The organism is Pseudomonas sp. PvP027 (genome assembly GCF_017833005.1).
Lineage (GTDB): Bacteria > Pseudomonadota > Gammaproteobacteria > Pseudomonadales > Pseudomonadaceae > Aquipseudomonas > Aquipseudomonas congelans.
Map to the genome: position 1 here is coordinate 3930001 of NZ_JAFIBK010000001.1, position 54669 is coordinate 3984669.

Annotated in this window: 59 protein-coding genes, 4 tRNA genes and 2 rRNA genes (2 of these 65 cut by a window edge); 56 read left to right on the top strand and 9 right to left on the bottom strand. The window is 55.9% G+C overall.

From position 1 onward, the window contains the following. The 51 genes from JOE33_RS16810 to bfr all read left to right on the top strand — a co-directional run. A 23S ribosomal RNA gene (locus JOE33_RS16810) occupies positions 1-725 on the top strand (it extends 2169 nt beyond the left edge of the window). Between the two features lie 154 nt (positions 726-879). Then, positions 880-995: ribosomal RNA gene (rrf, locus tag JOE33_RS16815) — 5S ribosomal RNA — on the top strand. A gap of 147 nt (positions 996-1142) precedes the next feature. Beyond that, entirely contained in the window at positions 1143-2102 is a 960-nt protein-coding gene (gene birA, locus JOE33_RS16820; RefSeq protein WP_163023387.1) for a bifunctional biotin--[acetyl-CoA-carboxylase] ligase/biotin operon repressor BirA, read from the top strand. Further along, entirely contained in the window at positions 2092-2841 is a 750-nt protein-coding gene (locus tag JOE33_RS16825) for a pantothenate kinase (RefSeq protein WP_122530022.1), read from the top strand. The genes birA and JOE33_RS16825 overlap by 11 nt, the downstream gene beginning before the upstream one ends. Before the next feature lie 7 nt (positions 2842-2848). After that, positions 2849-3277, top strand: coding sequence for a hypothetical protein (locus JOE33_RS16830; protein ID WP_187624877.1), 429 nt, complete (start codon positions 2849-2851; stop codon positions 3275-3277). A gap of 142 nt (positions 3278-3419) precedes the next feature. Then, positions 3420-3504, top strand: a tRNA-Tyr gene (locus JOE33_RS16835). Positions 3505-3528: 24 nt separating this feature from the next. Beyond that, positions 3529-3602 (top strand) — tRNA-Gly (locus JOE33_RS16840). Between the two features lie 26 nt (positions 3603-3628). Continuing rightward, positions 3629-3704: transfer RNA gene (locus JOE33_RS16845), tRNA-Thr, on the top strand. Positions 3705-3869: 165 nt separating this feature from the next. Further along, positions 3870-3945: transfer RNA gene (locus JOE33_RS16850), tRNA-Trp, on the top strand. Between the two features lie 46 nt (positions 3946-3991). Further along, complete coding sequence (gene secE, locus JOE33_RS16855) at positions 3992-4360, top strand: preprotein translocase subunit SecE (RefSeq protein WP_002555502.1); 369 nt, start codon at positions 3992-3994, stop codon at positions 4358-4360. A 9-nt stretch (positions 4361-4369) separates the two neighbouring features. Then, positions 4370-4903 carry a transcription termination/antitermination protein NusG gene (gene nusG / locus JOE33_RS16860; RefSeq protein ID WP_003317113.1) on the top strand — a complete coding sequence of 178 codons (534 nt, stop codon included), beginning with the start codon at positions 4370-4372 and terminating at the stop codon, positions 4901-4903. A gap of 118 nt (positions 4904-5021) precedes the next feature. Then, positions 5022-5453, top strand: coding sequence for a 50S ribosomal protein L11 (gene rplK / locus JOE33_RS16865; RefSeq protein ID WP_002555500.1), 432 nt, complete (start codon positions 5022-5024; stop codon positions 5451-5453). Further along, positions 5453-6148, top strand: a complete 696-nt coding sequence (gene rplA / locus JOE33_RS16870; RefSeq protein ID WP_010438184.1) for a 50S ribosomal protein L1 — start codon at positions 5453-5455, stop codon at positions 6146-6148. The genes rplK and rplA overlap by 1 nt, the downstream gene beginning before the upstream one ends. Positions 6149-6350: 202 nt before the next feature. Further along, positions 6351-6851: a 50S ribosomal protein L10 gene (gene rplJ / locus JOE33_RS16875; RefSeq protein WP_002555498.1), complete on the top strand. Its 501-nt coding sequence runs from the start codon at positions 6351-6353 to the stop codon at positions 6849-6851. 79 nt (positions 6852-6930) lie between these two features. Beyond that, positions 6931-7296 (top strand): 50S ribosomal protein L7/L12, encoded by a 366-nt coding sequence (gene rplL, locus JOE33_RS16880; protein ID WP_002555497.1) that lies wholly within the window; start codon positions 6931-6933, stop codon positions 7294-7296. Positions 7297-7517: 221 nt separating this feature from the next. Further along, positions 7518-11591: a DNA-directed RNA polymerase subunit beta gene (gene rpoB, locus JOE33_RS16885; RefSeq protein ID WP_003317110.1), complete on the top strand. Its 4074-nt coding sequence runs from the start codon at positions 7518-7520 to the stop codon at positions 11589-11591. Between the two features lie 64 nt (positions 11592-11655). Beyond that, a complete protein-coding gene (rpoC, locus tag JOE33_RS16890) occupies positions 11656-15855 on the top strand; it encodes a DNA-directed RNA polymerase subunit beta' (RefSeq protein ID WP_003431814.1) in 4200 nt (1399 codons plus the stop codon). 199 nt (positions 15856-16054) lie between these two features. After that, a complete protein-coding gene (rpsL, locus tag JOE33_RS16895) occupies positions 16055-16426 on the top strand; it encodes a 30S ribosomal protein S12 (RefSeq protein ID WP_002555494.1) in 372 nt (123 codons plus the stop codon). Positions 16427-16548: 122 nt separating this feature from the next. Further along, positions 16549-17019 (top strand): 30S ribosomal protein S7, encoded by a 471-nt coding sequence (rpsG, locus tag JOE33_RS16900; RefSeq protein WP_002555493.1) that lies wholly within the window; start codon positions 16549-16551, stop codon positions 17017-17019. A gap of 30 nt (positions 17020-17049) precedes the next feature. After that, positions 17050-19155, top strand: a complete 2106-nt coding sequence (gene fusA / locus JOE33_RS16905) for an elongation factor G (RefSeq protein ID WP_003317109.1) — start codon at positions 17050-17052, stop codon at positions 19153-19155. Between the two features lie 31 nt (positions 19156-19186). Then, a complete protein-coding gene (tuf, locus tag JOE33_RS16910) occupies positions 19187-20380 on the top strand; it encodes an elongation factor Tu (RefSeq protein ID WP_010438189.1) in 1194 nt (397 codons plus the stop codon). A gap of 141 nt (positions 20381-20521) precedes the next feature. After that, on the top strand, positions 20522-20833 hold the full coding sequence (gene rpsJ, locus JOE33_RS16915; RefSeq protein ID WP_002555491.1) for a 30S ribosomal protein S10: 312 nt from the start codon (positions 20522-20524) through the stop codon (positions 20831-20833). Positions 20834-20914: 81 nt separating this feature from the next. After that, positions 20915-21550, top strand: coding sequence for a 50S ribosomal protein L3 (rplC, locus tag JOE33_RS16920; RefSeq protein WP_005887084.1), 636 nt, complete (start codon positions 20915-20917; stop codon positions 21548-21550). Between the two features lie 12 nt (positions 21551-21562). After that, positions 21563-22165 carry a 50S ribosomal protein L4 gene (gene rplD / locus JOE33_RS16925; RefSeq protein ID WP_002555489.1) on the top strand — a complete coding sequence of 201 codons (603 nt, stop codon included), beginning with the start codon at positions 21563-21565 and terminating at the stop codon, positions 22163-22165. Further along, positions 22162-22461, top strand: a complete 300-nt coding sequence (gene rplW, locus JOE33_RS16930) for a 50S ribosomal protein L23 (protein ID WP_002555488.1) — start codon at positions 22162-22164, stop codon at positions 22459-22461. The genes rplD and rplW overlap by 4 nt, the downstream gene beginning before the upstream one ends. A gap of 14 nt (positions 22462-22475) precedes the next feature. Continuing rightward, a complete protein-coding gene (rplB, locus tag JOE33_RS16935; protein WP_003317104.1) occupies positions 22476-23300 on the top strand; it encodes a 50S ribosomal protein L2 in 825 nt (274 codons plus the stop codon). Between the two features lie 16 nt (positions 23301-23316). After that, on the top strand, positions 23317-23592 hold the full coding sequence (rpsS, locus tag JOE33_RS16940; protein WP_002555486.1) for a 30S ribosomal protein S19: 276 nt from the start codon (positions 23317-23319) through the stop codon (positions 23590-23592). A 13-nt stretch (positions 23593-23605) separates the two neighbouring features. After that, positions 23606-23938, top strand: a complete 333-nt coding sequence (gene rplV, locus JOE33_RS16945; protein WP_002555485.1) for a 50S ribosomal protein L22 — start codon at positions 23606-23608, stop codon at positions 23936-23938. Between the two features lie 13 nt (positions 23939-23951). Then, positions 23952-24638: a 30S ribosomal protein S3 gene (rpsC, locus tag JOE33_RS16950; protein WP_003176422.1), complete on the top strand. Its 687-nt coding sequence runs from the start codon at positions 23952-23954 to the stop codon at positions 24636-24638. Positions 24639-24650: 12 nt separating this feature from the next. Beyond that, positions 24651-25064, top strand: a complete 414-nt coding sequence (gene rplP / locus JOE33_RS16955) for a 50S ribosomal protein L16 (protein ID WP_002555482.1) — start codon at positions 24651-24653, stop codon at positions 25062-25064. Then, positions 25064-25255: a 50S ribosomal protein L29 gene (gene rpmC / locus JOE33_RS16960; RefSeq protein ID WP_002555481.1), complete on the top strand. Its 192-nt coding sequence runs from the start codon at positions 25064-25066 to the stop codon at positions 25253-25255. The genes rplP and rpmC overlap by 1 nt, the downstream gene beginning before the upstream one ends. Before the next feature lie 2 nt (positions 25256-25257). Continuing rightward, positions 25258-25524 (top strand): 30S ribosomal protein S17, encoded by a 267-nt coding sequence (gene rpsQ, locus JOE33_RS16965; RefSeq protein WP_002555480.1) that lies wholly within the window; start codon positions 25258-25260, stop codon positions 25522-25524. A 23-nt stretch (positions 25525-25547) separates the two neighbouring features. Next, positions 25548-25916 carry a 50S ribosomal protein L14 gene (rplN, locus tag JOE33_RS16970; RefSeq protein WP_002555479.1) on the top strand — a complete coding sequence of 123 codons (369 nt, stop codon included), beginning with the start codon at positions 25548-25550 and terminating at the stop codon, positions 25914-25916. A gap of 11 nt (positions 25917-25927) precedes the next feature. Continuing rightward, entirely contained in the window at positions 25928-26242 is a 315-nt protein-coding gene (rplX, locus tag JOE33_RS16975; RefSeq protein ID WP_003317102.1) for a 50S ribosomal protein L24, read from the top strand. A 20-nt stretch (positions 26243-26262) separates the two neighbouring features. Continuing rightward, positions 26263-26802 carry a 50S ribosomal protein L5 gene (gene rplE / locus JOE33_RS16980; protein WP_002555477.1) on the top strand — a complete coding sequence of 180 codons (540 nt, stop codon included), beginning with the start codon at positions 26263-26265 and terminating at the stop codon, positions 26800-26802. 13 nt (positions 26803-26815) lie between these two features. Continuing rightward, the gene (rpsN, locus tag JOE33_RS16985; RefSeq protein WP_002555476.1) at positions 26816-27121 is read left to right on the top strand and encodes a 30S ribosomal protein S14; all 306 of its coding nucleotides are present in this window, start codon (positions 26816-26818) and stop codon (positions 27119-27121) included. A gap of 212 nt (positions 27122-27333) precedes the next feature. Continuing rightward, positions 27334-27726, top strand: coding sequence for a 30S ribosomal protein S8 (gene rpsH / locus JOE33_RS16990; protein ID WP_002555475.1), 393 nt, complete (start codon positions 27334-27336; stop codon positions 27724-27726). Between the two features lie 12 nt (positions 27727-27738). Beyond that, positions 27739-28272, top strand: a complete 534-nt coding sequence (rplF, locus tag JOE33_RS16995; RefSeq protein ID WP_003369019.1) for a 50S ribosomal protein L6 — start codon at positions 27739-27741, stop codon at positions 28270-28272. Between the two features lie 10 nt (positions 28273-28282). After that, positions 28283-28633 (top strand): 50S ribosomal protein L18, encoded by a 351-nt coding sequence (gene rplR / locus JOE33_RS17000; RefSeq protein WP_002555473.1) that lies wholly within the window; start codon positions 28283-28285, stop codon positions 28631-28633. A gap of 3 nt (positions 28634-28636) precedes the next feature. Continuing rightward, a complete protein-coding gene (rpsE, locus tag JOE33_RS17005; protein WP_003317099.1) occupies positions 28637-29137 on the top strand; it encodes a 30S ribosomal protein S5 in 501 nt (166 codons plus the stop codon). Positions 29138-29139: 2 nt separating this feature from the next. Next, positions 29140-29316, top strand: coding sequence for a 50S ribosomal protein L30 (rpmD, locus tag JOE33_RS17010; protein ID WP_010438202.1), 177 nt, complete (start codon positions 29140-29142; stop codon positions 29314-29316). A 3-nt stretch (positions 29317-29319) separates the two neighbouring features. Then, positions 29320-29754, top strand: coding sequence for a 50S ribosomal protein L15 (gene rplO / locus JOE33_RS17015; RefSeq protein ID WP_002555470.1), 435 nt, complete (start codon positions 29320-29322; stop codon positions 29752-29754). Further along, positions 29755-31089, top strand: coding sequence for a preprotein translocase subunit SecY (gene secY / locus JOE33_RS17020; protein ID WP_187624878.1), 1335 nt, complete (start codon positions 29755-29757; stop codon positions 31087-31089). It abuts the gene before it with no gap. 28 nt (positions 31090-31117) lie between these two features. Next, positions 31118-31234: a 50S ribosomal protein L36 gene (gene rpmJ, locus JOE33_RS17025; protein WP_002555468.1), complete on the top strand. Its 117-nt coding sequence runs from the start codon at positions 31118-31120 to the stop codon at positions 31232-31234. Positions 31235-31364: 130 nt separating this feature from the next. Beyond that, positions 31365-31721: a 30S ribosomal protein S13 gene (gene rpsM / locus JOE33_RS17030; RefSeq protein WP_002555467.1), complete on the top strand. Its 357-nt coding sequence runs from the start codon at positions 31365-31367 to the stop codon at positions 31719-31721. 30 nt (positions 31722-31751) lie between these two features. After that, complete coding sequence (gene rpsK / locus JOE33_RS17035; protein WP_002555466.1) at positions 31752-32141, top strand: 30S ribosomal protein S11; 390 nt, start codon at positions 31752-31754, stop codon at positions 32139-32141. Positions 32142-32159: 18 nt separating this feature from the next. Continuing rightward, a complete protein-coding gene (gene rpsD / locus JOE33_RS17040) occupies positions 32160-32780 on the top strand; it encodes a 30S ribosomal protein S4 (protein ID WP_002555465.1) in 621 nt (206 codons plus the stop codon). 22 nt (positions 32781-32802) lie between these two features. Further along, positions 32803-33804 carry a DNA-directed RNA polymerase subunit alpha gene (gene rpoA / locus JOE33_RS17045; protein WP_002555464.1) on the top strand — a complete coding sequence of 334 codons (1002 nt, stop codon included), beginning with the start codon at positions 32803-32805 and terminating at the stop codon, positions 33802-33804. 41 nt (positions 33805-33845) lie between these two features. Continuing rightward, positions 33846-34232 (top strand): 50S ribosomal protein L17, encoded by a 387-nt coding sequence (gene rplQ, locus JOE33_RS17050; RefSeq protein ID WP_002555463.1) that lies wholly within the window; start codon positions 33846-33848, stop codon positions 34230-34232. 167 nt (positions 34233-34399) lie between these two features. After that, on the top strand, positions 34400-35845 hold the full coding sequence (locus JOE33_RS17055) for a catalase (protein WP_074594962.1): 1446 nt from the start codon (positions 34400-34402) through the stop codon (positions 35843-35845). A gap of 154 nt (positions 35846-35999) precedes the next feature. After that, on the top strand, positions 36000-36464 hold the full coding sequence (gene bfr, locus JOE33_RS17060; RefSeq protein WP_003317095.1) for a bacterioferritin: 465 nt from the start codon (positions 36000-36002) through the stop codon (positions 36462-36464). Positions 36465-36558: 94 nt separating this feature from the next. Here bfr and uvrA read toward each other — a convergent pair whose 3' ends face one another. Beyond that, positions 36559-39393, bottom strand: coding sequence for an excinuclease ABC subunit UvrA (gene uvrA, locus JOE33_RS17065; protein WP_010438214.1), 2835 nt, complete (start codon positions 39391-39393; stop codon positions 36559-36561). A gap of 129 nt (positions 39394-39522) precedes the next feature. Between uvrA and JOE33_RS17070 the strand changes: the two genes are divergently transcribed. Continuing rightward, entirely contained in the window at positions 39523-40917 is a 1395-nt protein-coding gene (locus JOE33_RS17070; protein WP_003426593.1) for an MFS transporter, read from the top strand. A gap of 9 nt (positions 40918-40926) precedes the next feature. Next, positions 40927-41496 carry a single-stranded DNA-binding protein gene (locus JOE33_RS17075; protein ID WP_003426596.1) on the top strand — a complete coding sequence of 190 codons (570 nt, stop codon included), beginning with the start codon at positions 40927-40929 and terminating at the stop codon, positions 41494-41496. A gap of 132 nt (positions 41497-41628) precedes the next feature. Here JOE33_RS17075 and JOE33_RS17080 read toward each other — a convergent pair whose 3' ends face one another. The 7 genes from JOE33_RS17080 to JOE33_RS17110 are packed head-to-tail and all read right to left on the bottom strand — an operon-like array spanning position 41629 to position 48445. Next, on the bottom strand, positions 41629-42741 hold the full coding sequence (locus JOE33_RS17080) for an endo-1,4-beta-xylanase (protein ID WP_187624879.1): 1113 nt from the start codon (positions 42739-42741) through the stop codon (positions 41629-41631). Continuing rightward, complete coding sequence (locus tag JOE33_RS17085) at positions 42741-43484, bottom strand: inositol monophosphatase family protein (RefSeq protein WP_003317091.1); 744 nt, start codon at positions 43482-43484, stop codon at positions 42741-42743. Before JOE33_RS17085 ends, JOE33_RS17080 begins: the two co-directional genes overlap by 1 nt. Then, positions 43481-44242, bottom strand: coding sequence for a glycerophosphoryl diester phosphodiesterase (locus tag JOE33_RS17090; RefSeq protein ID WP_010438227.1), 762 nt, complete (start codon positions 44240-44242; stop codon positions 43481-43483). The genes JOE33_RS17085 and JOE33_RS17090 overlap by 4 nt, the downstream gene beginning before the upstream one ends. Before the next feature lie 6 nt (positions 44243-44248). Beyond that, positions 44249-45352 carry a sn-glycerol-3-phosphate ABC transporter ATP-binding protein UgpC gene (gene ugpC / locus JOE33_RS17095; RefSeq protein ID WP_074594964.1) on the bottom strand — a complete coding sequence of 368 codons (1104 nt, stop codon included), beginning with the start codon at positions 45350-45352 and terminating at the stop codon, positions 44249-44251. Continuing rightward, entirely contained in the window at positions 45349-46242 is an 894-nt protein-coding gene (locus JOE33_RS17100) for an ABC transporter permease subunit (RefSeq protein WP_032615693.1), read from the bottom strand. Before JOE33_RS17100 ends, ugpC begins: the two co-directional genes overlap by 4 nt. Continuing rightward, positions 46239-47132 carry a sugar ABC transporter permease gene (locus JOE33_RS17105; RefSeq protein ID WP_187624880.1) on the bottom strand — a complete coding sequence of 298 codons (894 nt, stop codon included), beginning with the start codon at positions 47130-47132 and terminating at the stop codon, positions 46239-46241. The genes JOE33_RS17100 and JOE33_RS17105 overlap by 4 nt, the downstream gene beginning before the upstream one ends. Next, on the bottom strand, positions 47129-48445 hold the full coding sequence (locus JOE33_RS17110; RefSeq protein WP_032615689.1) for an extracellular solute-binding protein: 1317 nt from the start codon (positions 48443-48445) through the stop codon (positions 47129-47131). The genes JOE33_RS17105 and JOE33_RS17110 overlap by 4 nt, the downstream gene beginning before the upstream one ends. A gap of 165 nt (positions 48446-48610) precedes the next feature. Between JOE33_RS17110 and JOE33_RS17115 the strand changes: the two genes are divergently transcribed. Beyond that, positions 48611-49741 carry an ROK family transcriptional regulator gene (locus JOE33_RS17115; RefSeq protein ID WP_010438243.1) on the top strand — a complete coding sequence of 377 codons (1131 nt, stop codon included), beginning with the start codon at positions 48611-48613 and terminating at the stop codon, positions 49739-49741. 73 nt (positions 49742-49814) lie between these two features. On the opposite strand, the gene JOE33_RS17120 is transcribed toward JOE33_RS17115, so the two are convergent. Further along, entirely contained in the window at positions 49815-50702 is an 888-nt protein-coding gene (locus JOE33_RS17120) for a serine hydrolase domain-containing protein (RefSeq protein ID WP_096139365.1), read from the bottom strand. A 317-nt stretch (positions 50703-51019) separates the two neighbouring features. On the opposite strand from JOE33_RS17120, the gene JOE33_RS17125 reads away from it, so the two are divergent. Both JOE33_RS17125 and JOE33_RS17130 read left to right on the top strand, forming a co-directional pair. Continuing rightward, a complete protein-coding gene (locus JOE33_RS17125; protein ID WP_209924150.1) occupies positions 51020-51841 on the top strand; it encodes a phosphate/phosphite/phosphonate ABC transporter substrate-binding protein in 822 nt (273 codons plus the stop codon). A gap of 31 nt (positions 51842-51872) precedes the next feature. Further along, positions 51873-54669, top strand: partial view of an EAL domain-containing protein gene (locus JOE33_RS17130; RefSeq protein WP_122694730.1) — the 5' portion only. 122 nt of this gene lie beyond the right edge of the window; 2797 of the gene's 2919 nt are visible here — the first part of the coding sequence; its start codon is at positions 51873-51875; its stop codon lies beyond the right edge, outside the window.

A 54669-nucleotide genomic window follows, 5' to 3' on the forward strand; every position in this document is an offset into this window, starting at 1 on the left:
TGGCAACTTTGAGGTTCTAACTCAGGTCCGTTATCCGGATCGAGGACAGTGTATGGTGGGTAGTTTGACTGGGGCGGTCTCCTCCTAAAGAGTAACGGAGGAGTACGAAGGTGCGCTCAGACCGGTCGGAAATCGGTCGTAGAGTATAAAGGCAAAAGCGCGCTTGACTGCGAGACAGACACGTCGAGCAGGTACGAAAGTAGGTCTTAGTGATCCGGTGGTTCTGTATGGAAGGGCCATCGCTCAACGGATAAAAGGTACTCCGGGGATAACAGGCTGATACCGCCCAAGAGTTCATATCGACGGCGGTGTTTGGCACCTCGATGTCGGCTCATCACATCCTGGGGCTGAAGCCGGTCCCAAGGGTATGGCTGTTCGCCATTTAAAGTGGTACGCGAGCTGGGTTTAGAACGTCGTGAGACAGTTCGGTCCCTATCTGCCGTGGACGTTTGAGATTTGAGAGGGGCTGCTCCTAGTACGAGAGGACCGGAGTGGACGAACCTCTGGTGTTCCGGTTGTCACGCCAGTGGCATTGCCGGGTAGCTATGTTCGGAAAAGATAACCGCTGAAAGCATCTAAGCGGGAAACTTGCCTCAAGATGAGATCTCACTGGAACCTTGAGTTCCCTAAAGGGCCGTCGAAGACTACGACGTTGATAGGTTGGGTGTGTAAGCGCTGTGAGGCGTTGAGCTAACCAATACTAATTGCCCGTGAGGCTTGACCATATAACACCCAAGCAATTTGCGTCGAATGACCAGATTGCGGTGACTGTGGAGATGACACGAACCGAAAGTTTGCGTCACGAACAACACCTGAACCGACTATCACATACCCGATTTGCTGAAGCGCGCCGCACGGCACGATTCGGTACCCGAATTTCTTGACGACCATAGAGCATTGGAACCACCTGATCCCATCCCGAACTCAGCAGTGAAACGATGTATCGCCGATGGTAGTGTGGGGTTTCCCCATGTGAGAGTAGGTCATCGTCAAGATTGAATTCCAGAAACCCTCTTCGCTTACGCGTCGAGGGTTTTTGTTTGTCTGGTGCCTGCAAAAACCAGCGTGAAAACACGTTTTCGTTTCTATGCATCATGCTTCTGCGTGGCTATGATGCGTGCCTTATTGCCAGGCGATTCCAAATGCTGACCTTGTTAAAGCTTCTTGCCGATGGTGCGTTTCATTCTGGCCAGGTATTGGGTGACGCCCTCGGCATAAGTCGCAGTGCTGTCTGGAAGCAGCTTCAGCAGCTTGAGGCGGACCTGGGCATAGATGTCCACAAGGTGCGTGGTCGTGGCTATAGACTCGCAACGCCCATTTCTCTTCTAAGTCCTGCCGGTATCGAGCAGTCAGGCTTTCCTGCCGACTGGTCTGTACGCACTTACGATTCCATAGACTCGACCAACGCTGAGGCCGCACGTTTGATCACTCAAGGCGTTCCCATGCCTGTGCTGGTAGTGGCTGAGCAGCAGACCTCCGGAAGAGGGCGGCGTGGTCGAAAGTGGGTAAGTCCATTTGCTGAAAACCTGTATTACAGCCTGGTCCTGCGTATTGATGGCGGGATGCGTCAGTTGGAGGGCCTCAGCTTGTTGGTAGGGCTCGCGGTGATGAATGTCCTGCGTGATATGGGCGTCCAAGGCGCAGGCCTTAAATGGCCGAATGATGTGCTCGTTGGGAGGCAGAAGATTGCCGGAATTTTGCTCGAGCTGATTGGCGATCCGGCAGACGTGTGCCATGTGATCATCGGAATAGGAGTGAACGCAAACATGCGCTCCTCCAGTGAGGTAGATCAGCTATGGACGTCGGTGAGGCTTGAAACGGGTGGCCTTGTCGACCGCAATCAGATCGCTGCTCGTATAAGCACACAGCTTGAGGCTCTCATGGCGGTTCATCGCAAGGAAGGTTTTGCAGCATTTCAGAAGGAATGGGAGCGCGGGCATTTGTGGCAGGGCGCTGCAGTCAAGTTGCTCTCTGGGGTAGAGGTCGTGGAGGGAGTAGTGTTAGGTGTCGACTCGCTTGGAGCGCTGCGGTTGGAAGTTAATGGTGCGGAAAAAAGCTTCAGTGGTGGTGAGCTGAGCCTGAGGTTGCGAGATGATTCTTGAGCTCGATTGTGGCAACAGCTTCATCAAGTGGCGTATTACCGCTAAAAGCGATGCAGCAGTGGTCAGCGTTGGTGTAGTTGATTCTGACGCAGCCTTGTTGGAGCACCTGCGTAATCTCCCGGACGCAACGTTCAGCGACTGTCGTCTGGTAAGTGTCCGCAGCGCCGAAGAAACGGCGCGTCTGGTTTCCGTGCTGGCTGACGCGTTTTCCGTTGCTCCCGTCTGCGCAGTGCCAGCCCGCGAGCTTGGAGGGGTGGTCAACGGTTACGACGATTTCGAGCGCCTGGGCCTGGATCGCTGGCTGGCTTTTGTCGGTGCGTACCACCTTGTCAAAGGCGCATGCCTGGTAATTGATCTAGGCACTGCAGTGACATCTGATTTCGTCGATGCCTGCGGCGAGCATCTCGGTGGTTTCATCTGTCCAGGGATGCCCTTGATGCGCAATCAACTGCGTACCCATACCCGTCGCATCAGATATGACGACACAGAGGCGGAAAGGGCTTTGGTTCGTCTCGTTCCTGGGCGTGCAACCTCAGAGGCAGTAGAGCGCGGCTGCTCGCTGATGCTTCGGGGGTTCGCAGTGACTCAGGTCGAGATAGCTCGTGGGTATTGGGGTGACGACTTTGCTATTTTTGTAACTGGCGGGGATGCTGCTCTGGTTGCAGATGTGCTGCCAGGGGCCCGTATCGTTCCTGATCTGGTCTTTGTGGGGCTGGCTCTCGCCTGCCCCTTGCGTTGAGGTCTCTATGCGTTGGTTATTTCTTCTGCTGTTGATGCTCAATGCCTTTTATTACATCTGGCATCAGCAGGAGGCTCCGCTCAGGGCCAAAGAGGTCATGCCCTTGTCGCTTCATCGTGCTTCTCAGCAGGATATTCGTCTGCTCAGCGAATCGGATGCCGGCCGGGTGTCCCACGATGCTGACACCAAGTGCCTGTATGTCGGTGGCTTTGCCAGGCAAGAGGATGCGCGCCTGGTCGAGCAGCGGTTGAACAGCTTGGATATCCAGTCTCAATATCAAACCGTGCAAACGGGTGGGGCGGCTGCCTACTGGCTGAAAATTGCCCCGGAAAGTAGACGCCTTGTCGAAGCTGGCCTGATCACTCAGCTGAGTCAGGATTTCCCGCAGTTAAAAAATCAAATAATGTCGTGCGAAGGCATTGCAACTCCCGATTAGTTTACATAGAATGGCGCCCGCTTCGCAGTGAGGTGAAAGTCTCACGAACGAAGTGGTAGTAGTCAACGCATGTAACCTCAGGTTTTTACTGAGAAAAAGGTTGACAGAAGGGTAGCATGAGTTGAGAATGCTGCCTCGCTTAGGAGGGGTTCCCGAGCGGCCAAAGGGATCAGACTGTAAATCTGACGTCTACGACTTCGAAGGTTCGAATCCTTCCCCCTCCACCAGATTTAGCGCGAGCTGCAAGTTGTGCGGGTATAGTTTAGTGGTAGAACCTCAGCCTTCCAAGCTGATGATGCGGGTTCGATTCCCGCTACCCGCTCCAGGCTTGTGGTTCATGCATTGTGTTTTGCTCTTGTAGCTCAGTTGGTAGAGCACACCCTTGGTAAGGGTGAGGTCAGCGGTTCAAATCCGCTCAAGAGCTCCATTGATAAAGGCAGATATGAAAATATCTGCCTTTGTTTTAGGCGGTTCTGCGCTGTGTGCGCCGTCTAAATCTTGTTCGAGGTATGTGGCCTGTTGGGTGCTCTTCGAATAAGGTGTTGAAAAACTCTCGTCGGGTCCGCATAATGGTCGGCCTGATTTTGCTTTTAGGTCAGTAGCTCAATTGGCAGAGCGACGGTCTCCAAAACCGTAGGTTGGGGGTTCGATTCCCTCCTGACCTGCCAGATTCCCTAGATGTAATCTGGCTTTCTTTTCACAGGATCTCCGTAGATGAATCCCAAGGCTGAAGCATCAGACTCTCGCTTTGATATGCTGAAGTGGCTCCTGGTAGTCGTTTTGGTTGTCGTGGGTGTTGTCGGCAATCAGTATTATTCTGCTGAGCCGATCCTGTATCGCGTTCTCGCTCTCCTTGTGATTGCCGCAGCTGCTGCGTTTGTAGCGCTGCAGACAGGCAAAGGCAAGGCCTTCTTCGTTTTGGCGAAAGAAGCCCGTGCCGAGATCCGTAAAGTCGTATGGCCTACTCGCCAAGAAACCACTCAAACCACGTTGATCGTTGTGGCTGTTGTGCTGGTTATGGCGTTGCTGTTGTGGGGGCTTGATTCCCTGCTCGGCTGGCTTGTTTCCTTGATAGTTGGCTAAGGGTGTCCCGTGGCTAAGCGTTGGTACGTAGTGCATGCTTACTCGGGTTACGAGAAGCATGTCATGCGCTCGTTGGTCGAGCGCGTGAAGCTGGCAGGCATGGAAGATGGCTTCGGCGAAATTCTGGTTCCCACTGAAGAAGTGGTTGAAATGCGTAATGGCCAGAAGCGCAAAAGCGAACGCAAGTTCTTTCCAGGTTATGTGCTTGTTCAGATGGACATGAATGAGGGTACTTGGCACTTGGTCAAGGATACCCCGCGTGTCATGGGCTTTATCGGCGGTACCGCTGATAAGCCTGCTCCCATCACTGATAAAGAGGCAGAAGCGATTCTGCGTCGCGTCGCTGACGGTAGCGACAAGCCGAAGCCGAAAACGCTGTTCGAGCCAGGTGAAGTTGTTCGCGTCACTGACGGCCCGTTCGCCGATTTCAACGGCACGGTCGAAGAAGTTAACTACGAAAAGAGCCGGATTCAAGTGGCGGTGCTCATTTTCGGACGCTCTACTCCGGTAGAGCTGGAGTTCAGTCAGGTCGAAAAGGCATAACTGAGCTGGAATCCCATACCCCGCAGCCCAAGGCTGTGGGGTTTTTTCGTCACTGGGATATACGCGTAAGTAACCGGGGAGCCTTTATTGGCGCTTGAACCCGTAATTGGAGTGCCTCATGGCCAAGAAGATAACCGCATACATCAAGCTGCAAGTGAAAGCTGCTCAGGCTAACCCAAGCCCGCCAGTTGGTCCTGCTCTGGGTCAGCACGGTGTGAACATCATGGAATTCTGCAAAGCGTTCAACGCCCGTACTCAGGGTATTGAGCCAGGCTTGCCGACTCCAGTGATCATCACTGTATACAGCGACCGTAGCTTCACTTTCGAAACAAAAAGTACCCCTGCATCGGTTCTGCTGAAGAAAGCTGCAGGCTTGACCAGCGGCTCGGCTCGCCCGAACACCGTTAAAGTTGGCACCGTGACTCGTGCTCAGCTGGAAGATATCGCTAAAGCAAAAAATGCGGATCTGACTGCAGCTGACATGGAAGCGGCCGTGCGTACCATCGCCGGTTCCGCTCGTAGCATGGGCCTTAACGTGGAGGGTGTGTAATGGCTAAGCTGACCAAGCGTCAAAAGGCAATCGCCAGCAAGATCGAAGCTGGTAAATCCTACAACTTCGTAGACGCTGCAGCCCTGCTGACCGAGCTGTCGACCGTCAAGTTCAGCGAGTCTGTAGACGTTGCTGTAAACCTGGGTGTTGATCCTCGTAAATCCGACCAGGTTGTACGTAGCGCTACTGTACTGCCGCACGGTACCGGTAAGACTGTACGTGTTGCAGTGTTCACCCAGGGTCCTGCTGCTGAAGCTGCTCTGGCTGCCGGCGCTGATCGCGTTGGTATGGATGATCTGGCCGCTGAAATGAAAGCTGGCGATCTGAACTATGACGTCGTTATCGCTTCCCCTGACGCAATGCGCGTTGTGGGTCAGTTGGGTCAGGTTCTCGGTCCTCGCGGTCTGATGCCTAACCCGAAAGTCGGCACCGTTACTCCTGACGTCGCTACCGCCGTCAAGAACGCCAAGGCTGGTCAGGTTCGTTATCGCACCGACAAAAACGGCATCATCCACACTTCTGTTGGCAAGGTCGGTTTCGACGCTGTCAAGCTGAAGGAAAACGTTGAAGCCCTGATCGCTGATCTGAAGCGTATCAAGCCTGCTTCTTCGAAAGGTATTTACGTCAAGCGCATCACCCTGAGCACCACTATGGGCCCAGGCCTGGTCATCGACCAGGGTTCGTTGGAAGCGTAAGACAAAATGGTACGGTGATCGATTGCCGTACCGTTTGAAAGATTGGGGTCCCTGCCTGGCGGGGGCTATCCAAGACCGTAGGCGGCGCAAGTCTTAAACCACAAGCCTACGCAGATGGTGCTCCCGGTTCCTTACCGAATCAGACACCAAAACGACATCTGGCTCCGGTCGGATGAAACGGTAACAAGCAGGAGTTAAACCCGTGGCAATTAAACTCGAAGACAAGAAGGCCATCGTCGCTGAAGTCAACGAGGCTGCCAAAGCTGGTCTGTCCGCTGTCGTGGCTGATGCCCGTGGTGTGACGGTTGGCGCTATGACCGGACTCCGTAAAGAGGCTCGTGAAGCTGGCGTTTACGTACGTGTTGTACGTAACACCCTGCTCAAGCGCGCTGTTGCTGACACTGAATTCAGTGTCCTCAACGACGTGTTCACTGGCCCGACCTTGATCGCGTTCTCCAACGAACATCCTGGCGCTGCTGCCCGTCTGTTCAAGGAATTCGCTAAAGGTCAGGACAAGTTCGAGATCAAGGCAGCTGCGTTCGAGGGCAAGTTCCTCGCAGCTAATCAGATCGATGTACTGGCAAGCCTGCCGACCCGTAACGAAGCAATTTCTCAGCTGATGAGCGTGATTCAAGGCGCTACCAGCAAGTTGGCTCGTACTCTGGCGGCTGTTCGCGACCAAAAAGAAGCAGCTGCAGCCTAAGGCTGAGTCAGATCTTTTCGCGTATTTTTGTTTATTTTGATGGTCGCGTAGGCCGTCCCCCAATTCAGGAAATTGAGTCATGTCCATCTCTCAAGACGATATCCTTAACGCCGTAGCTGAAATGTCCGTTCTGCAGGTTGTAGAGCTGATCAAGGCGTTCGAAGAGAAGTTTGGCGTTACCGCTGCTGCCGGCTCTGCTGGTCCAGCTGTTGCTGCTGCTGTTGTTGAAGAACAAACTGAATTCAACGTCATGCTGCTGGAAGCTGGCGAGAAGAAAGTTAACGTGATCAAGGCAGTACGTGAACTGACCGGTCTGGGCCTGAAAGAAGCCAAGGCAGTCGTTGACGGCGCCCCAGCAATGGTTCTGGAAGCTGTTGCTAAAGACGCAGCTGACAAAGCCAAAGCTACTCTGGAAGAAGCAGGCGCTAAAGTCGAGCTGAAATAAGCATCGATTTTGAGTGTCCAGCCCACGCGTTTAGCGAAAGGCTGATGGCTGGTGGCTTTTGCCACCGGCCTTTTTCCGTTATAGACGATTGGCGCTGTCAACGTCTGTAATGTGTGGTATCCACCGATGGCGGTGGCGCAAACCAAGGGGTTTGCAAGATTTTCTGGCTGCTTCCGTCGGGAGGGAGCCAAACAAGCAGGTGACCAAGCTGGGGAACGCTGATGGCTTACTCATATACTGAGAAAAAACGTATCCGCAAGGACTTTAGCAAGTTGCCGGACGTAATGGATGTGCCGTATCTCTTGGCCATCCAGCTGGATTCGTATCGCGAATTCCTGCAGGCGGGAGCGACCAAAGATCAGTTCCGCGACGTCGGTCTGCATGCAGCCTTCAAATCCGTTTTCCCGATCATCAGCTACTCCGGCAATGCTGCGCTGGAGTATGTAGGTTATCGCTTGGGCGAACCGGCATTTGATGTCAAGGAATGCGTGCTGCGCGGTGTGACTTACGCAGTACCTCTGCGAGTCAAGGTCCGTCTGATCATTTTCGACAAAGAATCGTCGAACAAAGCGATCAAGGACATCAAAGAGCAAGAAGTCTACATGGGTGAAATCCCCCTGATGACTGAGAACGGTACCTTTGTAATCAATGGCACCGAGCGCGTTATCGTGTCTCAGCTTCACCGTTCGCCTGGCGTATTCTTCGACCACGACCGTGGCAAGACGCACAGCTCCGGCAAGCTGCTGTACTCCGCTCGTATCATTCCTTACCGCGGTTCGTGGCTGGACTTCGAGTTCGATCCGAAAGACTGCGTATTCGTCCGTATCGACCGTCGTCGCAAGCTGCCTGCGTCCGTACTTCTGCGCGCTCTGGGTTACACCACCGAGCAAGTGCTTGATGCTTTCTACACCACCAACGTATTCCATGTGCGCGGTGAAAACCTGAGCCTGGAGCTGGTGCCTCAGCGCCTGCGTGGTGAAATTGCCGTTCTGGATATCCTGGACGACAAGGGCAAGGTCATTGTCGAGCAGGGTCGTCGCATCACTGCCCGTCACATCAACCAGCTGGAAAAGGCCGGGATCAAAGAGCTGGAAGTGCCTCTGGACTACGTCCTGGGTCGCACGACAGCCAAGGTCATCGTGCATCCGGCAACCGGTGAGATCATTGCCGAGTGCAACACCGAGCTGAACACTGAAATCCTGGCCAAGATCGCCAAAGCTCAGGTTGTTCGCATCGAAACGTTGTACACCAACGACATCGATTGCGGTCCGTTCGTCTCCGACACACTGAAGATCGACTCCACCAGCAACCAACTGGAAGCGCTGGTCGAGATCTATCGCATGATGCGTCCTGGCGAGCCGCCAACCAAGGATGCCGCTGAAACGCTGTTCAACAACCTGTTCTTCAGCCCTGAGCGTTACGACCTGTCTGCTGTAGGCCGGATGAAGTTCAACCGTCGTATCGGTCGTACCGAAATCGAAGGCTCGGGCGTGCTGTGCAAGGAAGACATCGTAGCGGTCCTCAAGACCCTCGTTGATATCCGTAACGGCAAAGGCATTGTCGATGACATCGACCACCTCGGTAACCGTCGTGTTCGTTGCGTTGGCGAGATGGCCGAGAACCAGTTCCGTGTAGGTCTGGTCCGTGTCGAGCGCGCTGTCAAAGAACGTCTGTCCATGGCAGAAAGCGAAGGCCTGATGCCTCAGGACCTGATCAACGCCAAACCTGTTGCGGCGGCGGTCAAGGAGTTCTTCGGTTCCAGCCAGCTTTCCCAGTTCATGGACCAGAACAACCCGCTGTCCGAGATCACTCACAAGCGTCGTGTTTCCGCACTCGGCCCTGGCGGTCTGACGCGTGAGCGCGCCGGCTTTGAAGTTCGAGACGTTCACCCGACTCACTACGGCCGAGTGTGCCCGATCGAGACGCCTGAAGGTCCGAACATCGGTCTGATCAACTCCCTGGCGGCCTATGCCCGCACCAACCAGTACGGCTTCCTCGAAAGCCCGTACCGTGTGGTCAAGGAAGGTCTGGTCACCGAAGAAATCGTTTTTCTTTCGGCGATCGAAGAAGCGGACCACGTCATTGCCCAGGCTTCGGCCGCAATGAACGACAAGCAAGAGCTGATCGACGAGCTGGTTGCTGTGCGTCACTTGAACGAATTCACCGTCAAGGCGCCAGCCGATGTCACCCTGATGGACGTTTCGCCCAAGCAGGTTGTCTCGGTAGCCGCATCGCTGATTCCGTTCCTCGAGCACGATGACGCCAACCGTGCGTTGATGGGTTCGAACATGCAGCGTCAGGCTGTTCCTACTCTGCGTGCCGACAAGCCGCTGGTAGGTACTGGCATGGAGCGCAACGTTGCTCGCGACTCCGGCGTTTGCGTCGTGGCTCGTCGTGGTGGTGTGATCGACTCGGTTGACGCCAGCCGTATCGTTGTTCGCGTTGCCGATGATGAAGTTGAAACAGGTGAGGCGGGTGTAGATATCTACAACCTGACCAAATACACCCGTTCGAACCAGAACACCTGCATCAACCAGCGTCCGCTGGTCAGCAAGGGTGACCGTGTTCAGCGCAGCGACATCATGGCTGACGGCCCGTCCACCGATATGGGTGAACTGGCGCTCGGTCAGAACATGCGCATCGCGTTCATGGCCTGGAACGGTTTCAACTTCGAAGACTCCATCTGTCTTTCTGAGCGTGTCGTTCAGGAAGACCGCTTCACCACGATCCACATTCAGGAACTGACCTGTGTGGCGCGTGACACCAAGCTTGGGCCTGAGGAAATCACAGCTGACATCCCTAACGTGGGTGAGGCTGCTCTGAACAAGCTGGACGAAGCGGGTATCGTTTATGTAGGTGCCGAAGTCGGCGCTGGCGACATTCTGGTCGGTAAGGTCACTCCGAAAGGCGAGACCCAGCTGACTCCGGAAGAAAAACTGTTGCGTGCGATCTTCGGTGAGAAGGCCAGCGACGTTAAAGACACTTCCCTGCGCGTACCAACCGGTACCAAAGGTACTGTCATTGACGTTCAGGTCTTCACCCGTGATGGCGTCGAGCGTGATGCGCGTGCCCTGTCCATCGAGAAGTCGCAACTCGACGAGATCCGCAAGGATCTGAACGAAGAGTTCCGTATTGTCGAAGGCGCTACTTTCGAACGTCTGCGCTCTGCGCTGGTCGGTCGTGTAGCCGAAGGCGGCGCTGGCCTCAAGAAGGGCCAGGAAATCACCAACGAAGTGCTCGATGGTCTTGAGCATGGTCAGTGGTTCAAGCTGCGCATGGCTGAAGACGCTCTCAACGAGCAGCTCGAAAAGGCTCAGGCTTACATCGTTGATCGTCGCCGTCTTCTGGATGACAAGTTCGAAGACAAGAAACGCAAACTGCAGCAGGGCGATGACCTGGCTCCAGGCGTTCTGAAAATCGTCAAGGTCTACCTGGCAATCCGTCGCCGCATCCAGCCGGGCGACAAGATGGCCGGTCGTCACGGTAACAAGGGTGTGGTCTCTGTGATCATGCCGGTTGAAGACATGCCGCACGATGCCAATGGCACGCCGGTCGATATCGTCCTCAACCCGCTGGGCGTACCTTCGCGTATGAACGTTGGTCAGATTCTCGAAACCCACTTGGGCCTCGCGGCCAAAGGTCTGGGCGAGAAGATCAACCGCATGCTCGAAGAGCAGCGTAAAGTTGCCGAGCTGCGCAAGTTCCTCAACGAGATCTATAACGAAATCGGCGGTCGTCAGGAGTCTCTGGAAGACCTCACCGACAACGAAATTCTGGACCTCGCGAAGAACCTGCGTAACGGCGTACCGATGGCTACCCCGGTTTTCGACGGTGCCAAGGAAAGCGAAATCAAGGCAATGCTCAAGCTGGCAGATATGCCGGAAAGCGGCCAGATGCAGCTGTTCGACGGTCGTACCGGCAACAAGTTTGAACGTGCTGTAACTGTTGGCTACATGTACATGCTGAAGCTGAACCACTTGGTGGACGACAAGATGCACGCGCGTTCCACTGGTTCGTACAGCCTGGTTACCCAGCAGCCGCTGGGTGGTAAGGCACAGTTCGGTGGTCAGCGTTTCGGGGAGATGGAAGTGTGGGCGCTGGAAGCATACGGCGCGGCGTACACTCTGCAGGAAATGCTCACAGTGAAGTCGGACGATGTGAACGGTCGTACCAAGATGTACAAAAACATCGTGGACGGCGATCACCGTATGGAGCCGGGCATGCCCGAGTCTTTCAACGTGTTGATCAAAGAAATCCGTTCGCTCGGTATCGATATCGATCTGGAAACCGAATAACACGTGACGCGAATCGGGGGCAGGGCGGTATTGCCTGCTCCCTGCTCCGCCAGGAGGAAAAGCCTTGAAAGACCTACTGAATTTGCTGAAAAACCAGGGTCAAGTCGAAGAGTTCGACGCAATCCGTATCGGACTTGCATCGCCTGAGATGATCCGCTCTTGGTCGTTCGGTGAAGTTAAAAAGCCGGAAACCATCAACTACCGTACGTTCAAGCCTGAGCGTGACGGTCTGTTCTGCGCCAAGATCTTTGGCCCGGTAAAAGATTACGAGTGCCTGTGCGGTAAGTACAAGCGCCTGAAGCACCGTGGTGTCATCTGCGAAAAGTGCGGTGTTGAAGTAGCACTGGCCAAGGTTCGTCGCGAGCGTATGGCTCACATCGAGCTGGCCTCGCCGGTTGCCCACATCTGGTTCCTGAAATCGCTGCCGTCCCGTATCGGTTTGCTGATGGACATGACCCTGCGTGATATCGAGCGTGTTCTCTACTTCGAGAGCTATGTCGTTATCGATCCAGGCATGACCACCCTTGAAAAAGGTCAGCTGCTGAACGACGAGCAGTACTTCGAAGCCCTCGAAGAGTTCGGTGACGACTTCGATGCCCGCATGGGTGCCGAGGCTGTACGCGAGCTGCTGCACGCTATTGATCTGGAGCACGAAATTGGCCGTCTGCGCGAAGAAATTCCGCAAACCAATTCCGAGACCAAAATCAAGAAGCTGTCCAAGCGTCTGAAATTGATGGAAGCCTTCCAGGGTTCCGGCAACCTTCCTGAGTGGATGGTGCTGACCGTTCTGCCGGTTCTGCCGCCAGATCTGCGTCCCCTGGTTCCGCTTGACGGTGGCCGTTTCGCGACGTCCGACCTCAACGATCTGTATCGTCGAGTGATCAACCGTAACAACCGTCTGAAGCGCCTGCTGGATCTGTCTGCTCCCGACATCATCGTGCGCAACGAAAAGCGCATGCTGCAGGAAGCGGTCGATGCACTGCTCGACAACGGCCGTCGTGGTCGTGCGATCACAGGTTCGAACAAGCGTCCTCTGAAATCCCTGGCTGACATGATCAAGGGTAAGCAGGGTCGTTTCCGTCAGAACTTGCTCGGTAAGCGTGTTGACTACTCGGGTCGTTCGGTAATTACCGTAGGTCCGACCCTGCGTCTGCACCAGTGCGGTCTGCCGAAGAAGATGGCTCTCGAACTGTTCAAGCCGTTCATTTTCGGCAAACTGGAAATGCGTGGCCTGGCTACGACCATCAAAGCTGCCAAGAAGATGGTCGAGCGCGAGCTGCCAGAGGTCTGGGACGTTCTCGCTGAAGTGATTCGCGAACACCCGGTGCTTCTGAACCGTGCGCCGACGCTTCACCGTCTGGGCATCCAGGCGTTTGAACCGGTACTGATCGAAGGTAAGGCTATTCAGCTGCACCCGCTGGTCTGTGCTGCTTACAACGCCGACTTCGACGGTGACCAGATGGCCGTTCACGTGCCTCTGACGCTGGAAGCTCAGCTCGAAGCGCGCGCGCTGATGATGTCGACCAACAACATTCTGTCGCCAGCCAACGGTGAGCCAATCATCGTTCCTTCGCAGGACGTTGTACTGGGTCTGTACTACATGACTCGCGAAGCGATCAACGCCAAGGGCGAAGGTCGTGTATTTGCGGATCTGCAGGAAGTCGACCGCGTATTCCGCGCCGGCGAAGCGGCTCTGCACGCCAAGGTCAAGGTTCGTATCCACGAAACGGTCAACGATCGTGATGGTGGCAGCGTCAAGAACACCCGTATCGTCGACACCACTGTCGGCCGTGCGCTGCTGTTCCAGGTGGTTCCGGCCGGCCTGTCATACGACGTCGTCAACCAGCCGATGAAGAAGAAGGCGATCTCCAAGCTGATCAACCAGTGCTATCGCGTGGTTGGCCTGAAAGAGACCGTTATCTTCGCTGACCAGTTGATGTACACCGGTTTTGCCTACTCGACCATTTCGGGTGTTTCCATCGGCGTTAACGACTTCGTTATCCCAGATGAAAAAGCTCGCATCATCGACGCGGCCACCGAAGAAGTTAAAGAGATCGAAAGTCAGTACGCTTCCGGCCTGGTAACCCAGGGCGAGAAGTACAACAAGGTAATCGACCTTTGGTCCAAGGCGAACGACGAAGTCTCGAAAGCGATGATGTCGAACCTGTCCAAAGAACGCGTTATCGACCGTCACGGCGTCGAAGTTGATCAGGAATCCTTCAACTCGATGTACATGATGGCTGACTCCGGGGCGCGTGGTTCTGCTGCCCAGATTCGTCAGCTGGCCGGTATGCGTGGTCTGATGGCCAAGCCTGACGGCTCCATCATTGAAACGCCGATCACTGCGAACTTCCGTGAAGGTTTGAGCGTACTTCAGTACTTCATCTCTACTCACGGTGCTCGTAAGGGTCTTGCGGATACCGCGTTGAAAACCGCTAACTCCGGTTATCTGACACGCCGTCTGGTAGACGTCGCTCAGGATCTGGTGGTTACCGAGGTTGATTGCGGTACCGAGCATGGTCTGCTGATGACTCCGCACATTGAAGGCGGTGACGTTGTAGAGCCGCTGGGTGAGCGCGTACTGGGTCGAGTCATTGCCCGCGACGTGTTCAAGCCGGGCACAGAAGATGTCATCGTGCCTGCTGGCACGCTGGTAGACGAGAAGTGGGTCGAGTTCATCGAGCTGAACAGCATCGATGAAGTAATCGTTCGTTCGCCAATCAGCTGCGAAACCCGCTACGGCATCTGCGCCAAGTGCTACGGTCGTGACCTGGCACGCGGTCACCAGGTCAACATCGGTGAAGCTGTCGGCGTAATCGCTGCACAGTCGATCGGTGAGCCGGGTACCCAGCTGACAATGCGTACGTTCCACATCGGTGGTGCGGCAAGCCGGACCTCGGCAGCCGACAGCGTTCAGGTGAAGAATGGCGGTACCGTCCGTCTGCACAACCTGAAGCACGTCGAGCGTGTCGACGGTCACCTGGTTGCGGTATCCCGCTCCGGTGAGCTGGCAATCGCAGATGACTTCGGTCGCGAGCGTGAGCGTTACAAGCTGCCATACGGTGCAGTGATTTCGGTGAAGGAAGGCGACAAGGTCGACGCTGGCTCTATCGTGGCCAAGTGGGATCCGCACACTCACCCTATCGTCACCGAGATGAAAGGTACTGTTACCTACGTAGGCATGGAAGAAGGCATCACGATCAAGCGTCAGACAGACGAATTGACCGGTATGACCAACATTGAAGTGCTCGACGCCAAAGACCGCCCGGCTGCCGGCAAGGACATCCGTCCTGCTGTGAAGATGGTCGGTCTGGATGGCAAGGATCTGCTGCTGCCAGGTACTGACGTACCGGCCCAGTACTTCCTGCCGGCCAACGCCCTTGTTGGTGTTGCTGACGGTGCGCAGATCGCGATCGGTGATGTTATCGCTCGTATTCCGCAGGAAACTTCGAAGACGCGTGACATCACCGGTGGTCTGCCGCGTGTTGCCGACCTGTTCGAAGCGCGTCGTCCGAAAGAGGCGTCGATCCTTGCAGAAGTCAGCGGTACCATCGCATTCGGTAAAGAGACCAAGGGCAAGCGCCGTCTGGTCATCACCCCGAACGACGGTAGCGATCCGTACGAGGAGCTGATTCCGAAGTGGCGTCACCTGAACGTCTTCGAAGGCGAGCAAGTGAACCGCGGCGAAGTTATCTCCGACGGCCCGAGCGATCCACACGACATCCTGCGTCTGCTGGGTGTGAGTGCGCTGGCCAAGTACATCGTCAACGAGATTCAGGATGTATACCGTCTGCAAGGCGTGAAGATCAACGACAAACACATCGAGACGATTCTGCGTCAGATGCTGCGTAAGGTTGAGATTGCCGAGTCTGGCGATTCCAGTTTCATCAAGGGTGACCAGATGGAATTGACTCACGTACTGGTAGAAAACGAGCGTTTGAGCACGGAAGACAAGTTTGTTTCCAAGTTCACTCGCGTGTTGCTGGGTATCACCAAGGCATCGCTGTCCACCGAGTCGTTCATCTCCGCGGCCTCCTTCCAGGAGACAACCCGCGTACTGACCGAAGCGGCTGTGACCGGCAAGCGCGATTACCTGCGCGGCCTGAAGGAAAACGTAGTCGTGGGTCGTCTGATCCCGGCCGGTACCGGTCTGGCTTATCACAGCGAGCGCAAGCGTCGTCGTGAAATGGACAAACCGACCCGTGTCAGCGCGAGCGAAGTAGAAGCAGCTCTGACGGAAGCGTTGAACTCCAGCGGTAATTGAGACCAGAGCCTCGGCATTTTTCACCTGGCAGACAGCACGTCTTCGTGTTGTTTGCCCGGTGAGGACGTCGGGGCTTTGTCTTGACTGGGGGCGGGATCCTCTTTAGACTCTTGTACCCCTAAATTTGGCGGGGCCTGTGCCCTGTCATTTGCTTTTCTTGTAAGACAATAGCGTCGCAAGACAACAGTGGAGCTAGTAGATGGCAACTATCAACCAGCTGGTACGTCAGCCGCGTAAGCGTATCGTCGAGAAATCCGACGTGCCTGCGCTGCAGAACTGCCCGCAACGTCGCGGTGTGTGCACTCGTGTGTACACCACCACGCCGAAAAAACCTAACTCGGCATTGCGTAAAGTCTGCCGTGTGCGCCTGACCAACGGTTTCGAGGTTTCCTCGTACATCGGTGGTGAAGGTCACAACCTGCAAGAGCACAGCGTGGTACTGATTCGTGGCGGTCGTGTAAAAGACTTGCCAGGTGTTCGTTATCACACCGTTCGTGGTTCTTTGGATACTTCCGGCGTTAAAGGTCGTAACCAGGGTCGCTCGAAATACGGTACCAAGAAGCCTAAGTAGTTTTCGGCTTCTGTTTGAAATTGCAGATTTCTATTTTTCTGAGTCGATAAGAGTAAGGTCGGGCGCATCCCTTGCTGGATGGTGGTCCCGAGCTAACCTGAAGACCGTTTGAGGGCTTATCCATGCCAAGAAGACGCGTAGCAGCCAAGCGCGAAGTGCTTGACGATCCAAAATACGGCAGCCAGATTCTGGCCAAGTTCATGAACCACGTAATGGAAAGCGGCAAGAAAGCCGTTGCCGAGCGTATCGTTTATGGCGCGCTGGAAAAGGTTAAAGAACGTAAGAACAGCGACCCCCTGGAAATCTTCGAGAAAGCTCTCGACGCCATCGCTCCGCTGGTCGAAGTAAAGTCGCGCCGTGTAGGCGGTGCTACTTACCAGGTTCCTGTCGAAGTTCGTCCGTCCCGTCGTAATGCTCTGGCAATGCGTTGGCTGGTAGACTTCGCGCGCAAGCGCGGTGAGAAGTCAATGGCGCTGCGTTTGGCTGGCGAACTGCTGGACGCCGCCGAAGGTAAAGGTGCTGCGGTCAAGAAGCGTGAAGACGTGCACCGTATGGCTGAGGCCAACAAGGCTTTCTCGCACTACCGCTTCTAATTTCAGCGTCACTAATTTTGCGAGGGCTTTATGGCTCGTACTACTCCGATTGGCCGCTACCGTAACATTGGTATCGTCGCTCACGTGGATGCTGGTAAAACCACCACCACCGAGCGCGTCCTTTTTTACACCGGCAAAAGCCACAAAATGGGCGAGGTGCATGACGGCGCCGCGACCACGGACTGGATGGTTCAGGAGCAGGAGCGTGGTATTACCATTACTTCTGCTGCTATTACTGCCTTCTGGCAGGGTTCCGAGAAGCAACACAAAGACCAATACCGTTTCAACGTTATTGACACCCCGGGCCACGTTGACTTCACCATTGAAGTTGAGCGTTCCCTGCGTGTTCTCGACGGCGCGGTCGTTGTGTTCTGTGGTACTTCCGGCGTAGAGCCGCAGTCCGAAACCGTATGGCGTCAAGCCAACAAGTACGGTGTTCCACGTATCGTTTACGTGAACAAGATGGACCGTGCTGGTGCGAACTTTCTGCGCGTAATCGCTCAGATCAAGCAGCGTCTGGGTCACACCCCGGTGCCTATCCAGTTGGCCATTGGTGCCGAAGACAACTTCCAGGGTCAGATCGATCTGATGTCCATGGAAGCTGTTTATTGGAACGATGCCGACAAGGGTATGGTTCCACGTCGTGAGCCTATCCCTGCTGAACTGCAGGAACTGGCTGACGAGTGGCGCAGCAACATGGTCGAGGCTGCGGCCGAAGCCAGCGAAGAGCTGATGAACAAGTACCTTGAGGGTGAAGAACTCACCAACGAGGAAATCAAGGCCGCTCTGCGTCAGCGTACTATCGCTGGTGAGATCGTTCTTGCTGTTTGCGGTTCTTCCTTCAAGAACAAGGGCGTTCCCCTGGTTCTCGACGCCGTGATCGACTACCTGCCGGCTCCAATCGATATTCCAGCTATCAAGGGTTCCGATCCTGATAACGAAGAAATCCTGATGGAGCGTCATGCAGACGACAACGAGCCGTTCTCGGCTCTGGCGTTCAAGATCGCTACCGACCCATTCGTGGGTACCTTGACTTTCGTCCGTGTTTACTCGGGCGTCTTGGCATCCGGTGACGGCGTGATCAACTCGGTCAAGGGCAAGAAAGAGCGTGTGGGTCGTATGGTGCAGATGCACGCAAACGCCCGCGAAGAGATCAAGGAAGTGCGCGCTGGTGACATCGCGGCCTTGATCGGCATGAAGGACGTCACCACTGGTGAGACCTTGTGCAACGCTGACAAGCCAATCATCCTGGTTCGTATGGACTTCCCGGAGCCGGTTATCTCGGTTGCCGTTGAGCCTAAAACCAAGGATGACCAGGAAAAAATGGGTATCGCACTGGGCAAACTTGCTCAGGAAGACCCTTCTTTCCGCGTCAAGACTGATGAAGAGACTGGTCAAACGATCATCTCTGGCATGGGCGAGCTGCACCTGGACATCCTGGTTGACCGGATGCGCCGTGAGTTCAACGTCGAAGCCAACATCGGCAAGCCTCAGGTTTCCTATCGTGAGCGCATCACGAAGAACTGTGAAATCGAAGGCAAGTTCGTTCGTCAATCCGGCGGTCGTGGCCAGTTCGGTCATTGCTGGATCCGTTTTGCGCCTGCTGACGAAGGTCAGGAAGGTCTGCAATTCGTAAACGAAGTGGTAGGTGGTGTTGTTCCCAAGGAATACATCCCGGCTATCCAGAAGGGCATCGAAGAGCAGATGAAGAACGGCGTTGTTGCCGGTTATCCGCTGATCGGCCTGAAGGCTACCGTGTTTGATGGTTCCTACCATGACGTCGACTCGAACGAGATGGCGTTTAAGGTGGCTGCTTCCATGGCGACCAAGCAACTGGCCCAGAAGGGCGGTGGTGAGCTGCTTGAGCCGATCATGGCGGTAGAGGTTGTTACGCCTGAAGACTATATGGGTGACGTGATGGGCGACCTTAACCGTCGTCGCGGCATGATCCTGGGTATGGAAGACACGGTGTCCGGCAAAGTAATTCGTGCCGAGGTTCCGTTGGGTGAGATGTTCGGTTATGCGACCGACGTTCGCTCCATGTCCCAAGGTCGCGCAAGCTACTCTATGGAATTCAAAAAATACAATACAGCTCCGTCGCACATCGTCGAAACTGTAACCAAAAAACAAGGCTGATTCAGCGCCTTTAGGCTAGGAGTTATTTGTCGTGGCTAAAGAAAAATTTGATCGTTCCCTTCCGCACGTCAACGTTGGCACCATTGGTCACGTTGACCACGGTAAAACCACACTGACCGCTGCTCTGACTCGCGTCTGCTCCGAAGTTTTCGGTTCGGCTCGTGTCGAATTCGACAAGATCGATAGCGCTCCGGAAGAGAAAGCTCGCGGTATCACCATTAACACTGCTCACGTCGAGTACAACTCGCTGATCCGTCACTACGCTCACGTTGACTGCCCAGGTCACGCTGACTACGTGAAGAACATGATCACCGGTGCTGCGCAGATGGACGGCGCTATCCTGGTTTGTTCGGCCGCTGATGGTCCGATGCCACAAACCCGTGAGCACATCCTGCTGTCCCGTCAGGTTGGCGTTCCGTACATCGTGGTCTTCCTGAACAAGGCTGACCTGGTAGACGACGCTGAGCTGCTGGAACTGGTTGAGATGGAAGTGCGCGATCTGCTGAGCACTTACGACTTCCCGGGCGACGACACTCCAATCATCATCGGCTCTGCCCGTATGGCGTTGGAAGGCAAAGACGACAACGAGATGGGCACCACTGCCGTCAAGAAGTTGGTCGAGACTCTGGACAGCTACATCCCTCAGCCAGAGCGTGCTGTTGACAAGCCGTTCCTGATGCCAATCGAAGACGTATTCTCGATCTCCGGTCGCGGTACTGTTGTGACTGGTCGTGTTGAGCGCGGTATCGTCAAAGTCCAGGATCCACTGGAAATCGTTGGTCTGCGTGACACTACCGTCACTACCTGCACCGGCGTTGAAATGTTCCGCAAGCTGCTCGACGAAGGTCGTGCTGGCGAGAACTGCGGCGTTCTGCTGCGCGGCACCAAGCGTGACGACGTTGAGCGTGGCCAGGTTCTGGTCAAGCCAGGCACCGTCAAGCCGCACACTCAGTTCGAAGCAGAAATCTACGTTCTGAGCAAGGAAGAAGGCGGTCGTCACACTCCGTTCTTCAAAGGCTACCGTCCACAGTTCTACTTCCGTACTACCGACGTAACTGGTAGCTGCGAACTGCCGGAAGGCGTAGAAATGGTTATGCCAGGTGATAACGTCAAAGTTTCCGTTACCCTGATCAAGCCAATCGCAATGGAAGATGGTCTGCGTTTCGCAATCCGTGAAGGCGGTCGTACCGTCGGCGCTGGCGTCGTAGCCAAAATCATCGCTTAAGCGTTGATTCCCAAAAAGAGCCCCCGCACTGCGGGGGCTTTTTTATTGGGTTGACACCTTGTTAGGTCGTCTATAGAATTGCGCCTCCTTTTAACGGGCGTATTGCGCTCGGTGGGAACAGCAATCTGGAGTCTGAATCCAATGCAAAACCAGCAAATCCGTATCAGGTTGAAGGCTTTTGACCATCGCCTGATCGACCAATCAACCCAGGAAATCGTGGAAACCGCGAAACGTACTGGTGCACAGGTGCGTGGTCCGATTCCACTGCCGACTCGTAAAGAGCGGTTCACCGTTCTGGTTTCTCCGCACGTCAACAAAGACGCGCGCGACCAGTATGAGATCCGTACTCACAAGCGTGTTCTGGACATTGTCCAGCCAACGGAAAAAACCGTTGATGCGCTTATGAAGCTCGATCTTGCGGCCGGTGTGGAAGTTCAGATCAGCCTCGGCTAAGACTTGGGTCTTAGTCGTGTAACGCTCTGAAATGGGCGGCCATAGCGGGTGAAAGCCCCGTACACTCATGAGGTTTACAACATGACTATTGGTGTAGTCGGTCGTAAATGCGGTATGACCCGTATTTTCACCGAAGAAGGTGTCTCCATTCCGGTCACGGTCATTGAGATCGAGCCGAATCGCGTCACTCAGTTCAAAACCGAAGAAACCGATGGCTATCGTGCAGTGCAAGTCACTGTCGGCGAGCGTCGCGCTTCGCGTGTTACAGCCGCTCAGGCTGGCCACTTCGCTAAAGCGAATGTTGCCGCCGGTCGTACCGTCATGGAATTCCGTCTTGAAGAAGGCGATTACCAGACTGGCGATCAGATCAACGCTGAAATCTTCGCCGCTGGTCAACTGGTTGATGTAACCGGTCAGTCCAAGGGTAAAGGCTTCCAGGGTACGATCAAGCGTTGGAATTTCCGTGGTCAAGACAATACCCACGGTAACTCCGTCTCCCACCGCGTCCCAGGCTCTATCGGCCAGTGCCAGACTCCTGGTCGTGTATTCAAGGGCAAAAAAATGTCCGGTCATATGGGCGCTGAGCGCGTGACCGTGCAGTCCCTGGAAGTAGTGCGCGTGGACGCTGAACGCAATCTGTTGTTGGTCAAGGGTGCTGTTCCTGGCGCTACTGGCGGCAACCTGGTTGTACGTCCGGCAGCCAAGGCTCGCGGTTAAGGGGAAGCTGACATGCAATTAAATGTAAATGACGCTCAGGCAATCGAAGTTTCCGAACTGACATTTGGCGGCGAATTCAACGAGACGCTGGTTCACCAGGCAGTCGTGGCCTACATGGCTGGCGGTCGTCAGGGTAGCAAGCAGCAAAAGACCCGTTCCGACGTTCGTGGTGGCGGTAAGCGCCCTTGGCGTCAGAAAGGTACTGGCCGTGCTCGTGCCGGTACTATCCGTAGCCCAATCTGGCGTGGCGGCGGTACCACTTTCGCAGCTCGTCCTCAGGATCACACTCAGAAGCTCAACAAGAAGATGTATCGCGCTGCTCTGCGCTCCATCCTTGCTGAACTGGTTCGTACTGATCGTCTGGTCGTGGTTCAGGACTTCGCTGTTGAAGCACCGAAAACCAAAGATTTGCTGAACAAGCTGACTGGCATGGGTCTGACTGACGTCTTGATCGTGTCTGACGCTGTTGACCAGAATCTGTACCTGGCTGCTCGTAACCTGCCGCACGTTGATGTACGTGACGTACAAGGTTCCGATCCAGTTAGTCTGATCGCATACGACAAAGTGTTGATCACTGTGTCGGCCGTGAAGAAATTCGAGGAGCTGCTGGGATGAACCAGGAACGCGTATTTAAAGTTCTGCTTGGCCCGCACGTTTCCGAGAAGGCTACGGTTCTTGCAGACAAAAAAGGTCAGTTCGTTTTCAAGGTTGCTACTGACGCAACCAAGCTGGAAATCAAGAAGGCCGTCGAAAGCCTGTTCAGCGTGAAAGTAGAGCGTGTTACTACCCTGAATGTTCTGGGTAAGAGCAAGCGCACTGCTCGCGGTCTGGGCAAGCGTAATGACTGGAAGAAGGCAGTTATCTCCCTTCAGCCAGGCCAAGATCTCGATTTCAGCAGCAGTGCTGAGTAAGGAAGGGGTGCATCATGGCAATCGTTAAATGCAAACCGACTTCCCCTGGCCGCCGTTTTGTGGTCAAGGTGGTCAACCAGGAGCTGCATAAAGGCGCTCCTCACGCACCGCTGCTCGAGAAAAAATCGAAGTCTGGTGGTCGTAACAACAATGGTCGTATTACTACCCGTCATATCGGTGGTGGCCATAAACAGCATTATCGTCTGGTCGACTTCCGTCGCAACGACAAGGATGGCATCGCTGCCACCGTCGAGCGTATCGAATACGATCCAAACCGTACTGCTCACATTGCTCTGCTGCTTTACGCAGACGGCGAGCGCCGCTACATCATCGCCCCTAAAGGCGTGAGTGCTGGCGACCAGCTGATTGCAGGTGCTCTGGCACCAATCAAGCCGGGCAACGCTCTTCAACTGCGCAACATTCCAGTTGGTAGCACCGTACACGGCATCGAACTGAAGCCAGGTAAAGGCGCACAGATCGCTCGTTCCGCTGGTGCCTCGGCACAGCTGATCGCTCGTGAAGGTGTGTACGTTACCCTGCGTCTTCGCTCCGGTGAAATGCGTAAAGTACTGTCTGAGTGCCGTGCAACGCTGGGCGAAGTCTCGAACTCCGAGCATAGCCTTCGTTCACTGGGTAAAGCTGGTGCCAAACGCTGGCGTGGCGTTCGCCCAACCGTTCGTGGTGTTGCCATGAACCCGGTTGACCACCCACATGGTGGTGGTGAAGGTCGTACCTCTGGTGGTCGTCATCCGGTATCGCCGTGGGGCTTCCCGACTAAGGGCGCGAAGACTCGTGGTAATAAGCGTACCGACAAAATGATCGTCCGTCGTCGCAAGTAAATAGAGGGATACGACAGTGCCACGTTCTCTGAAAAAAGGTCCTTTTATTGATCTTCACCTACTGAAGAAGATCGAAGTGGCGGCGGAAAAGAACGATCGCAAACCAGTTAAAACCTGGTCGCGTCGTTCGATGATCCTGCCACAAATGGTCGGTTTGACCATTGCAGTGCATAACGGTCGCCAGCATGTTCCAGTTCTCGTGAACGAAGACATGGTCGGCCATAAACTAGGCGAGTTTGCCGGTACCCGCACATATCGTGGGCACGTGGCAGACAAGAAAGCCAAGCGTTAAGGGGTAAGGAACGATGGAAGTAGCCGCTAAGTTGTCGGGCGCTCGAATCTCCGCCCAGAAAGCCCGCTTGGTCGCCGACCAGATCCGCGGGAAGAAGGTGGGCGAAGCGCTCAACCTGTTGGCTTTCAGCAGTAAGAAAGCCGCCGAGATCCTGAAGAAAGTGCTGGAGTCGGCTGTAGCCAACGCCGAGCATAACGAAGGCGCAGACGTTGATGACCTCAAGGTCTCCACCGTTTTCGTCAACGAAGGGCGTTCGCTGAAGCGCATCATGCCACGTGCTAAAGGCCGTGCTGATCGCATCGTCAAGCGGTCTTGCCATATCACTGTCAAGGTTGCTGACAAGTAACGGAGTCGAAGAGATGGGTCAGAAAGTACATCCCATTGGCATTCGCCTGGGAATCGTCAAGGAGCACACCTCCGTCTGGTACGCAGACGGTCGGACTTATGCGGACTATTTGTTCGCTGATCTGAAAGTGCGTGAGTACCTCCAAGACAAATTAAAAAGCGCGTCCGTCAGCCGTATCGATATCCATCGTCCGGCTCAGACAGCACGTATCACCATCCACACCGCTCGTCCAGGTATCGTTATCGGGAAGAAGGGTGAAGATGTTGAGAAACTGCGTCAGGACCTGACCAAGCAAATGGGTGTGCCTGTGCACATCAATATCGAAGAGATCCGTAAGCCGGAGCTCGACGGTATGCTGGTTGCGCAGAGCGTAGCTCAGCAGCTGGAGCGTCGCGTAATGTTCCGTCGCGCTATGAAGCGCGCTGTTCAGAATGCCATGCGCATTGGTGCCAAAGGCATCAAAATCCAAGTGAGCGGTCGTCTCGGCGGTGCTGAAATCGCACGTACTGAATGGTATCGCGAAGGTCGTGTGCCACTGCACACCCTGCGTGCCGACATCGACTATGCCAACTACGAAGCTCACACCACTTACGGTGTGATCGGTGTAAAGGTTTGGATCTTCAAAGGCGAAGTAATTGGTGGTCGCCAAGAAGAACTGAAACCACAAGCACCAGCGCCTCGTAAAAAAGCTGCTAAGTAAGGGGTACGCCAAATGTTGCAACCAAAGCGTACGAAGTTCCGCAAGCAGATGACCGGCCACAACCGTGGTCTGGCACTGCGCGGTAGCAAAGTCAGCTTCGGCGAGTTCGCGCTGAAGTCTGTTGCTCGTGGTCGTCTCACCGCTCGTCAGATCGAGTCAGCGCGTCGTGCTCTGACCCGTCACGTAAAACGTGGCGGCAAGATCTGGATCCGTGTGTTCCCGGACAAGCCTGTAACCAAAAAGCCACTCGAAGTTCGGATGGGTAAAGGTAAGGGTAACGTGGAGTACTGGGTTGCCCAGATTCAGCCAGGCAAAGTCCTGTATGAAATCGAGGGTGTTACTGAAGAGCTGGCGCGTGAGGCTTTCGCCCTGGCTGCTGCAAAGCTGCCGCTCGCCACCTCCTTTGTTAAGCGGACGGTGATGTGATGAAAGCGAATGAACTTCGTGAAAAATCAGCACAGCAGCTGAACGAGCAACTGCTCGGCCTGCTGCGCGACCAGTTCAATCTGCGTATGCAGAAAGCAACTGGCCAGTTGGGGCAGTCTCATCTGCTCTCGCAAGTTAAGCGTGACATCGCTCGCGTGAAAACTGTGCTCAACCAGCAGGCAGGTAAGTAATCATGGCTGAAGCCGAAAAAACTGTCCGTACGCTGACTGGCCGTGTTGTCAGCGACAAGATGGACAAGACCATCACCGTTCTGATCGAGCGTCGCGTAAAGCACCCGATCTACGGTAAATACGTTAAGCGTTCGACTAAGCTGCACGCGCACGACGAAACCAATCAATGCCATATCGGCGACAAGGTCACTATTCGTGAAACTCGTCCGGTAGCCAAGACCAAGTCTTGGGCGTTGGTTGATATCCTCGAACGCGCTGTGGAAGTCTAAGGGCTAGGGGTCGGAGAAATTATATGATTCAGACTCAATCCATGCTCGATGTGGCCGATAACAGCGGCGCACGCCGCGTTATGTGCATCAAGGTGCTGGGTGGCTCCCATCGTCGTTACGCTGGTATCGGTGACATCATCAAAGTAACCGTCAAGGAAGCAATTCCTCGCGGCAAGGTGAAGAAAGGCCAAGTGATGACTGCTGTTGTAGTCCGCACTCGCCATGGTGTTCGTCGTGCAGACGGCTCCATCATCCGCTTCGATGGCAACGCTGCTGTTCTTTTGAACAACAAGCAAGAGCCGATCGGTACCCGTATCTTTGGGCCAGTGACCCGTGAACTTCGTACTGAGAAGTTCATGAAGATCGTCTCGCTCGCCCCAGAAGTGCTCTAAGGAGATCCGACATGCAAAAGATTCGTCGTGACGACGAGATCATCGTGATCGCCGGCAAAGACAAAGGTAAGCGCGGTAAGGTGCTCAAGGTTCTCGCTGACGACCGTTTGGTCGTTGGTGGGATCAACCTGGTGAAGCGTCATACCAAGCCAAACCCGATGTCGGGCGTACAGGGCGGTATCGTCGAGAAAGAAGCGCCAATGCACGCTTCTAACGTCGCCATTTTCAACGGCGCAACCAACAAGGCTGACCGCGTTGGTTTCAAAGTTGAAGACGGCAAGAAAATTCGTGTCTTCAAGTCGACCCAAAAAGCGGTTGATGCTTGAACACTGCTAGGTAGAAGACCATGGCACGACTAAAAGAGATTTACCGGAAGGAAATCGCTCCGAAACTTAAGGAAGAACTTAAGCTTTCGAACGTGATGGAAGTTCCGCGCGTTACCAAAATCACCCTGAACATGGGTCTGGGCGAAGCGATCGGCGACAAAAAAGTCATCGAGCACGCTGTTGCTGACCTGGAAAAGATCACCGGTCAAAAAGTCGTTGTGACTTACGCTCGGAAATCCATCGCTGGCTTTAAAGTCCGCGAAGGTTGGCCGATCGGTGTCAAAGTGACTCTGCGCCGCGATCGTATGTACGAATTCCTGGATCGTCTGCTGTCGATCTCCCTGCCTCGGGTTCGCGACTTCCGCGGCCTGAATGCCAAGTCCTTCGATGGTCGTGGTAACTACAGCATGGGCGTAAAAGAGCAGATCATTTTCCCGGAAATCGACTACGACAAGATCGATGCTCTCCGCGGTCTGGACATTACCCTGACCACCACTGCCAAGAACGATGATGAAGGTCGCGCACTGCTGCGTGCTTTCAAATTCCCGTTCCGCAACTGATTGGAGTAGGAAAATGGCCAAGAAGAGCATGAAAAACCGTGAGCTGAAGCGTCAGCTCACCGTTGCCAAGTACGCCAAGAAGCGTGCAGAGCTGAAAGCAATCATCGTTGATCTGAACGCAAGTCCAGAAGCGCGTTGGGAGGCTACCGTAGCCCTGCAGAAGCAACCACGTGACGCAAGCGCTGCGCGCATGCGTAACCGTTGCCGCATCACTGGTCGTCCACACGGCGTTTACCGCAAGTTCGGCCTCGGCCGTAACAAACTGCGTGAAGCGGCCATGCGTGGCGACGTACCAGGTCTGGTCAAAGCCAGCTGGTAACGCACCTCTCGTTTCGTACCGGCCGGTTGCGCAAGTCACTGGTCGGTATGAAGCCTGAATTTGAATCAAGCCCCTTTTGGGGCTTGATTCATTTCTGGGGTAGGACTAGAATTGCCGGCTCGCCTGAGCCCGTGTTTTTACTTGCCCGGAAGTTCTCGGCGATCAAGCTGTAGCCGCAAGGCTAATTATTTTGTTTTAGGAGCGTCTAGCCCATGAGTATGCAGGACCCGTTAGCGGACATGCTAACTCGTATCCGTAATGCCCAGATGGCTGAAAAGCCCGTCGTAAGCATGCCATCTTCCACGTTGAAGGTTGCTGTAGCAAAAGTCCTGAAGGACGAAGGCTACATTGCGGGTTATCAGATCAGCAGCGAAGTTAAATCCTCGCTGTCCATCGAGCTTAAGTACTTCGAAGGCCGTCCGGTCATTGAAGAGGTTAAGCGCGTCAGCCGCCCAGGCTTGCGTCAGTACAAGTCCTCCGATGATCTGCCGAAAGTTCGTGGCGGTCTTGGTGTGTCTATCGTCTCCACCAGTAAAGGTGTGATGACGGATCGTGCTGCGCGCGCTGCCGGTGTCGGTGGCGAAGTGCTTTGCACTGTGTTCTAAGGGGGGATAAGCATGTCACGCGTAGCTAAGAACCCCGTTAAGTTGCCATCCGGCGTCGAAGTCAAACTCGTCGGCCAGCAGCTTTCGGTGAAGGGTGCCAAGGGCACTCTAGAACTGAACATCCATTCGTCCGTTGAGATTGTTGAAGAAGCTGGTGAGCTGCGTTTCGCTGCTCGCAATGGCGATCAACAAACCCGCGCAATGGCAGGCACCACTCGTGCACTGGTTAACAACATGGTCCAGGGCGTAAGCCAAGGCTTTGAGCGTAAGCTCCAGCTGGTCGGTGTTGGTTACAAGGCGCAAGCAAAAGGCACGGTCCTGAACCTTGCACTTGGCTTCTCGCACCCGGTGGACTATGAATTGCCGAATGGCATCACCGCTGAGACCCCCAGCCAGACCGATATCCTGATTCGCGGTATCGATAAGCAGTTGGTTGGTCAAGTGGCCGCTGAGATCCGCGACTTCCGCCGTCCTGAGCCTTACAAAGGCAAAGGTGTGCGTTACGCGGACGAAGTCGTCCGCCGTAAAGAAGCCAAGAAGAAGTAGGGCATAGCAAATGACCGTCAAAAAAGTTACCCGACTGCGTCGCGCTCGCAAAGCACGCCTGAAAATGCACGAGCTAGAAGTCGTGCGTCTCTGCGTGCACCGCTCTTCGCAGCACATTTATGCCCAGGTCATCTCGGCCGACGGCAGCAAAGTCCTGGCAAGCGCCTCGACTTTGGACAAAGAACTGCGTGATGGCGCCACTGGCAACATCGACGCGGCCACTAAGGTTGGCAAGCTGGTCGCCGAGCGCGCGAAAGCCGCGGGTGTATCGCAAGTCGCTTTCGACCGTTCTGGCTTCAAGTACCACGGCCGTGTCAAAGCGCTGGCTGATGCTGCTCGTGAAGGCGGGCTGGAGTTCTAAGTTATGTCAAATCACGACCAAAAACGCGACGAAGGCTACATCGAGAAGCTGGTTCAAGTTAACCGCGTGGCCAAAACCGTAAAAGGCGGCCGTATCTTCACTTTCACTGCGTTGACCGTAGTGGGTGATGGTAAAGGGCGCGTTGGCTTCGGCCGTGGCAAGTCACGTGAAGTGCCTGCTGCAATCCAGAAAGCGATGGAAGCTGCTCGTCGCAACATGATTCAGGTTGATCTGAACGGCACTACCCTGCAGTACGCGATGAAGTCTGCTCATGGCGCCTCCAAGGTGTACATGCAGCCTGCTTCCGAAGGTACCGGTATCATCGCTGGCGGCGCAATGCGCGCAGTGTTGGAAGTTGCTGGTGTACAGAACGTATTGGCCAAGTGCTACGGTTCGACTAACCCAGTAAACGTGGTTCACGCTACGTTCAAGGGTTTGAAGGGCATGCAGTCTCCTGAGTCGATCGCTGCCAAGCGTGGCAAGCGTGTTGAGGAGATCATCTGATCATGGCTACCGTTAAAGTAACGTTGATCAAAAGCATGACCGGCCGCATCCCTAACCACAGACTGTGTGTTAAGGGTTTGGGTCTGCGTCGCATCGGTCACACTGTAGAAGTCCTGGATACTCCCGAAAATCGCGGGATGATCAACAAGGCTTACTACATGCTGCGAGTCGAGGGTTAATCGATGAAACTCAATGATCTGAGTCCAGCGCCGGGTTCCCGTCGCGAAAAGCATCGTCCGGGCCGTGGTATCGGTAGTGGTTTGGGCAAGACCGGTGGCCGTGGCCACAAAGGTCAAAGCTCCCGCTCCGGTGGCACTATTGCTCCGGGCTTTGAGGGCGGCCAACAGCCGCTGCATCGTCGCCTGCCGAAATTCGGTTTCGTTTCCCTGAAGGCCATGGACCGCGCAGAAGTGCGTCTGTCCGAGCTGGCTAAAGTGGAAGGCGACATCGTAACTGTGCAGTCCCTGAAAGATGCCAACGTGATTAACCAGAACGTTCAGCGTGTGAAAATCATGCTGTCGGGCGAAGTTACTCGCGCTGTCACTATCAAGGGTATCGCCGCCACCAAAGGTGCGCGTGCGGCTATCGAAGCAGCTGGCGGCAAGTTCGAGGAATAAATGGCTAAGCAAGGTGCTCTCTCAGCGCTCGGCAAAGGCGGTATGTCTGAACTCTGGGCTCGTCTGCGTTTTCTGTTCCTGGCGATTATCGTCTACCGAATAGGCGCACACATCCCGGTTCCAGGTATCAACCCGGACCGACTCGCAGAACTGTTTCGACAGAATGAGGGGACCATTCTTAGCTTGTTCAACATGTTTTCCGGCGGCGCGCTGGAACGGATGAGCATCTTTGCACTGGGGATCATGCCGTACATTTCGGCATCGATCATCATGCAGCTGATGACCGCCGTCAGCCCGCAGCTGGAGCAGTTGAAGAAGGAAGGTGAAGCTGGCCGTCGCAAGATAAGCCAGTACACCCGCTATGGCACCGTTGTCCTGGCTCTGGTCCAAGCTATCGGCATGTCCGTTGGTCTGGCGAGTCAGGGCGTAGCGTTTTCTGTGGACCTGGGTTTCCACTTTGTGGCCGTAACTACCTTCGTGGCAGGTGCGATGTTCATGATGTGGCTGGGCGAGCAGATCACCGAGCGCGGTGTCGGCAACGGTATCTCGATGTTGATTTTCGCAGGTATCGTCGCCGGTCTTCCGAGAGCAATAGGGCAGTCTTTCGAGTCTGCACGTCAGGGTGATATCAATATCTTCGCTCTGGTTGCAATCGGTTTGCTGGCGGTAGCGATCATCGGTTTTGTGGTGTTCATTGAGCGTGGTCAGCGTCGTATCGCTGTTCACTACGCCAAGCGTCAGCAGGGCCGCAAGGTCTTCGCTGCGCAGACCAGCCACTTGCCGCTGAAAGTGAACATGGCTGGTGTTATACCGGCCATTTTCGCGAGCAGCATTTTGCTGTTCCCGGCTTCGTTGGGGTCCTGGTTCGGTCAGTCTGAAGGTCTGGGCTGGTTGCAGGACATCTCGCAGTCGATCGCTCCTGGTCAGCCGTTGAATATTCTGCTGTTTAGTGCAGGGATTATTTTCTTCTGCTTCTTCTATACGGCGTTGATGTTCAATCCGAAAGACGTAGCGGAAAACCTGAAGAAGTCCGGTGCCTTTATTCCGGGTATTCGTCCAGGCGAGCAGTCGGCGCGCTATATTGATGGCGTTTTGACTCGCTTGACCATGTTCGGTGCTCTATATATGACGGCCGTGTGTCTGCTTCCCCAGTTCCTGGTGGTCGCGGCAAACGTACCGTTCTACCTTGGCGGGACCTCGTTGCTGATCGTGGTCGTGGTTGTGATGGACTTTATGTCGCAAGTGCAATCTCACCTCGTTTCGCACCAGTATGAATCCCTGATGAAGAAAGCCAACCTGAAGGGCTACGGTGGCAGCGGCGGTATGCTGCGCTGAAGCACCCCTAAGGTTCGAGGAGTTGGTGATGAAAGTTCGTGCATCGGTGAAAAAGCTGTGCCGTAACTGCAAGATTATCCGCCGCGAAGGTGTGGTTCGAGTAATTTGCAGCGCGGAACCACGTCATAAGCAGCGCCAAGGCTGATTGTGATTTGTGCTTAAGCCCAGCAGCTAGTGCGCTGCTGGGTTGATTATTTGTTACTACAGCGATATTATCTCGCGCCCTATTTCTTGGCTTCCGGGGCGTAGGTAGCTGTCAATTGGAGTCCCACTGAATGGCCCGTATTGCAGGCGTTAACATTCCAGATAACAAGCATACTGTTATCTCGTTGACCTACATCTATGGTGTTGGTCGCACCACCGCACAGAAAATTTGTGCAACCACCGGCGTAAATCCGGCGGTGAAAATCAAAGATCTGAGCGACGAGCAGATTGAACAGCTGCGTGGCGAAGTGGCGAAGTTCACCACTGAAGGTGACCTGCGTCGCGAAATCAACATGAAAATCAAGCGCTTGATGGACCTGGGCTGCTACCGCGGTCTGCGTCATCGTCGTGGTCTTCCAGTGCGCGGTCAGCGTACCAAGACCAACGCGCGTACTCGCAAAGGTCCGCGTAAGCCGATCCGCAAGTAATCGCACCAGCGCAACGACAGGAATTTAGTCATGGCAAAACCTGCTGCTCGTCCTCGTAAAAAAGTTAAAAAGACAGTGGTTGATGGCATCGCCCACATCCACGCGTCGTTTAACAACACAATCGTCACCATTACCGATCGTCAAGGTAACGCTCTTTCGTGGGCTACCTCCGGCGGTTCGGGTTTCCGTGGTTCGCGCAAGTCCACCCCGTTCGCTGCTCAAGTAGCTGCTGAACGTGCTGGTCAAGCTGCGCTGGAGTACGGTCTGAAGAACCTCGACGTCAATGTCAAGGGTCCAGGCCCAGGTCGTGAATCCGCTGTCCGTGCATTGAACGGCTGTGGCTATAAGATCGCCAGCATCACCGACGTGACGCCAATCCCGCACAACGGGTGCCGTCCGCCGAAGAAGCGCCGCGTGTAATCCAGGAGACTGTAAGAAATGGCTCGTTACATTGGTCCAAAATGCAAACTTGCTCGTCGTGAAGGCACCGATCTCTTTCTGAAGAGCGGCGTTCGCGCTATCGAATCCAAGTGCAACATCGAAGCAGCTCCAGGTATCCACGGCCAACGTCGTGGTCGCCAGTCCGATTACGGTACTCAGCTGCGTGAAAAGCAAAAAGTCCGTCGTATCTACGGCGTTCTCGAGCGTCAGTTCAGCGGCTACTACAAAGAAGCCGCCGGCAAGAAAGGTGCAACAGGCGAGAACCTGCTGCAACTGCTCGAATGCCGTCTGGACAACGTTGTATACCGCATGGGCTTCGGCTCGACGCGTGCAGAATCCCGTCAATTGGTTTCGCACAAGTCGGTCAGCGTAAACGGCAAAACCGTTAACGTTCCTTCTTATCAGGTTCGTGCTGGCGACGTTGTTGCTATCCGCGAAAAAGCTAAGAATCAGCTGCGTATTGTCCAGGCTCTCGATCTGTGTGCCCAACGTGGCCGCGTAGAATGGGTAGAAGTAGACACTGAGAAGAAATCGGGCGTTTTCAAGAACGTTCCAGCTCGCAGTGATCTATCCGCCGACATCAACGAAAGCCTGATTGTCGAGCTCTACTCCAAGTAAGGGCTAGAAAATAGGTGCATCCATGCAGATTTCGGTAAATGAGTTCCTGACACCCCGCCACATTGATGTGCAGGTTGTCAGTCCAACCCGCGCCAAAATCACTCTCGAGCCTCTCGAGCGTGGTTTCGGCCATACCCTGGGCAACGCGCTTCGCCGCATTTTGTTGTCCTCCATGCCCGGCTGTGCAGTAGTCGAGGCCGAGATTGACGGTGTACTCCATGAGTACAGCGCCATCGAAGGTGTACAGGAAGACGTCATTGAAATCCTGTTGAACCTTAAAGGTCTGGCTATCAAGCTGCACGGTCGAGACGAAGTTACGCTGACCTTGTCGAAGAAGGGTTCGGGGGTGGTTACCGCTGCCGATATTCAGCTGGATCATGATGTCGAGATCGTTAACCCCGATCACGTAATCGCTAACCTGGCGTCTAACGGCGTCTTGAACATGAAGCTCACCGTAGCTCGTGGTCGTGGTTATGAGCCGGCAGACTCGCGTCAAAGCGATGAAGACGAAAGCCGCAGCATTGGTCGCTTGCAGCTTGACTCTTCGTTCAGCCCGGTTCGCCGTATCGCATACGTGGTGGAAAACGCCCGTGTCGAACAGCGTACTAACCTGGACAAGCTGGTTATTGATCTGGAAACCAACGGTACTCTGGACCCTGAAGAGGCTATCCGTCGCGCTGCAACCATCCTGCAACAGCAGTTGGCTGCGTTCGTGGACCTCAAAGGCGACAGCGAACCAGTGGTAATCGAACAGGAAGACGAGATCGATCCGATCCTGCTTCGTCCGGTTGACGATTTGGAACTGACCGTGCGTTCGGCCAACTGCCTTAAGGCGGAGAACATCTACTACATCGGCGATCTGATTCAGCGCACCGAAGTAGAGCTGTTGAAGACTCCGAACCTGGGCAAGAAATCCTTGACCGAGATCAAGGACGTTCTGGCTTCTCGTGGTCTCTCCCTCGGCATGCGCCTCGACAACTGGCCGCCGGCAAGTCTTAAGAAGGACGACAAGGCTACGGCCTGATCGTCGTAATCACCGAACGCGAGTTTGGTAAGGAATGAACCATGCGTCATCGTAAAAGTGGACGTCACCTGAGCCGTACCAGCTCTCACCGCAAAGCCATGTTCCAAAACATGGCGGTGTCGCTGTTCGAGCACGAGCTGATCAAAACTACCCTGCCGAAAGCCAAGGAACTGCGCCGCGTTGCCGAGCCGCTGATCACCCTGGCCAAGGAAGACAGCGTTGCCAACCGTCGTCTGGCTTTCGACCGTACTCGTTCGAAAGAAATCGTCGGCAAGCTGTTCAACGATCTGGGCAAGCGCTATGCAACCCGTCAGGGCGGCTACCTGCGCATCCTCAAGTGCGGTTTCCGCGCTGGCGACAACGCGCCAATGGCGTACGTCGAGTTGGTTGATCGTCCTGTCGGTGGCTCTGTAGAAGCCGCTGAATAAGACATCAGTTTGAACAGAAAACCGGGCCTAGTGCCCGGTTTTTTGTTTTCCGGAATTAAGAATTGCTATCGATAGTCATGATTTAATGAATTCGACGTTGCAATAGCTTTCAACAATACTTTCTCTCAAGCCGATCAACCGGCCATACACAGCAGAGGAAGATGTAGATGAGCCAGAAGACCCTTACGACCGCCAGCGGTGCTCCAGTCGCAGACAATCAGAACTCCCGTTCGGCAGGCCCGCGTGGTCCTCTACTACTCGATGATTTCCATCTGATCGAAAAGCTGGCCCACTTCAACCGTGAAAACATCCCGGAGCGTCGCGTGCACGCCAAAGGATCGGGTGCTCATGGTACGTTCACCGTGACCCGCGATATCAGCCAATACACCAGCGCCAAGCTGTTCGATACGGTCGGTAAGCAGACGCCGATTTTCCTGCGCTTCTCCACCGTAGGCGGTGAGCGTGGTTCGGCTGACACCGAGCGTGACCCACGCGGCTTTGCGATCAAGTTCTACACCGAAGAAGGTAACTGGGACATCGTGGGCAACAACACCCCCGTGTTCTTTATCCGTGACCCTCTGAAATTCCCTGACTTCATTCACACCCAGAAGCGCCTGCCGCAAACCAATCTGAAAAGCCCTCAGATGATGTGGGATTTCTGGTCGCACTCGCCTGAGGCGCTGCACCAGGTCACCATTCTGTTCTCCGATCGTGGCATTCCGGACGGCTACCGCCACATGCACGGCTTCGGTAGCCACACCTACAGCCTCATCAGCGCTGCAGGCGAGCGTCATTGGGTGAAGTGGCATTACAAGACCCGCCAGGGTATCAAGAACCTCGCACCTGCAGAGGCTGCGCGGATTGCCGGTACTGATCCCGATTACGCTCAGCGCGATCTGTTCACTGCCATCGAGAAGGGCGACTTCCCCAAGTGGCAGGTGTGCATTCAGCTGATGAGCGAGGCTCAGGCTGCGAATCATCATGAAAACCCGTTCGACGTGACCAAGACCTGGTCGCAGAAAGAATACCCGCTGATCGAGGTGGGCGAGCTGGAGTTGAACCGTAACCCTCTCAACTACTTTGCCGAAGTTGAGCAGGCTGCATTTGGCCCGAGCAACATGGTGCCAGGCGTTGGTCTTTCGCCAGACCGTATGCTGCAAGGGCGTGTATTTGCCTATGCTGATGCGCATCGCTACCGCGTGGGTACCAATCACCAGCAGTTGCCTATCAATGCGCCCAAGAGTCCGGTGCACAGCTATCAGCGTGACGGGTCGATGGCCTTCGGCACCAATGGCGGTGCGGCGCCAAACTATGAGCCCAACAGCTATTCGGATGCGCCGAAAGAGGATTCGCGCTACGCAGAGCCTGCGTTGTCTCTGAGCGGTGCCGCAGATCGTCATGATCATCGGGTAGACGGTGATTACTACAGTCAGGCAGGCAAGTTGTTCAACCTGATGAGCGCCGATCAGAAATCGCTGTTGATCAGCAACATTGCCGGAGCAATGGCAGGCGTTTCCAGTGATGTCGTGCAACGTCAGTTGCAGCATTTCTACAAAGCTGACCCTGCTTATGGCGAGGGCATCGCCAGCGCATTGGGCTTAAAACTGGGCTGAGTCGAAGTGAGAAACAGAACCGCCCTCATTTGGGCGGTTTTTCGCTTCTTAACGGCGTAATTTCGCCACTTTTCGTCGGTTTATTGCGTTTTTCTAAGTGACCTTGCGCGGCGCTTGGTTCAAACTATCGGCTTTGAAGCAGGAGTCTGGTGCGATGCAAGGCCACCCGGAAGTAATCGATTATCTCAACACGTTGCTCACGGGCGAACTGGCAGCTCGTGACCAGTATTTCGTTCACTCACGCATGTACGAAGACTGGGGCTTTTCGAAGCTCTACGAGCGTATCAATCATGAGATGGAAGAAGAGGCGCAACACGCTGATGCGTTGATGCGTCGTATCCTCATGCTCGAAGGCACGCCGCGCATGCGCCCGGACGACCTCGACGTCGGCACCACAGTGCCTGAGATGCTCGCCAGCGATCTGCGCCTCGAATACAAGGTACGTGCTGCCCTGTGCAAGGGTATCGAGCTCTGTGAGCTGCACAGCGACTACGTTACCCGCGAAATCCTGCGCGTGCAGTTGGCTGATACGGAAGAAGATCATACCTACTGGCTTGAACAGCAGATGGGTCTGATCAAGTCCATCGGCCTGCAGAACTATCTGCAATCGCAGTTCTGATTCAGCCGCTCATAAAAAAGCTCCTGCACTTGCGTGACAGGAGCTTTTTTGTATCCGGGTTCGACTGACGGCGAACCCGTTTTCTTCACCCGAGTCAGGCTTTGTCTCTGATCAACAGAGGCTTCAGGTAATGACCGGTGTAGGACTGTTCCATCTCGGCGACCTGCTCAGGCGTGCCGGTCGCAATGATCTGCCCACCTCTCGAACCGCCTTCCGGGCCCAGATCCACCAGCCAGTCGGCCGTCTTGATCACATCCAGGTTGTGCTCGATCACCACCACGGTATTGCCGTGGTCGCGGAGGCGATGCAGTACATCCAGCAACTGTTGAATATCCGCAAAGTGCAGGCCTGTGGTCGGTTCGTCGAGGATGTACAGCGTCTTGCCGGTGTCGCGCTTTGACAGTTCTCGCGACAGCTTGACCCGCTGCGCCTCTCCGCCTGACAAGGTCGTCGCCGATTGCCCCAGCTTGATATAGGAAAGCCCTACATCCATCAGGGTTTGCAGCTTGCGCGCCAGTGCCGGAACGGCGTCGAAGAATTCACGCGCTTCCTCGATGGTCATCTCCAGCACTTCGTGGACGTTCTTGCCCTTGTACTTGACCTCAAGCGTTTCGCGGTTGTAACGCTTGCTCTTGCACACATCGCAGGGCACGTAGATGTCCGGCAAAAAGTGCATCTCGACCTTGATCAGCCCGTCACCCTGGCACGCCTCGCAGCGGCCGCCCTTGACGTTGAACGAGAACCGCCCCGGACCGTAGCCCCGCGAGCGTGATTCCGGAACCCCGGCGAATAGTTCGCGAATCGGCGTGAACAGCCCGGTGTAGGTCGCTGGATTGGAGCGCGGCGTACGACCGATAGGGCTCTGGTCGATGTCCACCACCTTGTCCAGGTGCTGTAGGCCGTTGATGCTGTCGTGGGTCGCCGCTTCCAGCGTCGTGGCACCGTTCAGTGCCGTGGCGCTCAGCGGGAACAGCGTGTTGTTGATCAGCGTCGACTTGCCTGATCCGGACACACCCGTCACACAGGTCAGCAGACCGATGGGGATTTCGAGATTGACGTTTTGCAGGTTATTGCCACGCGCACCCTTGAGAGTCAGCGAGAGCTTTTTGTTACGCGGGGTGCGCTTGGCAGGAACGGCAATCTTCACGCGGCCCGACAGGTATTTGCCGGTCAGCGAGTCGGGATGCGACATCACCTCGTCCGGCGTACCTTCGGCAACGATATGACCACCATGCACGCCGGCCCCGGGGCCAATGTCGACCACGTAGTCAGCCAGACGAATCGCGTCTTCATCGTGCTCGACCACAATCACCGTATTGCCGATGTCGCGCAGGTGCTTGAGCGTACCCAGCAAGCGATCGTTGTCGCGTTGGTGCAGACCGATTGACGGCTCATCGAGGATGTACATCACCCCGACCAGGCCCGCACCAATCTGGCTGGCCAGACGAATACGCTGTGCTTCGCCGCCGGACAGGGTGTCCGCGCTACGGTCCAGGGTCAGGTAGTCCAGGCCCACGTTGACCAGAAACTGCAGACGCTCGCGAATTTCCTTGAGGATCTTGTCGGCGATCTCGCCACGTCGTCCGGTCAGCTTGAGTGTTTCGAAGTAATGCGTCGCGTCGCCAATCGGCAGATTGGTGACTGCAGGCAGAGTCTTTTCACCTACCCACACATGGCGCGCTTCACGACGCAGACGAGTGCCTCGGCAGTCAGGGCAGGGCTGCGTGCCCAGGAACTTGGCGAGCTCTTCGCGGACCGTGGCCGATTCGGTTTCCCGATAGCGACGCTCCAGATTCGGCACGATGCCTTCGAACGGGTGCGCGCGCTTGACGATATCGCCGCGGTCATTCAGGTAGCGGAAGTCGACACTCTGCGAGCCACTGCCGTTGAGCAGGATCTTCTGCATGTCGGCCGGGATCTGCTTGAACGGCATTTCCAGGCTGAAGCCATAGTGCTTGGAGAGCGAGCCGAGCATCTGGAAGTAATAGACGTTACGCCTGTCCCAGCCTCGTATCGCGCCTTCGGCAAGCGTCAGTTCGGCATTCACCAGCCGCTTGATATCGAAGAACTGCTTCACGCCCAGGCCGTCACAGGTCGGGCAGGCGCCAGCCGGGTTGTTGAAGGAGAACAGCTTCGGCTCCAGTTCGCTGATCGCATGGCCACAGATCGGGCAGGCGAAGCGGGCGGAGAAAATCACTTCCTCGCCCGGCTCGTCGTCCATCGGCGCAACCAGGGCGATACCGTCGGCCAGCTTCAGGGCGGTTTCAAAGGACTCGGCCAGACGCTGCTGCAGGTCGGCGCGGACCTTGAAACGGTCAACGACCACATCGATCGAGTGCTTCTTCTGCTTGTCCAGCTTCGGCAGCTCATCCAGCTCGCACAGCTTGCCGTTGACTCGCGCCCGGACAAAGCCCTGCGCGCGCAGCTCTTCAAAAACCGAAAGATGCTCACCCTTGCGCTCGCGGATAACCGGCGCAAGCAGCATCAATTTGCTGCCCTCCGGCTGGGTCAGCACCAGGTCGACCATCTGGCTGACCGTCTGGGCTTCCAGCGGGATATCGTGGTCCGGGCAGCGAGGCTGGCCGACGCGCGCATACAAAAGACGCAGGTAGTCGTAAATTTCGGTGATCGTACCCACGGTCGAGCGCGGGTTATGTGAAGTAGACTTCTGCTCGATGGAAATCGCCGGCGACAGACCTTCGATGGTGTCGACGTCCGGTTTTTCCATCATCGACAGAAACTGGCGGGCATAGGCCGACAGCGATTCGACATAGCGGCGTTGCCCTTCGGCGTACAGCGTATCGAAAGCCAGCGAAGACTTGCCTGAGCCGGAGAGCCCGGTGATAACGATCAGTTTGTCGCGGGGAAGTGTCAGGTCAATATTTTTCAGGTTGTGGGTTCGTGCCCCACGTATCAGGATCTTGTCCACTGCGGCCTCGCTTGGCGGGCATAAACGACGGAGTATACGGCTCCGAGCCATCACGCGGCAAAGCGTCGCGTATGTGCTGTACAACGATGGGACTGGTAGAATCGCCGCCGGTTCACACGAGGTTATTCCATGCACGATACCCACAGCGAGCGTATGAGTAGCGGCGAGACCCGCGCAGCAGGCGGTCTGGCCCTGGTGTTCGCGTTCCGCATGCTTGGCATGTTCATGGTCTTGCCGGTTCTGGCAACCTACGGCATGGACTTGGCAGGCGCGAGCCCTGCACTGATCGGTCTGGCGATTGGCGCCTACGGTCTGACCCAGGCTGTATTGCAGATACCGTTCGGGATCATTTCCGACCGTATCGGCCGGCGACCGGTCATTTATTTCGGCCTGATCATTTTTGCGATCGGCAGCGTGGTGGCAGCGAATGCGGATTCGATCTGGGGAATCATTGCCGGACGTATCCTGCAGGGGGCTGGCGCTATTTCCGCGGCGGTCATGGCGCTGCTCTCCGACCTGACCCGCGAACAGCACCGCACCAAGGCCATGGCCATGATCGGCATGACCATCGGTCTGTCGTTCGCCATCGCCATGGTCGTCGGCCCGGTGATCACTGGCATGTTCGGTCTTTCCGGGCTGTTTCTGGCCACCGGCGGCATGGCCTTGATAGGTGTTCTCATCGTCGCCTACGTGGTGCCCAAGGCCAGCGGGGCATTAATGCACCGCGAATCCGGCGTCGCCAAGCAGGCGCTGGGGGCGACGTTGCGTCATCCGGACCTGCTGCGCCTGGATTTGGGTATCTTCGTGTTGCATGCGATGCTCATGTCCAGCTTCGTGGCTTTGCCGCTGGCGCTGGTCGAAAAAGCCGGTTTGCCCAAGGAACAACACTGGTGGGTCTACCTGACCGCCTTGCTGGTTTCCTTCTTCGCGATGATCCCGTTCATCATCTATGGCGAGAAGAAACGTCAAATGAAGCGCGTTCTGCTGGGCGCCGTCACAGTTTTGATGCTGGCTGAGCTATTCTTCTGGGCATACGGGGACACGTTGCGGGCACTGGTCATCGGGACAGTGGTATTCTTCACCGCGTTCAACCTGCTGGAAGCCTCCTTGCCGTCGCTGATCAGCAAGGTTTCACCGGCCGGCGGAAAAGGCACGGCAATGGGAGTTTATTCCACCAGCCAGTTTCTTGGATCGGCCGCAGGTGGGATACTGGGCGGCTGGTTGTTCCAGCACGGTGGGCTCGATGTGGTGTTCCTGGGTGGTGCAGCCATGGCCGCCGTCTGGCTCGCCTTCGCAGTGACCATGCGAGAACCGCCTTACGTGACCAGCCTACGTCTGCCGTTGTCGCCGCAGGCGCAGCGTGAAGCAGGCCTGGCAGAGCGTTTGATGTCCGTAGCAGGCGTGACAGATGCAGTGGTGGTTGCGGAAGAGGCAGCCATCTACATAAAACTCGACACAAAATTATTGGATCGTGCCTCTCTCGAAAAGCTGGTCAATCCAGCGTCAGAAGCGTGCGAAGCCTAGGAGAACGTTATGGCCCGTGGGGTTAACAAAGTCATATTGGTCGGTACATGCGGCCAGGATCCCGAAGTTCGCTACTTGCCTAACGGTAACGCCGTGACCAACCTGAGTCTGGCAACCAGCGAACAGTGGACTGACAAGCAGTCCGGTCAGAAAGTCGAAAAGACCGAATGGCACCGTGTATCGATGTTCGGCAAGGTCGCCGAAATCGCCGGCGAATACCTGCGCAAGGGTTCGCAGGTCTACATCGAAGGCAAGCTGCAGACCCGCGAGTGGGAAAAAGACGGTATCAAGCGCTACACCACTGAAATCGTCGTCGACATGCAGGGCACCATGCAACTGCTGGGTGGCCGTCCACAGGGCGACGCTCAACAAGGTCAGGGCGGTGGTGGCAACTACAACCAGTCCGCACCTCGTCCACAGCAGTCGCGTCCACAACAGTCGGCGCCGCAGCAGTCTGCACCTCAGCAGAACTACAACCAGCAGCCGCCACAACAGCGCGACTCGCGTCCAGCGCCGCAACAACAAGCGCCGCAGCCGGCTGCTGATTTCGACAGCTTTGATGATGATATTCCGTTCTAGGATATAGCTGGAGCCTGCTGTTCAGGTCCAGAGCCGGAGCCCCCGTTTATCGGGGGCTTCGTCGTTTTAAGGTGTCAGAAAGCGCTGAACCACGCTGGCTGTACTGCTGCCGTGAAAAAATCCGCTGTGCACCTAAAGCCGCGCATCCTTCTGCGTTTGCGCGTTTTCGAAACAATGCGCGATCACCCAGCTCGCCGGCTTCACCTCACCTCGCGGGCCAAATGCCAATGCCCGTTGTGCCAGCGGCCCGTTGCTGGCCGTGGCGCCGGCAACATGCGGGCTGTCCCATACACCCCATGTGATAACCGTCGACACCGAGCGCGTGGCAAGGATCAGCTCCAGATAGCGCTTATAGGTTTGCGCGACTGTTCCATCGCGTTCTGTAATGGACCCCGTCAAGTGGCTGTCGTCGACGTCCAGTTCCGTGATGTGGATCGACAACCCCATATCCCGCACTGCCAGAATAAAGCGGGAAAGGCCCGGACCAAATGTGTCGCCCGCACGCAGGTGGGACTGAATGCCAAGGCCGTGTATCGGAATGTCCCGCTGTTTGAGTCCACGCAGCATGGCGAGCACGGCAGTGCGTCGGCTTTCGCCGTAATGGGTATCCTTTTCCAGGCCGTAATCGTTATAGCAGAGCAGGGCGTCCGGGTCGGCCTTGTGCGCAGCCTCGAAGGCTATGTCCAGATAGCGGGGCCCGAGCATCTGATACCAGAATGAATTGCGCAGCCCGTCAGGCTGACCATCCTCCAACTGAATGGCTTCGTTGACGACGTCCCATGCGCTGATAAGGCCGCGATAATGGCTGGCGACTGTACTGATGTGAGCCGTCAGCACCGCTTCGGCGTTCGTCGTGGTGACGGTGTGGTGAACCCAGTCGGGTAAAGAGCGATGCCAGCAGAAAGTGTGCCCGCGCATACGCTGGTCATGCGCTTTGGCAAACGCCGCGATTGCGTCGGCAGGCGCGAAGTTGTAACGCTCTGGTTCGGGGTGGAGGGTCTGCCACTTCAAGGCATTTTCCGGGACCAGGATGCTGGCCTGACGGGCGACCAGTTGCCGATAGGCCGCATTGTCATTCAGCTTTGCCGGCTCAACCGCAAAGCCGAACCTGATGCCTTTCTCGGCTGCAGGCTGGCGCAACGCGGTAAAGGTTTCTGCCGCCAGCAGCCTGCTGCTGACGAAGGGCAGGCACGCCAGCAGGCGGACAAACGCAGTCAGAAAACTGCGTCGACTAGCCCGGCGCATTACGCACCAAAAATCCCCATCAATTCCTCACGGCCTACCATCACCGTCATCGAGCCTTGCTTCTGCTCGCCTTCAATCGTGCACAACAACCCGGCCTCCCGGCAGATCACTGCGCCCGCTGCGATGTCCCACAGGCTGGTGAATTTCTCCATGTAGCCGTCTGTCTGCCCCAAAGCGGCGAACGCCAGGCCGATGGTGGCGCAGCGATAACCAGCAAGGCCCCAGCCCTGTCGGCGCAGGCTCAGGTGCAGTTTGCCCATCTCTTCGGCATCCCAGCGGGTATTTTCACCGACGCCAGCGATGCGCAGGTGCTCGGGTGGTTGTGGGCGGACGAAGGGGACGCCGTTGCGCAGTAAGCCATCGCCCGTGCGGGCTGCCAGGGTGTAGCCCAGTGCCGGGTAGGCGACGACGCCGATTTCGGGCTCGCCTGCCGACATGTACGCCACCGCGATTCCCCAGAGTGGGGTGCCGCGCAGGTAGTTGCCGGTGCCGTCGATGGGGTCGATGACCCAGCCATCGGTGATGAATTCGCCGCCCATCTCTTCGCCGAGGATTGTATCGTCGGGGAAGTGTTTGCTCAGTTCTGCACGCAGCAGTTGTTCCACTTCAAAGTCGGCGCGGGAGACGAGGTCTTGCGCGCTTTTGGTGGTGATGTCGAGGGTGTGGCGGTCGTTAAAATACGCCATGGCCAGGCCAGTGGCCTTCTCTACGGCTTGCATGGCGACGCTGAGTCGGTTGTTCATTGCAGACAGCCTCCGTTCGGCAGGTTCAACAGGTCCGGGTAATCACTGAGAATCGACTGTGCGCCATGTTCCAGCAGGTAGCGCGCACGTTTCGGGCTGTTGATGGTAGCCACGGCGAATTCGACGCCGCTGCTTTTCAGGCGGACAAGGTGATGGTCATCGAGCATATCGTCAAGTACGTGAAGTATTCGGCAGTCATATTCGGCCAACAGCGCAACCGGGTCGGCAGGCGCAACTACGCAGGCGATAGCCAGCGGTACGTCGTTCCACAAGCGGCGGGCGGCAGTGAGCGAGCGCACCGAAAAGCTGGAGACGAACAACCGATCATTGTCGGCGGGCCACAGATTTTTGAGGATCGGCATCACCACTTCAGCCGTCTCGATATCGTCGCCAATGGTCGGCTTGAGTTCGACCTGCAAACCCAGGTTCAGGCGCAGCGCACAGGCCACGATCTCTTCAAAAGTCGGGACCTGCAGGCCGGCGAATTCAGGCGCGAACCAACTGCCCGCGTCCAGCATGCGGATAGCTTTCAGCTCATGCAGCACGACGGCGCCGCGACCGTTGGTAGTGCGGTCCAGCAAGTCGTCATGAATCACGATCGGCTGGCCATCACGGGTCAGCTTCACGTCGATTTCGACCCACTCGGCGCCGCATGCGGCAGCTTTTTCCAGGGCCAGCAGAGTGTTTTCCGGCACGTAAGCTTTGGCACCGCGATGGGCAATCAGGGACGAGCGGACGAGGGGAGCAGGTTTGAGCATGGCGGGTCACTTGGTGGTGTGGGAGAAAGTCACGAGCTGGCGTTGGCCGGTCTCGATATCGAACAGCAAGGGCGTGGAATGGATCGCGAGTCGAACCTGGGTGGGTATCTGATGTTGCCGTCCGGCCAGGCTGACGACGCAGCGCGTTCCAGCCAGTTGGCAATACAGCAGCGTGTGGCTGCCCAGATTCTCCGAAGACTCCACTGTGGCAGTGATGCCTTCCTGGTCGAGCATGAAGGTCTCGGGGCGCAGGCCCATCAGCCATTTGCCGGTCCGGTTGCTGGCAATGCCGAGCTTGATAGGCAAGCGTTGACCATCGGCGAGCAGCAAAATCCTGTCATCGAGGCAGTGCACCGGCAGCAGGTTCATGGGCGGCGTGCCGATGAAGCTGGCGACGAAGGTGCTGGCGGGGTGATCGTAGATCTCGGCGGGCGTGCCGATCTGTTCGACACGACCTTTGTCGAGAATCACCACATGCTCGGCGAGGGTCATGGCTTCGGTCTGATCGTGGGTGACGTACAGGATCGTCGCGCCGGTCTGCCGGTGCAGGCTGCGAATCAGCAGACGCATTTCATGACGCAGCGCGCTGTCCAGATTGCACAGCGGCTCATCGAACAGCAGCACCGGCGGTTTGCGGATCAACGCCCGACCGATGGCGACGCGCTGGCGCTGGCCGCCGGAAAGCTCTCCGGGCTTGCGTTGCAGCAGGTCCTCCAGGCCCAGTGACGCGGCGCACTCGCGGATGCGTTGCTCACGCTCCTTACGTGCAACCCGCGCCAGTTTGAGCGCGTAGCCGATATTGTCTGCCACGCTCATGTGCGGGTAGAGCGCGTAGTTCTGAAACACCATGGCGCAGCCGCGTTCCTTGGGCGGCAGGCGCGTAACGTCGCGGCCGCCCATTAGAATCTGCCCTTGGCTTGCCTCTTCCAGCCCGGCCACCATGCGCAGCAACGTGGACTTGCCACACCCGGACGGGCCGAGGATGACGTTGAGCTCGCCCGCCTTGAAAACCAGATCGAGCCCGTGAAGGATGGGCTCTGTGCCGTAGGTTTTGTGCAGGCCCTTGAGGACAATATCCGGCGCGCAGGTAATAGGGGTGAGCGCGTTCATTTACCGACTCCGATCAGGCCTTTGACAAACCATCGCTGCATGAGCGCAATGACGAGGATGGGCGGCAGCATGCTGACCACAGCAGCGGCCATCAGCAGGTTCCATTCGGGGACCTGGGTTGCGTCGGTCGGCAGGAAGCTGGCCACGCCCAGCACCAGCGTGCGCATGTCCTCGCGATTGGTAGCGACCAGTGGCCACAGGTAGTCCTTCCAGGCGCCGATGAATACCAGCGTGCCGAGCGCTGCAAAGTTGGTCTTCGACAGGGGCAGCAGGATGTCGATGAAGAACCGCCAGGGCCCGGCACCGTCCATGCGCGCGGCTTCGACCAGTTCAGCAGGCAGCGTCTGGTAGAACTGCCGGAACAGGAAGGTGCCGGTGGCCGAGGCAATCAGCGGCAGGGCGAGGCCGGGGTAGCTGTCCAGCAAGTTGATGGTCGGCAGCGGCAGCCACTGAATGCCCAGCCAGTGCAACAGGCTGCGCACGGGGCCGAGCAGATCACTGGCCACCGCATAGGTGGGGATGATCCTTACTTCCAGCGGCAGCAATAGCGCGCCCAGCACGGCGAAGAAAATCACCGAACTGTAGCGGCTGCGAAAGTACACCACGGCAAAGGCCGTCAGCGCCGAGAGTGTCAGCTTGCCGATCACCACCAGCGTGGCGACCAGCAGGCTGTTGCCCAGCAGGCGCAGCAGATCGAGACGCCGGGTGACCTGCTGCAGATTTTCCAGCAGTTGGTCGCCGGGTATCACCGCCAGACCGTGGGCGAACAGTTGCGGATTGCTGACGGTCGCCGAGCAGACCGCCATGTACAGCGGGCCCAGCGCGAACACCAACCCCAGGATCAGCAGCAGGTAAGCGCCTGCGTTGAACAGCCGGTTATGCTCGATCACGCTTTCACCCCGCGACGCTGGAAGCGCGACAGGAGCTTGAATTGAGCGACGCTCAGTGCCACTACCGCCAGCAGCATGAGCACTGACAGGGTCGATGAGCCTGCCAGATCCAGGCCCACGAAACCGTCGGTGTAAATCTTGTAGGCCAGCACATTGGTGGTATCGCCAGGTCCGCCTTGGGTGAGCGTGTCGACCAGGCCAAAACTGTTCGACAGGCTTTCCAGCAAATCGATGACAAACACGAACAGCAGATAAGGCGCGATCAGGGGCAGTTGTATGTCGAGCATGCGCCGCAACGGACCTGCTCCATCCAGTGCCGCAGCGGCGAGGTAGTCGTCGGGCACCGATTTCAGGCTGGCGACCAGCATCACGAAGTTGAACGGCACCAGACACCAGGCATACGCCACGATCAGCAACAGCATGCTCTGTATCGGGCTGGAGTAGGGCGCCCAAGTGCTGGGTGCGATTGCGTTGAGCCAGGCGAAAATGCCCATTACCGGATTGGCCAGCACATGAAAAACGATACCGATGGTGGCGCCCGATACCGCGTAGGGCCAGATCAGCAGGTTGCGAAACATGGAGTTGCCGCGCAGTTTCAGTTCCAGGCACAGCGCAAGCACCAGCGCGATGAGGATCGAAAGCACGACGCTCGATAAGCTGAACACCAGCGTCGAGCCCAGTGAAGCCAGCACGCCGGGGTCTTTCAGCACACGCCAGTAGTTGCTCAGGCCAACGAAGATTTCATTACCGCCGAAGGGCGGCACCAGATGAAACGACCACCAGATGGCCTGGACCGCAGGCCAATAAAAGAACAGCCCGAGCGCCAGCAGTTGCGGCAGGGCAAACAGCAGCGCCAGACGTGGCTGGGGGAAATGCGCACGCGGTTTCATGGCGTTGCCTCGTTTGACTCGATGCTGGCCTGAGCCTGGTGCATCTGGTGAAACAGCCCCAGCAGCTCGTTGGCCCGCAACGTCGTCTGGCGCAGGGCCAGATCGATGCTCTGGCGACCCGCGAGCGCATTCTCCATTTCCTGCGACCAGATCAGACGCATCAGCGTGATAAAACCGCAGCGCAAGGGCGCGGAGGGCTGCCCGTCGATATCGTTCAGCGCTGTCAGTCCGAGCGTGATTGCCGATGGCTCGCTGGCTGTGGATTGCAAACGTGCAGCGGCAGCCTGAGTGACGGGCAGGTAGCCCGTCCGTGCGCTGAACATCAACTGGTTGTCCGGCTGCAGCACGAACGCCAGGAATTCCGAGACCAGCCGGTAATCCCTGACAGAATGCCCGCGCATCACCCATAGCGATGAACCTCCGGGGGCGTTGGCGCGTCGCTGGCTGCCCGCGTAGATCGGCAGTGCCGTGACCTGGATATCGGATCTGAGCGTGCTGTGCACAACATTCCACGCCCCGGTGGAGTCGATCAGCATGGCGCAGTCGTCGGTGGCAAATGCCAGTGCCTGCTGTCCGCTGCGAGTGGCATCCTCATGGACCACCAGGCCTTCACGGGTCCATTGCGCGAGGTCTTTCATGAGGCGCAGATGGGGGCCTTCGTCGAATTGATATCGGTCACTGCCTGCGGAGCGAATCGCGATGTCAGTACCTTGCGCTGCACTGGTCTGCTCCAGCCAGATCCAGGGCGCAAACGCGCTGACGACCGGGCATTTCTGACCGTTTTTCTTCAGGGCCCGCAAGGCCTCCGCAAAGGCTTGCCAGGTGGCGGGCGGCTCACTGATTCCTGCAGCAGCCAGCGCATTCCGGTGCGTGTAGAGCACGGCTGTGGATGCCGCAAAAGGTTGCGCCGCGAGCGTGCCGTGATCGTCGGCGTAGTAGCGCCGCAAGGCTGGGAGAAAGGTGTCGTCGGGATAGGCCCTGTGGTGATCGGCCATGATCGCCTCTACAGGTCGGGTGGCACCGCCCAAGAGCATGTCAGGTGTGGCGACGTCGTAAATCTCCACCAGTGCCGGGCCTATGCCCGCCCGGTAAGCGGCTACGGTTTTCTGCAGCGTTTGCTCATAGCTGCCTTGGGAAACACAGTGCAGACGATCACTTTCTTCACGTTGTGAATTGAAGCTTCTGCACAGATCCGCGATGGCACTCCCGGCCGCGCCACCGTGGCTGTACCAGAACTCGGCCGGAGCAGCGAAGGCATGTGCAGCGAGCGGCAGCAGGGCCAGCGCGGAAAACATCTTACGGATGGAAGGCATGAGGACACTCACAAGAACTCAATGCCATTTAATACAGGTTGTGTGTAGTATTTGTGACCTGCGCGACTTTTATTAAATTTTCATGATTGAAGTGTGCAATGGATGGTGGGCGATACACTGCTTCGCACGCCGACTGTTTCAATCCTCCTATGATTTGAAGATTCCATGCCTCTCGACCTCGACACGCCACTTCATTCGCACCAGCCGTTGAGCCTCAATGAACGCAAGTTGCTGGACATCCTTCGTCGTCGAGGCGCGATCACCCGTGCCACGGTTTCGACCGAGATGGACCTGGCTCAGCAGTCGGTGCACCGGCTGATCGAAGAGCTGATCAGTCGTGGCCTGCTGCGCAGTGGCGAGCGCGTCAAGAACGGCCGCGGCCAGCCTAGCCCGCGCATCGAACTGGTCAACGAAGCGGTGTATGCCATCGGTGTATCGATCAACACCGACTCGGCAGTGGTCTGCGTAGCCGATCTGGGCTGCAATGTGCTGGAACAGGTCACCCTGCGCACGCCGCCGTTAAGTCGCAACAGCACGCTGGATTCGCTGGAAAAGACCATCGAACGCATGCTTCAGCGCAACGGCATCGAAGCGCAACGGGTCATCGGTATAGGCTTCGCGATTGCCGGCTTTTTTCTTGAGAACCGCCAGATCAATGCACCGGAACCGCTGCGCGACTGGTCATTGATGGACCTGCAACCGGTATTGGAAGAACGCTTCGGCATGCCGGTCTGGCTGGAAAACAACGCCACCACCGCAGCCATCGGCGAAAGCCTGGTAGGTGTGGGCGCCTGGGCCAGCAATTTCATCTACCTGTCGTTCAACTTCGGCTTCGGCGCGGGCGTCGTCATCAACGGCAAGCCGTATTTCGGCAGCCACGGCAACGCGGGCGAGATCACCCTCTACAACGACGAAGAGTCGATAAACCGCCCGGCCTTGCGCTACTTGCTGGAAGACCTGCATCAGAGTGGCGTGCAGGTCGACTCGATCGAAGACTTGCGCTTGCGCTTCGACCCCGACTGGCCCGGTGTGGATACTTGGGTGACACGCGTCAAGCCCACACTGGATCGCCTGATCAACGCACTGGCAGGCCTGTTCGATCCGCAGGCCGTGGTGTTTGGCGGGCAATTACCGCCCGAGTTGGGAAAACGCCTGATCGCCGCGACGACCTTCTGGGGTACCCATCGCTACAACTCCCCACCGCCTCGGCCGCAGTTATTGCTGAGCGAGACGCACGGGGATGCGGCAGCCTTGGGGGCGGCGCTGGTGCCGTTGAAGGAGCGGTTTTTTGTTTGATCTGTCGCCAGTATCGATTCGAAGCGGGCATTCAACGAATGATGACATCTACGCCAAAAGCATTTTGACGCCTTCAGCCATTCTGTCGCAGAACGTGCATCAGTTGTTCTACGGCAATGGCTTCAACGGCACCTTCGCTAACGTTCGGCTCAAAAACAGCACAGCAAGCCGATACATCGCCGTCGCCGATGCGATAGACAGCAATGACGCTGCCTGGTCCACAGCCTGTGTGCCCGGATAGAGAGTACCCACCGTCAATCGAACCTTGCATCAAGCCGAGGCCGTAGCCCGGCTTTATCCATGGGCGTCCTGGAATCGGGCCGCCTAGTGCTCGTGCTGTCTGCATTTCCTGAATCAAGTCTGTGGAGAGGATGTCTGCGCAGAAGAGTCGATCCAGAAATAGCGCTGCTTGCGAAATCGGGCCGATCAACAAGCCGTGGTAAACCCAGGCGGGGTCATAATTCGAGGTATTTCCCGGATGGGTCGTTTGTAAGTCTGCTCGCGTTTTAGCAAAGCGAGCGTTCGAGATGCCCAGAGGGGCAAGAGCACGTTGACTCACTGCATCGTCAAGCGTCAGATCAGTCAGTCGTTCAATTAGCCTGCCGATGAACAAGTAGCCGACGTTCGAGTAACGCCAGCCGTTTCCGGGGCTGTATCGAAGTCGAGTACCGTCAAGACGCCGCATCATTTCATCTGCTGCCCAGGCTGGCTCACCGTTAGCAACGGCGGTGTGATACTCCGTAAGCTCTCCGTAATCAGCCAGGCCGGCTTCATGCCGCAGTAGCTGGCGTAACGTGAAAGGCTGATCGGAAACGGGATCGTCCAACCCGATCAGTCCATCCCGTACCAATGATAGGGCTGTCGCAGCCAGGACCGTTTTCGTAAAGCTCCACCAAGGGGCCATCAGTTCTAATCGGTCTGGCGTCTGGGGCCGACCATTTGACACGAGTGAAATGAGCATTGGCTTCCCTGGAATGTTGAGCGGATCGATAGCTGGACAAGATATCTCAATTATTCTTCTTCGCCGGGGTGAAAAGTCAGCCGTTTGTGCGGTGCTGAACGACTGCTTTTGGCAGAACGCAGCCTGTGGCGTGGGCAGGCAGGTGTGTGGGGTGTCCGATTAATATTTATTTATGAAATCTGTGCTTAAGGTTCAAGAGCCTCGGCCGATTATCTATTAGATTGCCGAGCTTAAGTTGGCTCCAATCACTTTTGATTAAGACGTCAGTCTACATGTGGAGTTGACAAGTGAAGTTACGCCTAAGCTGCAAGGCTATAATGGTTGTCCTGTCTTTTGCCTTGTCTAATATGGCGGCTTCTGAAGAACTTAAGGTGTACAATTTTTCGCCTGTCAATCAATACAATCTTAATCTTTCAGCCAGTTTCTGGAATCCAATCATAAAGTATGTGTCCGAAAAAAGCGGAGTGAATCTAACGCTGAAGTTAGGGCGAACCTCCTCGGATACAACGAGTTATGTGCTCGCGCAAGAAGTTGATTTCGCTTTCACCAACCATCTTTTTAGTCCGGAACGCGACAAGATGGGCTGGAAGGTGTTTGGTCGCCGTGACGCGCCCGCCCTCGAGGGGCAAATCGTGGTCCCTGCCGACTCGCCCATTCATAGCCTTTCGGAACTGGAGGGCAAGGAAGTCGTTTATCCGGGGCCCGAAGCGTTCATTGCTTATAAAGTCACGAACTCGGAACTGGTCAAGAAAGGGATCAATACGTCTACAGTGTTTGCCGGAAACATGGATGGCGCTTTCAGCCAACTCCTGAGTGGTAAGGCTCAAGCGATGGGGGCCAACTCACAGCTTGTCAGCGGCTACACTGAGCGAGAAGGGAAGTCGTTCCGCGTACTGTGGAGTTCGGCCTCGTTCAATGATTTAGCCCTCATGGCATCCCCTCGGGTTTCTAAAAAAGAACGTGATGCGGTAGCCAATGCATTTTTCAATATGCCACATGATGCCTACGGTCGCCGGATTCTTCAGGAGGCGACCGAGCTAGTCCATGCACCGACACCGATTACTTTCATTCCCGCGACGGAAGCGGATTATGCGTCCTATCGAGCTTTTTATAATGGTTTGCCAGCAAACCTTAAGTAAATAATTCCAACCTTGGCTGGAGAGGCTGTTAATGAATTTCTTTAAAAGCCTGCTACCCAAATCACTGACATCGCGAATACTGGCGATGTTATGCATTCTGATACTGACTTTTTTGACGACGGGCCTGGGTCTGTTTTATAAAAACCAGCTGCTTCAGCATATTGAAGAGATACAAGACACCGCTAATATGCTGATCGAGGTAGCCGCGCAAGCGGTCGAGGAGAGTGTCGTCATCGGGGATTACGACACCATCAAAAGAACCCTCGAAAAAACCCTGGCTCGCTCGCCGTTCAAGTCGGCCATGTTTATTGACCTGTCGGGTGGAGTGATTCGCCTTGAGGCCGCCAGTGCGCCTCTTGGACGAGCCCCTGCGTGGATAGAGTCTGAAGTCGCCGCACGATTATTCGATGTCAATCGTCCGATCACTGTCGGCGGGAAAGATTATGGTGTGATGCGTCTGTCTTTTAATGCCGAGAGAATTGCTTCCGAACTCTATAGCCTGGTGATCCAGGCTACCCTGTTTGCAGTATTTTTTTTGCTGATAAGCTTGATGTTGATGGGGTTCATGATCAAGCGCTCGCTTGCCCACCTGGGCAAGCTTCACTCTTATGAAGCAGAAATCGCTTCAGGCGCAGTGGCAGCAGAAGCGATGTTGGTCGCTGATGCTCCCATGGAAATACAGGAGGCTATAAAAGCGGTAAACCGTACTGCCGCGAGTATGCGCAATCACTTTGGCCTGCGTATCGAGTCGTTGATGAATACCTTGGTGCAGCATAAAAATGCCTTGGATGAGGTGTCAATCGTTTGCGAAGTTTCGGCCTCCGGACGTATCACTTACGTTAACGAGCGATTCGTAACAAGCTCTCAGCATTCGCGAGCCGAGCTTTTAGAGTTGACGATCGATGAAGTCTGGACCGGCATGTCTTCAGCCAATGAACCCTGGCAATGGGCGCCGGAAAATGAGGTGTGGAACGGCGAGGTCAGGCTTTCAGGTCGTACCGGTAAGGTGGCATGGCATCGACGCACTGTCATACCTATTCTCGATGACCTGGGCTGCGTTGAAAAATATATCTGCATCGATATCGATATTACAGATCGAAAAGAGTTTGAGGTGGCGATTCTGGATAACGCCAGAAGGCAAAACCTTATCGCCCTGTTTGGCCAGCAGGCATTGACAGAGGAAAACGTCAGTGCTCTGGGTGAACTGGCAGCACTGACGGCGGCGCAAGGACTAAACCTGAGCAAGGCGGCGTTATTAGTCGTTGATCAAGTGAGCCATGAGATTATCCTCAAGGCGGAGTTTGGCTTGACCCACGTTGAAGTCCGCAGTGGTTATCATGATGGTTTTTTTAAGGGGACTGCTTCTTCCGCCGGTTTTGTCATTAACTCTGATGCGCCTGATAATAGCTACACGCTGCTTCCTGATGAAACAGTGGGCGCTTACAGCATTAGAAGTGGTCTAGAGGTTGATATCTCTTGCAGGGAGGTTTTCAAAGGCGTTCTTGGGGTGTATGCCAGCACTGATGACCCCTTTACCCGTGAAGATGTCAGCTACCTTCAAACACTTGCCAACCTGTTGGCTGCCGCGCTTGAAAGGTATGACGCAAAGAAAAAGCTCACCTATCTGGCCGAAAATGATTCGCTCACCCATCTGCCTAATCGCTGGTTTCTCAGCAATTACCTGCGCGAGATAATCAGTCGGAAAACCTCATCGCCAGATGCGGTAAGCGTCATATTCATAGATTTGGACAGATTCAAAGCCGTGAATGACACCATGGGGCATTCAGTGGGCGATCAATTGCTTATTCAGGCAGGTCGACGCTTGAAAGACTGCATTGATGAAAATAGCGTAGTTGCGCGGCTGGGAGGCGATGAATTTTCGATCGTTGTCACACACCCTGTTTATTCCGAGAGCCTCATCAAATCGCTTGCAGCCCATGTTGTTGATGCGTTGGGAAAACCGTTCAACCTTGGCGGCCAGGATGTGTTTGTTTCGGCGAGTGTAGGTATTGCTAATTATCCGTTTGACGGGCGTGACACGGGCGTTATCTTAAAAAATGCGGATACCGCCATGTACCATGCGAAAAAAAGTGGCCGTAATAATTTCAAGTTTTACAACGCCACGATGAACGAAAGTTTAACTAAGCGCCTGCAAACTGAAACACTATTGCGGGGGGCGCTTGAGCGCAATGAGTTTATTCTGCATTTTCAGCCAAAGGTCAGCCTTGTCGATGGCAGGATAAGTGGTTTGGAGGCGTTATTGCGGTGGAATCATCCAGAGCAAGGTATGGTTTCTCCGGCTGATTTTATCCCTATTCTTGAGGACACTGGCCTGATCATTCCTGTCGGCGTATGGGTTATCCGGAAAGTCTGTGAAACCCTGAAAAGCTGGGAAGAGAATAATATAAGGTTGGTACCGATCGCCATCAATCTGTCCGTCAGGCAGCTTCAGGTAAAAGGCCTGGCCGAGACCGTCAAGCATATCGTTGAAGCATACGGTATCAACCCTGCTCTTTTAGAGTTCGAACTGACCGAGTCGATGCTGATGATCGATCCCGAGTCGGCAGTAGAAATACTTCGAGATATAAAGTCGTATGGCATCAGTCTTTCGGTCGATGATTTCGGAACGGGCTATTCCAGTTTGGCCTACTTGAAGCGATTTCCCCTGGATGCCCTCAAAATCGACAGGGCGTTCATAAAGGACATCACAAGCAATCATGAGGACGCCGCTATCACCAGGGCGGTAATCGTATTGGCGCACGAATTAGGCCTTAAAGTCATTGCAGAAGGCGTCGAAACAGTTGACCAGTTAGAGCTGCTTGTGACGT

What these genes read in the sequence shown, in the direction of transcription:
- birA (WP_163023387.1), top strand. Translation starts at nt 1,143, where the DNA reads ATGCTGACCTTGTTAAAGCTTCTTGCCGATGGTGCGTTTCATTCTGGC.
- JOE33_RS16825 (WP_122530022.1), top strand. Translation starts at nt 2,092, where the DNA reads ATGATTCTTGAGCTCGATTGTGGCAACAGCTTCATCAAGTGGCGTATT.
- JOE33_RS16830 (WP_187624877.1), top strand. Translation starts at nt 2,849, where the DNA reads ATGCGTTGGTTATTTCTTCTGCTGTTGATGCTCAATGCCTTTTATTAC.
- secE (WP_002555502.1), top strand. Translation starts at nt 3,992, where the DNA reads ATGAATCCCAAGGCTGAAGCATCAGACTCTCGCTTTGATATGCTGAAG.
- rplK (WP_002555500.1), top strand. Translation starts at nt 5,022, where the DNA reads ATGGCCAAGAAGATAACCGCATACATCAAGCTGCAAGTGAAAGCTGCT.
- rplA (WP_010438184.1), top strand. Translation starts at nt 5,453, where the DNA reads ATGGCTAAGCTGACCAAGCGTCAAAAGGCAATCGCCAGCAAGATCGAA.
- rplL (WP_002555497.1), top strand. Translation starts at nt 6,931, where the DNA reads ATGTCCATCTCTCAAGACGATATCCTTAACGCCGTAGCTGAAATGTCC.
- rpoB (WP_003317110.1), top strand. Translation starts at nt 7,518, where the DNA reads ATGGCTTACTCATATACTGAGAAAAAACGTATCCGCAAGGACTTTAGC.
- rpsL (WP_002555494.1), top strand. Translation starts at nt 16,055, where the DNA reads ATGGCAACTATCAACCAGCTGGTACGTCAGCCGCGTAAGCGTATCGTC.
- rpsG (WP_002555493.1), top strand. Translation starts at nt 16,549, where the DNA reads ATGCCAAGAAGACGCGTAGCAGCCAAGCGCGAAGTGCTTGACGATCCA.
- fusA (WP_003317109.1), top strand. Translation starts at nt 17,050, where the DNA reads ATGGCTCGTACTACTCCGATTGGCCGCTACCGTAACATTGGTATCGTC.
- rpsJ (WP_002555491.1), top strand. Translation starts at nt 20,522, where the DNA reads ATGCAAAACCAGCAAATCCGTATCAGGTTGAAGGCTTTTGACCATCGC.
- rplC (WP_005887084.1), top strand. Translation starts at nt 20,915, where the DNA reads ATGACTATTGGTGTAGTCGGTCGTAAATGCGGTATGACCCGTATTTTC.
- rplD (WP_002555489.1), top strand. Translation starts at nt 21,563, where the DNA reads ATGCAATTAAATGTAAATGACGCTCAGGCAATCGAAGTTTCCGAACTG.
- rplW (WP_002555488.1), top strand. Translation starts at nt 22,162, where the DNA reads ATGAACCAGGAACGCGTATTTAAAGTTCTGCTTGGCCCGCACGTTTCC.
- rplB (WP_003317104.1), top strand. Translation starts at nt 22,476, where the DNA reads ATGGCAATCGTTAAATGCAAACCGACTTCCCCTGGCCGCCGTTTTGTG.
- rplV (WP_002555485.1), top strand. Translation starts at nt 23,606, where the DNA reads ATGGAAGTAGCCGCTAAGTTGTCGGGCGCTCGAATCTCCGCCCAGAAA.
- rpsC (WP_003176422.1), top strand. Translation starts at nt 23,952, where the DNA reads ATGGGTCAGAAAGTACATCCCATTGGCATTCGCCTGGGAATCGTCAAG.
- rplP (WP_002555482.1), top strand. Translation starts at nt 24,651, where the DNA reads ATGTTGCAACCAAAGCGTACGAAGTTCCGCAAGCAGATGACCGGCCAC.
- rpmC (WP_002555481.1), top strand. Translation starts at nt 25,064, where the DNA reads ATGAAAGCGAATGAACTTCGTGAAAAATCAGCACAGCAGCTGAACGAG.
- rpsQ (WP_002555480.1), top strand. Translation starts at nt 25,258, where the DNA reads ATGGCTGAAGCCGAAAAAACTGTCCGTACGCTGACTGGCCGTGTTGTC.
- rplN (WP_002555479.1), top strand. Translation starts at nt 25,548, where the DNA reads ATGATTCAGACTCAATCCATGCTCGATGTGGCCGATAACAGCGGCGCA.
- rplX (WP_003317102.1), top strand. Translation starts at nt 25,928, where the DNA reads ATGCAAAAGATTCGTCGTGACGACGAGATCATCGTGATCGCCGGCAAA.
- rplE (WP_002555477.1), top strand. Translation starts at nt 26,263, where the DNA reads ATGGCACGACTAAAAGAGATTTACCGGAAGGAAATCGCTCCGAAACTT.
- rpsN (WP_002555476.1), top strand. Translation starts at nt 26,816, where the DNA reads ATGGCCAAGAAGAGCATGAAAAACCGTGAGCTGAAGCGTCAGCTCACC.
- rpsH (WP_002555475.1), top strand. Translation starts at nt 27,334, where the DNA reads ATGAGTATGCAGGACCCGTTAGCGGACATGCTAACTCGTATCCGTAAT.
- rplF (WP_003369019.1), top strand. Translation starts at nt 27,739, where the DNA reads ATGTCACGCGTAGCTAAGAACCCCGTTAAGTTGCCATCCGGCGTCGAA.
- rplR (WP_002555473.1), top strand. Translation starts at nt 28,283, where the DNA reads ATGACCGTCAAAAAAGTTACCCGACTGCGTCGCGCTCGCAAAGCACGC.
- rpsE (WP_003317099.1), top strand. Translation starts at nt 28,637, where the DNA reads ATGTCAAATCACGACCAAAAACGCGACGAAGGCTACATCGAGAAGCTG.
- rpmD (WP_010438202.1), top strand. Translation starts at nt 29,140, where the DNA reads ATGGCTACCGTTAAAGTAACGTTGATCAAAAGCATGACCGGCCGCATC.
- rplO (WP_002555470.1), top strand. Translation starts at nt 29,320, where the DNA reads ATGAAACTCAATGATCTGAGTCCAGCGCCGGGTTCCCGTCGCGAAAAG.
- secY (WP_187624878.1), top strand. Translation starts at nt 29,755, where the DNA reads ATGGCTAAGCAAGGTGCTCTCTCAGCGCTCGGCAAAGGCGGTATGTCT.
- rpmJ (WP_002555468.1), top strand. Translation starts at nt 31,118, where the DNA reads ATGAAAGTTCGTGCATCGGTGAAAAAGCTGTGCCGTAACTGCAAGATT.
- rpsM (WP_002555467.1), top strand. Translation starts at nt 31,365, where the DNA reads ATGGCCCGTATTGCAGGCGTTAACATTCCAGATAACAAGCATACTGTT.
- rpsK (WP_002555466.1), top strand. Translation starts at nt 31,752, where the DNA reads ATGGCAAAACCTGCTGCTCGTCCTCGTAAAAAAGTTAAAAAGACAGTG.
- rpsD (WP_002555465.1), top strand. Translation starts at nt 32,160, where the DNA reads ATGGCTCGTTACATTGGTCCAAAATGCAAACTTGCTCGTCGTGAAGGC.
- rpoA (WP_002555464.1), top strand. Translation starts at nt 32,803, where the DNA reads ATGCAGATTTCGGTAAATGAGTTCCTGACACCCCGCCACATTGATGTG.
- rplQ (WP_002555463.1), top strand. Translation starts at nt 33,846, where the DNA reads ATGCGTCATCGTAAAAGTGGACGTCACCTGAGCCGTACCAGCTCTCAC.
- JOE33_RS17055 (WP_074594962.1), top strand. Translation starts at nt 34,400, where the DNA reads ATGAGCCAGAAGACCCTTACGACCGCCAGCGGTGCTCCAGTCGCAGAC.
- bfr (WP_003317095.1), top strand. Translation starts at nt 36,000, where the DNA reads ATGCAAGGCCACCCGGAAGTAATCGATTATCTCAACACGTTGCTCACG.
- JOE33_RS17070 (WP_003426593.1), top strand. Translation starts at nt 39,523, where the DNA reads ATGCACGATACCCACAGCGAGCGTATGAGTAGCGGCGAGACCCGCGCA.
- JOE33_RS17075 (WP_003426596.1), top strand. Translation starts at nt 40,927, where the DNA reads ATGGCCCGTGGGGTTAACAAAGTCATATTGGTCGGTACATGCGGCCAG.
- JOE33_RS17080 (WP_187624879.1), bottom strand. Translation starts at nt 42,741, where the DNA reads ATGCGCCGGGCTAGTCGACGCAGTTTTCTGACTGCGTTTGTCCGCCTG.
- JOE33_RS17085 (WP_003317091.1), bottom strand. Translation starts at nt 43,484, where the DNA reads ATGAACAACCGACTCAGCGTCGCCATGCAAGCCGTAGAGAAGGCCACT.
- JOE33_RS17090 (WP_010438227.1), bottom strand. Translation starts at nt 44,242, where the DNA reads ATGCTCAAACCTGCTCCCCTCGTCCGCTCGTCCCTGATTGCCCATCGC.
- ugpC (WP_074594964.1), bottom strand. Translation starts at nt 45,352, where the DNA reads ATGAACGCGCTCACCCCTATTACCTGCGCGCCGGATATTGTCCTCAAG.
- JOE33_RS17105 (WP_187624880.1), bottom strand. Translation starts at nt 47,132, where the DNA reads ATGAAACCGCGTGCGCATTTCCCCCAGCCACGTCTGGCGCTGCTGTTT.
- JOE33_RS17110 (WP_032615689.1), bottom strand. Translation starts at nt 48,445, where the DNA reads ATGCCTTCCATCCGTAAGATGTTTTCCGCGCTGGCCCTGCTGCCGCTC.
- JOE33_RS17115 (WP_010438243.1), top strand. Translation starts at nt 48,611, where the DNA reads ATGCCTCTCGACCTCGACACGCCACTTCATTCGCACCAGCCGTTGAGC.
- JOE33_RS17120 (WP_096139365.1), bottom strand. Translation starts at nt 50,702, where the DNA reads ATGCTCATTTCACTCGTGTCAAATGGTCGGCCCCAGACGCCAGACCGA.
- JOE33_RS17125 (WP_209924150.1), top strand. Translation starts at nt 51,020, where the DNA reads ATGGTTGTCCTGTCTTTTGCCTTGTCTAATATGGCGGCTTCTGAAGAA.